The following is a 57,671-nucleotide window of genomic DNA, read 5'->3' as shown; positions in this document are numbered from 1 at the left end:
AGCGCAGCGGCGGCGCCTGGGATCCCACCGTGGGCCCGCTCGTGGACCTGTGGGGCTTCGGCCCTGGGGCCGATCCGCAGGCCGGGTCGGTGGCGCGCATCCCATCGCCCCAGGCCCTGAGCGATGCACGGGCCCGCGTGGGCCATGGCCGCATCGCGTTGCAGCCTGAGCACCGCCAGGCCCGACAGCCGGGTGGTGCGCAGCTCGATCTGAGCGGCATCGCCAAGGGCTATGCGGTGGACTGCGTGGCGCAGCATCTGCAGGCGCAGGGCTGGACCGATTTTCTGGTGGAGGTGGGCGGCGAGCTGCGTGCCAGCGGCCGCCGGCCGGACGGGCAGCCCTGGCGCGTGGCCGTAGCCGATCCCGCGGGCCATGCACCGCGCGCGCTGGTGCTCCAGGGCATGGCCGTGGCCACCTCGGGCGACCTCTGGCATGCGTTCGAACATGCGGGCCGCCGCTATTCCCACACCATCGATCCGCGCACCGGCGAGCCCGTGCACCACGCGCTGGCGAGCGTGACGGTGCTGCATGCCGAGTGCATGCAGGCCGACGCGCTGGCTACCGTCATCACCGTGCTGGGCCCGCAGGACGGCCTGGACTTCGCGCGGCGGCAGGGCCTGGCCGCACTGGTGTGCGAGCGCACGCCGCAGGGCCTGGCCTGGGCCACGACGCCGGCCTTCGAAGCGCTGGCGGGGGCCTGACACCATCGCCTGCTGCATCCCATGGTTTTTTCGATTCCCGTGCCGCGCCTTGCCGCGGCATTGATCCTGGTCTTGCTCTATGGGCTGATGTGCACCGCCATCGCACGGCGCGAGCGCCGCCGCGCACGCCGTGCGCGGGCCGAGGCGGCCGAGCTGGCCTCGGCCCGCGACGGGGCGCCGCCGCTGCTCGTGGCCTATGCCAGCCAGACGGGCCAGGCCGAGGCGCTGGCCCGCGAGACCGCGCGCCTGCTGCACGCGGCCGGCGAGCCCGTGCATCTGTGCGCGCTGGGCGCGGTGGATGCGGCGCTGCTGCAACGCACGCGCCGGGCGCTGTTCCTGGCCAGCACGTACGGAGAGGGCGATGCGCCCGACAACGCGGCGGGCTTCCCGGGGCAGTGGATGGGTGCGGCCGCGGCGCCCTCGCTGGCAGGCCTGCAGTACGGCCTGCTCGCGCTGGGCGACCGGCAATACGCGCACTACTGCGGCTTCGGCCGCCAGCTGGACGGCTGGCTGCGCGCGCAGGGCGCGGTGCCGTTGTTCGAGCGGGTGGAGATGGACAACGGCGCCCCGGCCGCGCTCCTGGCATGGCAGCACCAGCTGTCGCAGGTCGCGAACCTGAACGGGGCGCCTGCCTGGGAGGCGCCGCCGTTCGCCGACTGGACGCTGGCCGCGCGCCGCCACCTCAACCCGGGCAGCCTGGGCGCGCCGGTGTTTCACATCGAGCTGGCGCCCCCGCCCGGCACCGCGGCCGATTGGGCGTCGGGCGATCTGGTGCAACTGTGCGCGCCGGCCGACCCGCAACGCCCGCGCGACTATTCCATCGCCTCGGTGCCGGGCGACGGACGCATCCATCTCACCGTGCGCCAGGCCGTGCGCGAGGACGGCACGCCCGGCGTGGCATCGGGCTGGCTGTGCGCAGGCCTGGCGCCGGGGGGCGCCGTGCCGCTGCGCCTGCGCGCACACGGGCCTTTCCGGCTGCAGGACAACGCTGCTCGGCCCCTCGTCCTGATCGGCAACGGCACGGGCATCGCCGGCCTGCGCAGCCATCTGCGGGCGCGCGCCGCGGCGGGGGCGGGCCCGAACTGGCTGGTGTTCGGCGAGCGCCAGGCGGCGCACGATTTCCTGTACCGCGCAGAGATTCAGGCCTGGCAGGCCAGCGGCGTGCTGACGCGCCTGGACCTGGCGTTCTCGCGCGACCAGGCGCAGCGGGTGCACGTGCAGGACCGGTTGGCCGAGGCCGCCGATGCGCTGCGCGCCTGGGTGGCGGACGGCGCGGCCATCTACGTCTGCGGCAGCCTGGTGGGCATGGCGCAGGGCGTGCATGCCGCGCTTTGCGCCGCGCTCGGCGAGGAGGCGATGGAGGGCCTGTTGCGCAGCGGGCGCTACCGCCGCGACGTGTATTGACGCAGGCGCCACGGCGCAGGGGCCGGCATGCCGGCCCCTGCGCTGCCCGGCGATGGAGCGCCGGTGGGAAGGCCGCTTACTTGGCGGCCACCGTCTCGGGCATGGCCGAGGAGTGGTGGTGGGCGATCAGCCACTGGCCGTTCACGCGCTCGTACACGTAGGTGTAGCGAGCCTGCACGGTCTTGCCGTCCTTGAAGCGGAACGTGTAGGTGCCCACGTCCTGCGCCACGTTGCAGCCGATGCGGATCGTGCGGCTGTCGATCTTGCCTTGCGGCTCGCTCTTGAGGAACTTCACGAAGTAGTCGCGGATTTCCAGCGGCGTCGTGCGGGGCTGGTTGGACACGGTGGGCAGCAGCACGCCGTCCTGCGCGTAGTTCGCGGTGACCTTGTCCGGGTCCAGCGTGCGCAGCGAAGCGTTCCAGCGGTCGAACAGCGCGGAGATCTGTTTTTCGTCGGCAGGGAAGCAGACCGGCTCACCCTGGCCCTGCGCGAAGGCCGGGGCGGAGACGGAGAACAGAGCCAGGGCAGCTGCGGAGAGGGCGGTGTGAAGCGTCTTCATGGGGTCCTTTGAGAAAAGTGGGTCAAGCGCCGGCCTTCGCCGGCACTGCATCGCTCACTGCGATACAGGACCTATTCTTCAAGGCGTGCATGAACACGGCCGTTGCAGCCCCATGAAGGGCAGATGAAGCAAAAATGAACCGCGGATGAACAGGCTTTCGCCCCCGTGTCACTCGGCCGCGGCGTCCAGCCGGTACCCGAAGCCGCGCACCGTTTTCAGAAGCGAGATGGCATGGCCTTCGTCGATTTTCGCGCGCAGGCGGCGCACGTAGACATCGACCACGTTCGTCAGCGGGTCCTCGTTGGTGCCCCAGACATTGGAGAGGATGCGCTCGCGGCTGTACACCCGGCCGGGCGCGCTCATGAGCAGCTCCAGGAAGGCCAGTTCCTTCGCGGTCAGCGCGATGGGCTGGCCGGCGCGGCTGGCCTGCATGCGCTCCAGGTCGAGCACCAGGTCGGCCACCTGCAGCGTGCTGGCGCGCTGGCGCTGCTCGCGCCCCCGGCGCATCAGCGCCTCGATGCGGGCCAGCAGCTCTTCGAACGCGAAGGGCTTGGTGAGGTAGTCGTCGGCGCCCAGCCGCAGGCCGTTGACCTTGTCCTCGGTGTTGCTGAGTGCGCTGAGCATCAGCACCGGCACGTGGCGCCCTTCGGAGCGCAGCGTCTGGCACAGCTCCAGGCCGCTCAGGCCGGGCAGCATGAGGTCGAGCAGCAGCAGCCCCGGATCGCCGGTGCGCGCCAGGGCCAGGCCGTCCGGGCCGTTGCGCGCCAGCTCCACGCTGTAGCCTTCGGCCTTGAGGCCGCGCAGCAGGAAGTCCGCGACGCGCGGATCGTCTTCGACCACCAGGATGTTCATGCGGTTTCCTCGGGGGACAGGGTTTCGGGGTGGCTGGCCGAAGGCACGGTGATCTGGACCACCGTGCCCACGCCGGGCTGGCTGTCGATGTCGATGCGGCCGTGGTGCGCGTGCACGATGGACTGCGCGATCGACAGCCCGATGCCGGTGCCGTCCGCGCGGTGCGCCCGCGCGCGCTGGCCGCGCACGAAGCGCTGGAACACGGCAGGCAGTTCCTCGGCCTCGATGCCGATGCCTTCGTCGCGCACCAGCACGTGGGCTTCGCCATCGGGGCCGGGCTGGCAGCCCACGCGCACCGTGCCGCCGCGCTGCGAATAGCGCACCGCGTTGTCCAGCACGATCATCAGTGCCTGGCGCAGCCGGTCGGCATCGGCGTTCACCACCAGCGGGCCGCCGGGGGCGGGCGGCAGGGGCTCCACGGTCACGCCGTGCAGCCCGCCCAGCGCGGCGGCCTGCTCCGCCGCATCGGTGACCAGGGCCTGCAGATCCAGGCGGCTCGGGCGGATCACCAACTGGTCCGCCTCGGTCCTGGCGATCAGCAGCAGGTCGTGGATCACCTTGGTGAGCTGATCGACGCCGCCCACGATGCGCTCCAGCGTCTGGCGGTATTCCTGCGCCGGCCGGTCGCCGCCGCGCATCGCGATCTCGGCCTCGCCCCGGATGGCCGTGGCGGGCGTGCGCAGTTCGTGGCCCAGGTCGGCGAACAGCTGGCGCCGGCGCTGGTCCACGCGCTGCAGGGTTTCGTGCGCCACGCTCAGTTCGTGCGTGCGGGCCTCCACCGCGTCCTCCAGTTCACGGCGCGCCGCATCGGCATGGGCGCGGTGCTGCTGCAGCTCCGCCGCCATGGCATTGAAGTGCTGGGCGACGCGGTCGAATTCGTCCTTCGAGCCGGTGGCCACGCGGTGGTCCAGTGCACCGGCCTGCAGGGCACGCGTGCCGGCGAGCAGGCGATCCAGCGGGCGCTGCAGGCGGCGGTTCAGGTGCAGCGCCAGCAAGGCCGCCACGGCGAGGGTGACGATCACCAGCGTGATCGCCTGCTGGCGCAGCACATCCAGCCCGCGCTCGGTGGCGGCGCGCGCCACCGGAACGGCGCTGCGCTGGCGCTCGATGGCGCCGTTGATGAGTTCGCGCAGGTCCAGGCCGCGCGCCATGTCGAACGTGGCGTTCAGCTCTTCCCACACCGCAGGGAAGTCGGCCCCGGGCTCCAGCGGCTGCAACTGCGCCAGGCGGGCCTCCACGGCCCGGATGTTGTCCTCCAGCAGCTCCGTCACGCTCACGAGTTGCGGCACCTCCTGGGGCATGGACATGCCCTCGCGGTGGGCCAGTTCGTTCCACAGGGCCAGGTCGCGGCGGGCCAGTTCCGCCAGGGCGGCCGCGCCTTCGTGCATGCGTTCGAGCAGCCGCTCGCGCACCTCGGGCACGGCATTGGCGTTCATCAGGCGCTGGGTAGCCCACACGCGCAGCCGCTGCTTGTTGGCCGACAGGTCCAGCAACTCCGAGAGGATGTCGCTGGCCAGCCGGCTGTGCTGGGCGTAGTCGTTGACGCGGTGCGTGCCCCAGTACACGAACGCGGCCTGGATGCACACCAGGGCCACGAGGGCGGCGAATGCCAGGGAGAGTCTTGCGCGGTACATGGGGCCGTCGGAGTGCGAAGGGCCTGCATTATGTTCCGGGCCGGGCCCCCGGCAACCTGCCAGGGGCCAGGCACCCGGATCGCCCGGTTGCTATGAAAATAATAGCTACACAGGCAATCGATCTCGCGGCATCGGGGCTATTTGGCAGGGATGGCCTGGCTGCCGGCCAGCGCCCACAGCGATTCAGCCACCTCCGACATGCCGGCGCGCTGGCGGTACAGGCGGATCTCCACCGGCACGTTCCAGGCCGCCTCGCCGGCCGCCACCAGCGTGCCGGCCCGCAGGTCGTCGGCGATGAGGCTGCGCGGCAGCCAGGCCACGCCGCGCCCCTCCAGCGCCATGGTCTTGAGCAGCACCGCGTGGTGCGCGGTGAACACCACTGCCACGCCACCCGGCACGGCCGACTCCCCGCCATCGCCGTACACGCCGCGCATGCGCGCCCGCATGATGCGGCCCAGGCCCGAGGCGTCGCTGTAGGCCAGCAGGGGCAGCGGCGCGCCGTCCCGGCCGATGGCGTGCAGCGGCCCGCCGTCGGGGCCCGCCGCGCTCACCGGCTGCAGCACGTCGTCCGACAGCCGCTGCATGGGGTACTGCGCCTCGTCCAGGCGCCCGGGCGCTTCGGCATGGCCGTGGCACAGCACGAACTGCACGCGCCGCTGCAGCGCCAGGTCTTCGCACGCCCGGGAGCTGTCCGACATGGTCTGGATGGGCCCCAGGCGCAGCTGCGCCTCCAACTGGCCCAGCCAACGCGGAAAGAAGGTGAGCGAGAGCACGTGCGTGGCCGCGAAGCGCAGGCTGGCGGCTGCCGTGTCGTGCGCGGCGCGCGCCTTGATGCGCGCGGCCTCCAGGTTGGCCAGCAGGGTTTCCATCAGGGGCAGAAAGCGCTGCCCCGCCGCCGTGAGGGCGGCCGGGTGCGCGCTGCGGTCGAACAGCTCCACGCCCACCCATTCCTCCAGCGCGCGGATGTGGCGGCTGAATGCGGGCTGGGCGATGGCCCGGGCCTCGGCGGCGCGCGAGAAATTGCCGCACTCGGCCAGGGCCAGGAAGTCTTCCAGCCATTCGAGATCGAGGGGGCGGTTGCCAGGTCCCATGGGCGTCGTGTTCCGTGCAGATAGATGTATGCGATTCGGGTATTGGACGGTGCGGGGCCCTCGCCGGAAGATCCGCTGCGTTGTCGTTCCCCTGCACCCATAACGGAGACCTTGAATGCCTTCCATCGCGAATTATCGCGGGATCATCCCCGCCATCTCGTGCCCCTTCACCCCCGACCACCGCATCGACGAGCCCGCCCTGCGCAAGCTCGCCGCCTGGCTGGCCGGCCACGAGGGCGTGGTGGCCATCATGACCAACGGGCACACCGGCGAGGTGTTTTCCCTCACCCCCGCCGAGCGCGCCGAGGTCACGCGCATCGTGGCCGACGAACTCAAGGGCCGCACGCCCGTCATCTCCTCCATCGTCTGCGAGGGCCTGGCCGAGGCCGCCGAACATGCCCGTGCCGCCCAGGCTGCCGGCGCCGTGGCGCTGGACGTCATGCCGCCCCACCACTGGCTGCGCTTCGGCTTCACGCCGGGCCATGCGCTGCAGTATTTCGAGGCCATCCACCGGGCTGCGCCGGGCCTGGACCTGGTGTGCCACGTGTACCCGGCCTGGACGCGCGCCTCGTACTCGTCGCAGCTGCTGGCCGAGCTCGCCCGGCTGCCCTACCTGCAGGCCTTCAAGGTGGGCCAGCGCGACATGAACAAGTACGCCCGCGACATCCAGGCGATCCGCGAGGCCGACGCCTCCAAGGCCATCCTCACCTGCCACGACGAATACCTGCTGGCCTCGATGGTGCAGGGCGTCGATGGCGCGCTGGTGGGCTTCGCCACCTTCATCCCGCAGCTCATCATCGACCTGTGGAACGCCGTGAAGGCCGGTGACCTGAAGAAGGCCATGGCCGTGCAGGCCGTCATCACGCCGCTCAAGGACGCTGTGTACGGCGGCGGCGAGCCCACGGGCGAGGCCCATGCGCGCATGAAGGGCGGCATGTACCTGGCCGGCGTGATCGACGACGCCACCGTGCGTCCGCCCACCGAGGCGCCCAACGCCCAGGAGGTCGAGGCCCTGCGCGCCGCCGTCCGGCAGGCGGGCCTGCTGCAGCGCTGATCTGCGGGTGCCATGACAAGACGGGCCGCACCGCACGGCCTGCACCGGACATTCGCGACCCCATAAAGACAGGAGACACGCCATGCAACGCAAGCCATTCCTCCGCGCCGTCCTCGGCGCCCTCGCGCTCACTGCCGTCGCCAGCGGCTTCGCGCAGACCTACCCGAACAAGCCGGTGCGCGTGGTGATTCCGTTCCCGCCGGGCGGCACGCTGGACGCCGTGGGCCGCATGCTGGCGCAAAAGCTCGGCGAGCAGACCGGGCAGAGCTTCGTGATCGACAACAAGCCCGGCGGCAGCGGCGTGATCGGCGGCGACGCGGTCGCCAAGGCCGCGGCGGACGGCTACACGCTGCTGTTCAGCGCCTCCACCTTCACGACCGCGCCGATGACGCTCAAATCGGTGCCGTTCAGCGTCACGCAGGACTTTGCGCCCGTGGCGCTGGTGGCCAAGGCGCCCCTGTCGGTGGCGGTCAACAAGGACCTGCCGGTGACCGACATCCAATCCCTGCTGGGCTACGCCAAGAGCCACCCGGGCAAGATGACCTTCGCCGTGGGCTCCATCGGCTCGGCGGGGCATCTCTCGACCGAGCTGCTGAAACGGGCCGGCAAGATCGACTACCTCATCGTGCCCTACAAGGGCACGGCGCCGGCCTTCCAGGACCTGATCGGCGGACAGATCGACGGCTTCATCGACCCCATCCTCGGCTCGCTCCAGTACCACAAGAGCGGCATGCTGAAGGTGGTGGCCGTGACCTCCGCCCAGCGCGTGCCCAACCTGCCCGACGTGCCCACGGTGGCCGAGACCATTCCCGGCTTCGAGTTCTACAGCTGGTACGGCCTGTGGGCCCCGGCCAAGACGCCGCCCGCGCTGGTGCAGCGCCTGAACGCCGAGGTGAACAAGGCCCTGGCCGGCGACATGGCCCAGAAGCTCAAGGACCAGGGGCTGCTCGTCACGCCGGGCAGCGTGGACGACTTCGCCAAGTTCCAGCGCGCCGACATGGAGCGCTCCCAGAAGATCGTGACCGAGGGCAACATCCGTGCGGAATGACGGCACGCCGCCCACAGGCGCCCATGCCGCCGTCACCGGCAGCAGCAGCGGCATCGGCCGCGCCATCGCCGAATCGCTGCTGGCCGCGGGCTGGCAGGTGAGCGGGCTGGACGTGGCCGCGCCGGCCATCGAACACGCCGCGTTCACGCCCGTGGCCGTCGATCTGGCCGATGGCGAAGACATCGCCCGTGCCGCCGCGGGTCTGCAGGCCGTCCAGGCGCTGGTGCATGCTGCCGGCGTGCTGCGCGTGGGCCCGCTGGGCCAACTGGACCACGCGGGCGGCGGGTTGATGTGGCGCCTGCACGTCGACGCCGCCACGCGCCTGGCCGATGCCATCGTGCCCGCCATGGCCGCGCGTGGGAACGGCCGGGTGGTGTTCATCGGCAGCCGCGTGGCGCAGGGCATGCCCGGGCGCGGCCAGTACGCGGCCACCAAGGCGGCGCTGGTCGCGCTGGCGCGCAGCTGGGCGGCCGAGGTGGCGGGGCAGGGCGTGACGGTGAACGTCGTCTCGCCCGCCGCCACGGCCACCGGCATGCTGAACGACCCCGCCCGCGCCGGCAGCGCACCGCGCCTGCCGCCCATCGGCCGCCTCATCGAGCCCGGCGAGATCGCCGCGCTCGTGGGCTACCTGCTGTCGCCGCCGGCGGCGGCCATCACGGGGCAGGACATCGCCATCTGCGGGGGCTCCTCGCTCGCCCGCTGATCCTTCTTTTTTCAACCACCCAAGCACCATGAAAATCGTCGATATCGTCGAATCCACCCGGCCCATCAAATCCGACATCCGCAACGCCTACATCGACTTTTCGAAGATGACCCTGAGCCTGGTGGCAGTGGTCACCGACGTGGTCCGCGACGGCAAGCCGGTGATCGGCTACGGCTTCAATTCCAACGGCCGCTACGGCCAGGGCGCGCTGATGCGCGACCGATTCATCCCGCGCGTGCTCGAAGCCGACCCCGCCACGCTGGTGGACGGCACCGGCGAGAACCTCGATCCGCACAAGGTCTGGGCCCGCATGATGATCAACGAAAAGCCCGGCGGCCACGGCGAGCGCTCGGTGGCCGTGGGCACCATCGACATGGCCGTGTGGGACGCAGTGGCCAAGATCGCCGACCAGCCGCTCTACCAGCTGCTGGCCGAACGCTACGGCAACGGCACGCCCGACCCGCGCGTCTTCGTGTATGCCGCCGGCGGCTACTACTACCCTGGCAAGGGGCTGGACGGGCTCCGGAAGGAAATGGAGAGCTACCTGGCGCGCGGCTACTCGGTGGTCAAGATGAAGATCGGCGGGGCTTCGCTGGCCGACGACTGCGAGCGCATCGAGTCGGTGCTCAAGATCCTCGGCCCGGGCCAGCAGCTGGCGGTGGATGCCAACGGCCGGTTCGACCTGCCGACCGCCATCGACTACGGCCGCGCCCTGTCGCAGTACCCGCTGTTCTGGTACGAAGAGGCCGGCGACCCGCTCGACTACGAACTGCAGGCCAAGCTGGGCGAGGTGTACCAAGGCCCCATGGCCACGGGCGAGAACCTGTTTTCGATGCAGGACGCGCGCAACCTCATCCGCCACGGCGGCATGCACAAGGACCGCGACTGGCTGCAGTTCGACTGCGCTTTGAGCTACGGGCTGGTCGAATACCTGCGCACGCTGGACATGCTCAAGGACCATGGCTGGTCCCCCAGCCGCTGCATCCCCCACGGCGGCCACCAGATGTCGCTGGCCATCGCGGCGGGCCTGGGCCTGGGCGGCAACGAAAGCTACCCCGACCTGTTCCAGCCCTATGGCGGCTTCCCGGACGGCGTGAAGGTGGAAAACGGTTACGTCACGTTGCCACCGTTGCCGGGCATCGGGTTCGAGGGCAAATCCGACCTGATCGCGGAGATGCGGGCCCTTGCTTCCTGAGAAGAATGCAGTGGGGCGGTTTGCTATAAAAATATGAGCAATATGCCCTAGTAAGATATGTGCTGCAGGCCTTTTTGACCCGAACTGTTTTTTTGCGGCATCGCTCCGACGCCCGGCCTCGCCCTGCGATGCCGGGCGTTTGCCATGGGGGTGGCGCAGGGCGTGCGGGGGGCCTTATGCTGGCCGGGGCCCTGTGATGGGTCGGCATTTGCTTGTATCGTCGGTTTTCTCGTGTCCTTCGTGCTCATCCATCCCCATGGACATCAAGACCCTGCGCCTTTTCGTGGAAATCGCCAAACACGGCAGCTTCGCCGAAGCGGCCAAGGTGGTGTGCGCCACGCAGTCGGCGGTCAGCAAGGCGATGAAGGGCCTCGAATCCGAAATGGGCGTGCAACTGCTCGCGCGCACGGGCCGGGGCAAGGGCCTCACCGCTGCGGGCGATCTGCTGCTGCGCCGCGCGGTGAACATCCTGCATGAGATGCATGGGCTGGAGGGCGAGCTGGCGGAAATGCAGCAGGTGCAGCGCGGAAGCCTGCGCATCGGCTTTCCCCGCATGGGCACCAGCGCTTACTACGCGGGGCTGTTCACCGCGTTCCGGCAGCGCTTTCCGGCCATCGACGTGACGATGGTGGTCGAGCCGCTCGACCGGCTGGAAGCGCAGCTGAGGTCGGGCGAGGTGGACTTGGCGGCGCTGGTGGCGCCCGCCGCGCACGACTTCGACTGGCAGCACGTGCGCACCGAGCCCGTGGTGGCCCTGGTGTCGCAGGCCTTCGTACCCGTCGGCACCACGCGCATTTCGCTCGCGGAACTGGCGCAATGGCCGCTCATCCTGTTCGAGGAGGGCACGACCGTGAACCAGGCCCTGCTGCAGGCCTGTGCGCGGCAAGGCGTGCGGCCCCGCGTGTCGGTGATGGGCACGGGGCAGGTCGATTTCCTGGTGCAGCTGGTGGCGCAGCAGCTCGGGGTGATCCTGCTGCCGCGCGTCATCACGCGCTGGAGCAAGCACCCCGGCGTGTGCTACCTGGATGTGGACGATCTGCCCTCCATCTGGCACTTCACGCTGGCCTGGCGCCGCGGCGTGCCCCACACGCCTGCGGCGCGCGCCTGGCTGGACCTGGCCCAGGATTACTTCCAGGTGCGCCAGCTCGGCTGCTGAGCCCCGCCATCGGGCGGGGGCGTCGGCTCAGTAGGCGCCCGACGAACCGATCAGCCGCTGCGCGGGTGCCGGCAGCGTGCCATGGCTGCTGCTGCGGGCGGTGCCAGTCGGGGTTCCGGCCGTGCCGGCATCGGTGTCGCCCGGCAGGCGGAACTGGGCCACCATGCGCGAGAGCGACTCGGCCTGGAACTTCAGGCTGTCGGCGGCGGCAGCGCTTTCCTCCACCAGTGCCGCGTTCTGCTGCGTGACCTGGTCCAGTTGCTGCACCGCATCGCCCACCTGATTGATGCCGCTCGATTGCTCGGCGCTGGCCGCGCTGATCTCCGACAGCAGCGTGGACACCTGCGTGACCTGCGCCACCACCTCGTCCATGGTGCGCCCGGCCTGTGCCACGAGGTCGCTGCCGGTGCTCACGCGTGAGACGCTGGCTTCGATCATCGCCTTGATCTCCTTGGCGGCCTCCGCCGAGCGCCCCGCGAGCGATCGCACCTCGCTGGCCACCACCGCGAAGCCGCGCCCTTGCTCGCCGGCGCGGGCCGCCTCCACCGCGGCGTTCAGCGCCAGGATGTTGGTCTGGAAGGCGATGCCGTCGATCACCCCGATGATCTCCGCCATGCGGCCGGAACTCTGCTGGATGTCCTGCATGGTGGACACGACGTTGCCCACCACCGAGCCGCCCTGCGTGGCCACGGCCGAAGCGCCGGAGGCCAGCTGGTGCGCGCGGCGGGCCGAGTCGGCGTTCTGCTGCACGGTGGAGGTCAGCTCTTCCATCGACGCCGCGGTCTCCTCCAGGTTGCTGGCCTGTTCCTCGGTGCGCTGGCTCAGGTCGGCGTTGCCGTTGGCGATCTGCACCGACCCCGTCGCGATGGAGTCGGCGCTCGTGCGCACGTTGCCCACGATCTGCACCAGGCTGGCGTTCATGCGCTGCAGCGCGTTGAGCAACTGGCCCACCTCGTCCTTGCTATTCGCCTCGATGTGCGACGTCAGGTCGCCCGCCGCCACGGTCTCGGCGATCTGCACCGCGCGCCCGATGGGCCGGGTGATGGATCGCGTGATGAGCCAGCCCAGCACGAACGACACGGCCACCGCCGCGCACGCGATGGCGATGATGAGCTGAAAGCCCGTCTTCACCTCGCGGTCCGCGCCGTCGCTGGCCTGGTCCATCTGCAATTGCTGGTGATCGGACATCTTGTCGATCGCTGCCATGTAGGCCAGCTGGTTGCGCCGCAGCGTGTTGGCCAGCAGGCCCTTGGCTTCCTCGGTCTGGCCGGCGCGGATCAGCGAAAGGAAGGCGTCCACGTCCTTCACGTAGGCGGCCCGCTGCTCCTGCGTGTCTGCGAGCAACCGCTTGCCCATGTCGCTCTGCACCGTGGGCGTGAGCTTGGCGTACATGCCGGTGATGAGTTCGCGGCTGCCTTCGATGCCCTTGATCTCCTGCGCCCGCTGGGCCGCATCATCGAAGATCACCAGGTTGCGCACGTAGCGGGCCTGCTGATCGACCTCGTCGGAAATCTCGTTCAGCAGCCGGACCTTGACGTAATAGTCCTTGGTCACCAGCGTCAGCGCCTGGTTGACGTTGCTCAGGGCCGACATGGAGATGCCGGCCACGAGGAGCAGCAACACGATCGTGGAAAGAAATGCGAGCGTGATGCGGGGGCCGATGCGCAGGTTTCCGAAGAATCGGTGGTTCATGGACGTGCTCTTTCTTTCTTGGTGGGCTCAGAAAAAAAATGCGCCACCCGCAAGTGCCGGGGCGGAGTTGCAGGTGGCGCGCACTTCAATGCTTTCCTCTTGCGGCGTGCGGTTCGCCCCATGGGTCAGCCGCTTCGGCTTCTACCCTCCCTCCCTGTCCATCTGCGTGGAAACTTGCTGGCAGTGCAATGTCGTTCGTAAGTTTATGTTTCAGATTTTCAAATCCAAAGCGAAATTTTGGAAAGCAACACGTGCCAATTTCGCATGTCTCGCCAAACGCCGCATGTGGCGGCCGGCCATCTTCCGAAGGGTGGTGGGGCTCTTTCCCGTGCGGGCCAAGGGGTGCTTCCGCGAAAACGTCCAGCCATGAAAAAAGCCTGCTCCCGCAAGGCGGGGGCAGGCTTTTCGATGGACGCGGCCCAGGGGGCGGCGGCAGGCTGATTACAGCGAGTCGATGAAGCTGCGCAGCTTGTCGCTGCGGCTGGGGTGCTTGAGCTTGCGCAATGCCTTGGCTTCTATCTGGCGAATGCGCTCGCGCGTCACGTCGAACTGCTTGCCGACTTCTTCCAGCGTGTGGTCGGTGGACATCTCGATGCCGAAGCGCATGCGCAGCACCTTGGCTTCGCGCGGCGTGAGGCCGTCCAGGATGTCCTTGACCACATCGCGCAGGCCGGCCTGCATGGCGGCATCGATCGGGGCGGTGTTGGCACCGTCCTCAATGAAATCGCCCAGGTGGCTGTCGTCGTCGTCGCCGATCGGCGTTTCCATGGAGATCGGCTCCTTGGCGATCTTCATGATCTTGCGGATCTTGTCTTCCGGAATCTCCATCTTGGCCGCCAGGATGGACGCATCGGGCTCGAAGCCGAACTCCTGCAGATGCTGGCGCGAGATGCGGTTCATCTTGTTGATCGTCTCGATCATGTGCACCGGGATGCGGATGGTGCGCGCCTGGTCGGCGATCGAGCGCGTGATGGCCTGGCGGATCCACCACGTGGCGTAGGTCGAGAATTTGTAGCCGCGGCGGTATTCGAACTTGTCCACGGCCTTCATCAGGCCGATGTTGCCTTCCTGGATCAGGTCCAGGAACTGCAGGCCGCGGTTCGTGTACTTCTTGGCGATGGAGATCACGAGGCGCAGGTTGGCCTCGATCATTTCCTTCTTGGCATCGCGCGAGGACGATTCGCCCTCGTTCATGCGCTTGTTGATGTCCTTGAGCTCGGGCAGCGGCACCACCACGCGCGCCTGCAGGTCCATCAGGCGCTGCTGCAGTTCCTGCACCGGCGGAATGTTGCGCTGCAGCACGGTGCTCCAGGGCTTGCCGGACGCCGCCTGCTTTTCCACCCACTTCAGGTTCAGCAGGTTGGGCGGGAATTCCTTGATGAAGGTTTCCTGCGGCATGCCGCACTTGTCCACGATGATGCGGCGCAGCTCGCGCTCCTTCTTGCGCACGTCGTCCACCTGGCCGCGCACCATGTCGCACAGCTTCTCGATGGTCTTGGCGGTGAAGCGGATGGTCATCAGCTCGGCCGACAGGGCTTGCTGGGCCTTCATGTAGGCGGGCGTGCCGTAGCCTTCCTTGTCGTAGATCTTGTGGACCTTCTCGAACAGGTCGCGCATGGTGTCGAAGCGGGACAGGGCTTCGCGCTTGAGTTCTTCCAGCTTCTTGGTCAGCGCCTTGGAGCCGCCCTTGCCGTCGTCGTCGTCCTCTTCGTCGAATTCGTCGAAGTCTTCTTCGGCCACGTAGTCGTCGGCTTCATTGGGGTTGGAGAAGCCGTCCACGATGGTGGAGATGACGACCTTGCCCTCGCGGATCTCTTCGCCCATGTTCAGGATCTCGGCGATGGTGGCGGGCGATGCGCTGATCGCCTCCATCATGGCCTGCAGGCCGCCTTCGATGCGCTTGGCGATTTCGATTTCGCCTTCGCGGGTCAGCAGCTCCACCGTGCCCATTTCGCGCATGTACATGCGCACGGGGTCGGTGGTGCGGCCGAATTCGCTGTCCACGGTGGACAGGGCCGCTTCGGCTTCTTCTTCCGCTTCCTCGACGGTCGCCGCGGTGGGCGTCACGTTGTTCTGGAACAGGGTCTCGGCATCGGGCGTCTGCTCGTACACGGCCACACCCATGTCGTTGAGCATCGTGACCACGACTTCCATCGTCTCGGCATCGACCAGCTTGTCGGGCAAGTGGTCGGAGATTTCGACCTGCGTCAGGTAGCCGCGCGTCTTGCCCAGGGTGATCAGGGTCTTCAGGCGCGAGCGGCGCTTGGCCAGGTCTTCCTCGGACAGGACGGTCTCGTCCAGACCGAATTCCTTCATCAAGGCGCGTTCCTTCGCCTTGCTGATCTTCATGCGAAGGGGCTTGACCTTCTCGACCGTGGCCGTGGGGGTGGCTTCGGCTTCGGGTTCGCCTTCGAGGTCGGCCTCGATGTCGGACAGGTCGGCGTCGTCGCCCACCGCATCGTCGTCCGCACCGGCCTTGGGCTTGCGGCCCCGCTTGGCAGGGGCCTTGTCGGCTGCGGCGGCGCCGGCGGCCTTGGCCGGGCGGCCGGGGCGCTTCTTGGGCGTTTCGTCGTCAGCGGAGGCCACGGCGGCCTTGGCGCGGGCGGGCTTCTTGGTTTCTTCGGAGGCTTCGGCCTTGTCAGAGGACTTGTTCACGGGCACGGTATGGACTTTCTTGGCGGCTGGAGCAGCGGCGGCCAGGGCCTTCTTGGGCTCGGTCGTTGCGGCTTTGGCAGCAGGTTTGGAAGCGGCCTTCGCGGCGGTGCCTGGGGCGGACTTGGGCGACTTCGCGGACTTTTGAGCAGGCATGGACACCTCAGGATCAAAAACGGACACAAAGAAAACGCAAGCGCCATGGATCCCGGCGCGGGTGGCACGGCAAAGGCCGGAGCCTTCGCGGTTCGAGGGAGCGACCCTCAGGGGCAAGATGTGTGGGCGAACATTTGGTGTGCAGTCCTTGCGGTGTGAAGGGCGGTCGTGCGTGTGTGTCACGGTTGCCCGGCCCGGAGGTGCTGCTGTCGCTCTTGCCGATGAACCCTACATTATAGCGGCCCAGGGGAATTTCAAGCCGGCTTGAGCGAAATTCCGCGCAATGCCTTGAGCCGCTGCTCCAGGGCCTGGTACTGCGCCAGTGCCGCCGGGTCGCGCGCCGCCAGCAGGATGAGCTCGTTTTGCTGGCGCTTGAGTTCCTCGATGAGCATGCGGTCGAGCAGGTCGCGCAACTCGGCCCGCAGTTCCTGCACGTCGCCCTCGGTCTGGGCGTGCGAGCCAGTCATCACCCGTTCCGCCAGCCCCTCGCATTCGTGCCCGCGCAGGCTCTCGCGCAGCACGGCCCAGGCCAGCGGACCGTGCTCGTGCAACTGGCCTTCCAGCCAAGTGAACAGCGGCCCGTGCGGCGCCGCCTGGGCGCACAGCACCGCATGGTCCTCGTGGGCCAGGTCTTCCAGGAACTCCATGTGCGACAGCAGAAGCCGTACCGCGTGGTCCGTGCGGCTCGCCGCCGGGGTGCGGGGCAGGCGCGGCTGGATGGGGCGCTCGTCCTCCTTCTTCCAGCGGCCCTTGCCTTTCCAGTCGCCGTTGTTTTTGCGAAACGGTTTGGCGGCATAGCCTTGGCCGCCGCCGGGCGGCTCACCGGCCGGGGCCCAGCCGGCGTCCTGCGCCGAGGCTCCCCAGGGTGGTTCGTCGGCGTAGGCGGGTGGGGGCGCGCCACCGGGCGCCGCGCGGTGCGCGCCGCCGCTCTGGCGGCTCGCGTCCTGTGCCGCGGCCTGGTTCCACAGATCGGACAGGTCGCGTGCGTCGAGCTGGCCCAGCTCGGCCAGTTCGGTCAGCAACTGCCGCTTGAGCGCGCCGTCGGGCAGGGCGGACCACAGCGGCCGCGCATTGCTCACCATGTGGGCCCGGCCTTCGGCGGTGCCCAGGTCGCAGTTCTCGCGGGCCGCCTCCAAAAGGAAGCGGCTGAGCGGCAGCGCCTCGCCCACGTGGCGGGCGAAGGCGTCGGTGCCGTGTTCGCGGATGAAGCTGTCGGGGTCGTGCTCGGCCGGCAGGAACAGGAACTTCACACTGCGCGTGTCGGTGGCGTAGGGCAGGGCGCCGTCGAGCGCCTTGCGCGCCGCGCGCCGCCCGGCCGCGTCGCCGTCGAAGCTGAACACCACGGTTTCGGTGAAGCGGAAAAGCTTGTGCATGTGGTCGGGCGTGCAGGCCGTGCCCAGCGTGGCCACGGCGTTCGGGAAGCCGAGCTGCGCCAGCGCCACCACGTCCATGTAGCCTTCCGTGACCAGCACGTAGCCGTGTTCGCGGATGGCGGTGCGCGCCTCGAACAGGCCGTAGAGTTCGCGGCCCTTGTGGAACACGGGCGTTTCCGGCGAGTTGAGGTACTTGGGCTTGTCGTCGCCCAGCACGCGCCCGCCGAAGCCGATGCACTCGCCCTTCACGTTGCGGATCGGGAACATCACGCGGTCGCGGAAGCGGTCGTAGCGCTTGTCGTCCTCCTCGTTCACGATCACCAGGCCGCTCTCGGCCAGCAGGGGACTGTCGTACTCGGGAAACACGCTGGCCAGATTGCGCCAGCCCTCGGGCGCGTAGCCCAGGCCGTAGCGCTTGGCGACCGTGCCGGAGACGCCGCGCCCCTTGAAGTAGCCCACCGCACGCGGCGAATCCTTGAGGTGCTTGCGAAAGGATTCACCGGCCTTTTCGAGCACGTCCGTCAGCGTGGCCTGCTTTTGCCGCTGGGCGGCGGCGCGCTCGCGCTCCTGGGGCGAGACGTCGTCCTGCGGCACCTGCAGGCCCACTTGCTGGGCCAGGTCCTGCACGGCCTCCACGAAGCCCATGCCGGCGTGCTCCATGAGGAAACTGATGGCGTTGCCGTTCTTGCCGCAGCCGAAGCAGTGGTAGAACTGCTTGGAGGGGCTGACGCTGAACGAGGGCGATTTTTCCCCGTGGAAGGGGCACAGCCCCATGAAGTTGGCGCCGCCCTTCTTGAGCTGCACGTAGCGGCCGACGATGTCGACCACATCGACGCGGGCGAGCAATTCCTGGATGAACGACTGGGGGATGGACACCCGGCGATTGTCCCCCAACGCGCCGGTGCCGGCACCCGCCGGGTCGGCCTGCGGGTCAGTTCGCCTGGTGGCGCGCCTCGCGTGGGCTGAGGCCGAAGCGGCGCTTGAACATGCGCTGGAAGGTGGACGGGTCCGAAAACCCGCACCGCAGCGCGATCTCCGAGAGGCTGGGCCGCTCGGTGCCGGCCCCCGCGGTCGCGGTGATCTGCTGCCAGGCGGCCTCCAGCCGGGCGCTCCAGATGGCGGCCGCCACGCCCTCGCCGTGGCGTGCGAACAGGCGGTACAGCGACGCACGCGAGCATTCCAGCAGCACCGCCAGCCGCTCGGCACCGAAGGCCGGGTCGCCGCAGTGGCGCCGCACCAGGCCCCAGGCCGCCCGGTACAGGCTGTCGTCGAAGCGGCCGGCATCGGCCTGCAGGCCGGCTTTCTGCGATGTCTGCAGCAGGGCCAGGGCCATGTCGGTGCAGGCTTTCAGCGCCACGGTGCGTTCGTCGATTCCCATGCGCGGCGCCTCGCGCCAGGTGGCGGCCATCAGGGTCTGCAGCACGCTGCCCAGGCCCGGGCGTTGCGGCAGCTGGTCGGGCATGGCGAAACCGGGGCCCAGGGTGTCGTGGATGGTCTTGCGCGACACGATGAGGGACATGTCGCGGTGGCGGGAGCGCCGGATCTCCACGGGCCGGGCGTAGTCCACGAGGTAGAGCATGCCGGCCGAGATCTGCTGCGCTCCGTGGTTTTCCTGGGTGGCCCAGTCGCACTCCACCATCAGCGACAGGCTGATGTCGTCCGCGCCATCCCGGCGGCACATGGCCTCGGTGCGCACGGCATGCACGGCCTCGCTCGCGTGCTCGACCAGATCGGCCCCCTGGCCGACGATGCGCCGCAACCGCCCGCCGAAGGCCGCCCCGTCCGGCACGTCGGATTCGGGGCGCATGCGGCTGAGCACCGACTCCCGCCAGAAGTCGAGGCGCTCGCCTGAGGGGATGGGGGCGGTGGAGACCTCCACCAGCGTCCCTGGGACGTGCGGACTAGCGAGCGCAGCATGGCGGCGGGGTGGATGGGAATCGGAAGCCGGACGGATCTCGTTTGCCATGAATTCCCTTCGGCGGTCTGTTGCTTTCTGTGTGTTTCCACTCGAAATGTAGTGCACGCGCGACAGGTCGAGAAAAAAACCCTGCGCGCCGAACGGGGTGGAAATGGACCCCGCGTCTCACCCGTTGGGCCTGGCATGGCCGCCTGTCTCAATAGGCTGCACGGAGGGCTCTGGCCGCGGCGTGGGATGGAAATCCCCACTGGATCAGCGGGTTGAAACGGCCGGGGCGAAACGTCACGATGCACCGGTGGGCGGGAGGCCTGCCGCCCGATTCCGGGCGAAAAAACTGCGTCATCACCCCAATGGACCGGCCTGCCGGACACAACTTATGCACCCTGTGGACAGCCCCCTCGACCCCCTGCAGCATCTTGACCTCGTCCGAAGCTGCGGCGAAGGCGGACTCGGCCCTGCACCCCATGCGCTGTCGGTACCGGTCCATGCCGAGCCGGGCGGCCCGGGCCAGGGCACGCTCACGGTCTTCGGCGCGGGCGGCCAGACGCTGGTGGAGACGGCCTTCGACGGCCATGCCACGGTGCTGGTGCACGCGGCGCAGGGCGGCCTGCGCCTCGTCCTGGACCTGGGGGACGGCCTGCACCTGGCCGCCCGGCTCGAGGACTACCGCTCCGGCACGGCGGTCGTGCTGTCGCCGATCTCCACGCTGGTGGATGCCTACCTCGCCACGCAGCCAGGGATGGCGCTGGCGCGGGCCCAGGCACGCGTGCTGGAGTCGCTGGGGCTGCCGCCCGACCTTCCCGTGGGGACTCTGGGCTTCAGCCTGGACCGCGACCGGTTCGATGCGGACCACTTCCACCAGGCCGCGCGCGGCGCGGGCGGCACGCAGGCGCTGGCGCGGCAGGTGGCGGACGGCATCGACGCCACGGTCTCCGTCCAGCGCTTCGGACGGAACGCGGCCGGCCTGCTGGGCGCCGACAAAAGCCCCGACGCCACCATCAAGGACCTGGTGGATGGCTTGTCCGGCAACTTCAAGGACTGGGCCGGCGGCAAGGTCAAGGGCTGGCTCATGCGGGTCAGCGGGATCAACAGCTTCCTGAACGAACTGGGGCTGGGCGAAGGTGAGGACACCACCGCCAAGCAGCTGCAGGCGATCACGGCCGAGATCAAGCGGCTGAGCGAGGCGATCGGCAGGGTGCCGCGGTCCACGGCCTACATCACCCGCCTGACGGCGCTGGAGGCGTTGAAGGCGTTCGTGCAGGACAAGACCGATTTGCTGGCCAGCGCAGCGGGGGATGCGCCGCCGACGGCCGACCAGCTTCAGGAGCAATTCGTCAAGTCCGTGAATGAAAGCCTGGTGCTGACCCAGCTGCACGACAACCAGGTGGGCTCCGGTGCCGATGCCAAGGGGCTGATCCGCCTGCTGCTGGACGACCACCCCAAGTTCTATTCGGGCCGCACCGGAACGGCCTATGACGACCTGCTGTTCAACGCCTTCAACCAGGCGCGCGCACTGCAGGCCCAGGCGCTGAACCTCAAGGTCGAGGCCGCCCATGCGGGCGATCCGCCGCAGCTGGACAAGGCGGAGCGGCACCTGGACGAGTACCACATCCACCTCAAGCGCCAGCGGCTGATGTACCCCAACGGGCTCAAGCCCTTCGCCGACGGCAGCATCCTGGACCGCGACACCGGCCTGATGTGGAAACCGGAGATGTTCGAATATGACGGCCTGGAAGGGCTGATGGCCGACCCGGCGAGCGCGGGCAATCCCTGGCGCCTGCCCAGCATCACCGAACTGCAGAGCCTGATACCGCCGGACGCCGTGCGCCATCGGCTGCCTTCCGGCGAACAGTCGGCCGCGACGCCTCAAGTCATGCGGTATTTCGGCTTCAAGCCGCAGTCGTACCAGCACGACGGCACCACCCGCTACCGCCATTTCGCCGACCTGGGGCAGGCGGGGTCCAGGCCCTACAAGATCCTCGGCCCGGGCTACATCGTCACCCGCAACGCCTACAAGCGCCGCGATCGCCAGTGGGGCCAGTCGGACTACGAACTGCGCACGCTGGTGATGAACCTCTACAACGGCGACGAGGAAAACATCCGCATCAAATTCTGCCGTGGCGACGGCAGGTGCTATACCCAATACGGCTCCTCGCAGCCACCCGTGCCGTGGACCATGCCGGTGCTGTACGTGCGCACGCCGCCCGTTCCCGTGGAGTTCAAGGTCGAGTTCTACGAGGGTTTCAAATCCACGGCCGACACGGCGCAGGGTTGGGCGCTGGTGCGCTACTCCGACAGCGGCGATTGGAAGGACGTGACCCAGGACGCCATCTGGAGCGTCGAGGGCGAACACGCCTCGGACGTGCACGTGTCCAACCACGAAGGCTCCAGCGGCCTGGTGCAACTGCGCAGCCAGGAGCGCACGCCACGTGCCTACACGATCAAGGCCGAACTGCCCTGGTACCTGTCGGACCAGCTCGGGCAATCGGGCCGGCTGGAAGGCAAGGCCATCCTCTACGGCAACCAGAGCGCGCCGGTGCCGGTACTCAAGCGGCTGCTGCTGTCCCCGGCCACGAAGATCACCAAGCAATCCCCGTTCTCGTACGACCTCAGCATCCGGGGCGTCCTGAGTTCGGGGGCCGCCATCGACAAGGACATGGCCGTCTGGTCGTGCAACCCGAGCGATTCCGGCGTGCAGATCAGCCCCTCCGGCCGGGTGACGGTGTTCCAGGCCCCCACATCGAAAAAGCAGATCCAGATCAAGGCCACGATCGGCGGCGCCGAAGGGTTCGCCTACCTCGTGCTGCTGCCCTGACCAGCGAGGCGCATTCCATGCCATTTCTCACCATCAGTGCCGGCCGCGACCGGTCCATCGCCCTCGCCGCGGACGGCGCGGCCTACGGCTGGGGCGGCGTCAAGCGGCTCGGCGCCCAGCTGCCGCCCGGCTATCCGGGCGAGCTGTGCACGTCCAGCCCCACCGAGATCGGCCACAACCGCTACGCGCAGCCGCAGCCCCAGTGGCTGAACCCCGGGCTGCCGTTCACCGCGGTGCACGACGGGCATTCCCACACGCTGGCCGTGCGCGAGGGCGGCGCCGTGGTGGCCTGCCGGCCCGTGGTGTCGCCGGATCACGGCGCCGACCGCGTGGGCGTGTCGGGCCTGCCTTCCCCCGTGGTCCAGGTGGCGCAGACCGAAGCCGCCGCGTTCGCGCTGCAGGCCGACGGCACGGTGCGCTCCTGGGGCATGGCGGCCTATGGGCAACTGGGCCGCGCGACGGCCTCGCGCGAATCCGCGCCGCAGGCCATCGAAGGCCTGGGTGCCATCGCGCACCTGGCGCCCGGCCATGCGCACGTGCTGGCGCTGGACCGTGCCGGACGCGTCTGGGCCTGGGGCGCCAACGCGGCCGGCCAACTGGGCAACGGGGCACTGAAGGAATCCGCCGTGCCGGTGCGGGTGGACCTGCCCGGGCGCATCGTGCAGGTGGCGGCGGGCGACACGCACAGCTTCGCGGTGGACGCGCAAGGCGGGCTGTGGGCTTGGGGCTCCAACCAGTACGGGCAGGCGGGCGCCGGCGATGCGCGCTATGTCGCCCGGCCCGTGCGGGTGCGCACCGGTTTCGCCGTGGCGCAGGTGGATGCGGGCATGTTCTACACCGTGGCGCTGTCTCGCCAGGGCGATGTGTTCGCATGGGGCTGGAACGGCATGGGGCAGCTCGCGCGGGACGGCCTGGCCTTTTCCGCCAGGCCGCTGAGGGTGCCGGCGCTGCGCGGCGTGCTGCAACTGGCGGCCGGATCGGGCCACGTGCTGGCGCGCACCGGCACCGGGCTGCTCGCCTGGGGCGACAACCGCTCGTCCGCCTGCGGGGCGTTTCCGTCCACCGCCGTGCAGGTCCGACCCCATCCCATCGCATTCGCCTGAAGGCCCGCCATGACCGATTCTTTCTCGACCCCGGAGCCGACGCGCCGCGCCAGCCTGCAGTGGATGTTCGGGCTCTCCCTGGGCACAGTGGTTGCCCCGCTGGCCGGCTGCGGCGGCAGCGCCTCCGGCGCCATGGCGGACACGCTGCCCGAGCCCGCCGCGCTGACGTCGTCCGGCGGCCAGCTCAGCCTGGACCTGTTCGCCCGCTACGGCGCGCAGCCGCTGCGCATCGCGGGATCGCAGCCGCCGGCCTATCCGGGCATCGCCAAGACCGTGCAGACCGCGCTGCGCAGCTTCAACGGCCAGTACATGGCGCCCACGCTGCACCTGCAGCCTGGCGACACGCTGCGTATCCGGCTGGTGAACGAACTGCCGGCCAACGTGAAGGGCCAGTCCTCGCTGGACTACCTCAACCACCAGAACAGCACCAACCTGCATTTCCACGGCCTGCACGTCGATCCGCGGGAGATCCGCCCCGGCGTGTTCGGCGACTACGTGGTGGACATGGCCGAGGCCGGCGTGCTGCCGGGGGCCAGCCGCCAGCACGAGGTGGCCATCCCGGCCGACCACACCAACGGCATCTATTGGTACCACCCCCATCTGCACGGGTCGTCCAACGTGCAGGTCTCCAGCGGCATGTTCGGCGCCATCCTCATCCACGACCCCAAGGACACCTTCATCGACACGCCGGACATCCGCGAGCGGGCGATCCACGTGCACAAGGTCAACCTGACCGACGACGGCAAAACGGAATCGTTCTACGACTCCATCCGCACCGCGTCGTCGGGCTTTTTGCTCAACGGCGCCTACCAGCCCACCATCGTGATGCGGCCGGGCGAGGTGCAGCAGTGGCACTTCGTCAACACGGCTTCGTTCTACCCGTTCAACCCCGTGCTGGACGGCCACACGCTCTGGGCGTATGCCAAGGACGGCAACGTGTTCAACCGCCGTTTCAAGGCCATCAACGCGGCCACCTCGGACCAATTCGACAACGCCCACTGGCCCGGCAACGCGCTGTACCCCGGCAACCGCCATTCGATCGTGGTGAAGGCCAGCGACGTGCCCGGCACGTACTACCTGCGTTCGGTCAAGGCGCCGTCGAGCGAGGCGCAGGACGAGATCGTCGCGCGCATCGTGGTGGAGGGCACGCCGCTGTCCACCCCGCTGCCCCAGCCCGCGCGCCTGCCGCGCTATGCCGAGCACCTGCCCATCACCGATGAGGAACTGGCGGCCCATGGCGGCAAGCAGCGCAGCCTGGTGCTGGCCGTACTGCCCAAGACGAGCGAGCGCCTGGCCCAGCCCATTCCGGCGGGGGAGGGCTGGTTCATCCCGCTGTCGGACGGCGTCGACGGCTTCACCGACACCGTGTTCTCGTCCGGCGACGCCTCGCCGCAGGCCCGGCTGTCGCCGTTCCAGTCGTCGCTCACGGCCACGCAGACGGTGGCGCTGGGCGCGGTGGAGGAATGGACCATCCAGAACCTCAACCGCTACCCGCACCCGTTCCACATCCACGTCAACGACAGCTATGTGGTCCGGGTCAACGGCGAGCCGGTCGATCCGTACTGGGCCGACACGCTGCCGGTGCCGCCGATGGGCAGCATCACCTTCCGCATGCGGTTCACCGACTTCCACGGCCAGTTCGTGTGGCACTGCCATGCGCTCGACCACGAAGACCTGGGAATGATGCAACTGGTGCACGTGGTGGCGTGACAGGCGACGAACACGAGCGAGCGAACAAGGGCGAAAGCAGACGCGGAGCCACAGGAACCAAGAGAGAGAGGGGAGAGAAGAAGAGCGCGGCGAGGGGCCCGGTGCGGTGCGCCGGGCCCCGGCGTCGTGCGCGCGCTGGGGCCTGATGGGGCAGCAATGGCTGGTGTCCTGGTGGCGCACGGGACGCGTGTGGGACCGGGGTGCCGCCGAATGGGCGTAAGCTTGTCGAGTCGATCGTCGCCCCGCCATTGCCCGTGGCCCATCGCTGTCATGAATCTGCCCGCCTCCCCCCACGCCGCCTCTTCGCCCGCCTGCGCCGCCTGCCGCGATGGCCAGGCGCTGGACTTCGAGTTCACCATGGCGTTCCAGCCCATCGTCGATCTGCGCGACCGCAGCGTCTACGCCTACGAGGCGCTGGTGCGGGGGCTGGACGGCAGCTCGGCCCAGAGCATCCTGGATCGGGTGACCGAGCAGAACCTCTACGCCTTCGACCAGGCCTGCCGCGTGAAGGCCGTGGAGCTGGCCGCGGCACTGGGCATGCCCTGCCGGCTGAGCATCAACTTCCTGCCCAACGCCGTGTACCAGCCGGAGGCCTGCATCCGCGCCACGCTGCAGGCCGCGCAGCGCTGCGGCTTTCCCACCGAGCGCATCATCTTCGAGATCGCCGAGCGCGAGAACCTGCTGGACAAGGCGCACCTGCAGGGCATCCTGCACGCCTACCGCCGCCACGGCTTCCTGAGTGCGATCGACGATTTCGGCGCGGGCTACGCGGGCCTGAGCCTGCTGGCCGACTTCCAGCCCGATCTGCTGAAGATCGACATGGCCCTGGTGCGCGGCGTCGACCGCCACCCGGTCCGGCAAGCCATCGTGCGCAGCATCGTGGGCCTGTGCGATGACCTGGGCGTGCAGGCCCTGGCCGAAGGCGTCGAAACCGATGCCGAGCTGCACACCTTGCGCGGCCTGGGCATCCACCTGTTCCAGGGCTACCTTTTGGCCCGGCCCGCGCTGCAGGCCCTGCCGCCCGTGCGCTGGCCGCAGGACGCCGCCACCTGACGCGCTGCGCCGCCAGGCGGCCGCGGGGGTTTACACGGCGCGCTGCCTGGAAGATGCTCGGCCTTCGTTCAACCCCCCCGTCCTTCGCCGCATGTCCATCGATCCCGCCGTCCTCCAGGCCTTTGCACCCACCGGGGTGCTGCGCGCCTCCATCAACCTGGGCAACCCCATTTTGGCCAAGGCCGGCGCGCCGGGGGCGGACCCGTCCGGCGTGTCCGTCGATCTGGCGCGGGCCCTGGCCGAGCGCCTGGGCGTGCCCATCGCCTTCGCCGTGTTCGATGCGGCCGGCTGATCGGTCGAGGCCGTCACGCAGGAGCAGGCCGATGTGGGCTTTTTCGCCGTGGACCCGCTGCGCGGCGCCGGCATCGCGTTCACCGCGCCGTACGTGCTCATCGAAGGCTGCTACCTGGTGCGCGAGGACTCGCCGCTGCGCGACAACGAGGCCGTGGACCGGCCCGGTCACCGGGTGGTGGTCGGCAAGGGCAGCGCCTACGATCTCTATCTGAGCCGCGAGATGAAGGCCGCCACCCTGGTGCGCGCCCCCACGTCGCCCGCCGTCGTGGAGACCTTCCTGGCCGAAGGCGCCGACGTGGCCGCGGGCGTCAAGCAGCAGCTGCAGGCCGATGCGCAGCGCCTGGGCGGCGGCCTGCGCCTGCTGCCAGGCCGCTTCATGGTCATCCAGCAGGCCATGGGGCTGCCCAAGGGCCGGGGCGCGGCCGCGGCGGGCGTGCTCCATGCCTTCGTGGAAGAGGCCAAGGCCAGCGGTTTCGTGCAGGCGGCGCTGGAGCGGCACGGCATCCAGGGCGCCTCCGTGGCGCCGGCCCAGGCCCCGGCGTGAGGAGCGGATTCGGTTGCTATTATTTTAATAGCGGTATGCCCTAGTGTCGATTGTGCTGGGGCCTGTTTTGATACCAAGCCTGCTTCGCAGGGCCCCGCCGGGGTGCTGGCCGGTGCGGGGCGCGCGGGGCCGCGCATAAGATCGCATCGGCACCGAACGGGCTGCGCATGCTGCTGCGGCCCGCGCTGCCACCCGACCATTCCAAAGGAGACAACCCATGAAAAAAACGTTCCGCCTGCTGGCCGCCGCATTCGCCCTGGTGGGGGTGGCATCGACAGCGTCGGCCGAGGTGTACCCCAAGGAGGCGCTGCTGAAAGCCAACAAGGAGGGCGCCGGCGGCGGCAAGGGCACGCTGGCCGGCGAATACGCCTTCACGCGCGACAAGGCGCTCAAGGACCAGGCCATCAAGGAGATCAGCTGGCTCACGCTGCAGCCGGGCGACTCCATCGGCTACCACAAGCACACCAGCAACGAGGACACCTACGTGATCGTCTCGGGCCGCGGCACCTTCAAGGACAAGGACGGCGTGGACGTGGCCGTGAAGCCGGGCGACGTGACCATCGTGCGCAAGGGCGAATCGCACGGGCTGACCAACACCGGCACCGAGCCGCTGGTGTTCCTGGACGTGATCGCCGAGCAGTAGGCTGCTGGCGCAGCGGCCGGCGCGGGCCGCAACGCCAAAGAGCACCCGCCGGGTGCTCTTTTTTTGAGGGGCGGGCGCTCAGTCCCCCATCACCACGCCTTCGCGGCGCGGGTCGGCGCCGCCCAGCCACATCGGCTGCCCGTGCACCTCGGCGCGGGTGATGGCCTGCAGGCCGCTGGTCATGTTCATCTCGCGCACCTCGGCGCCGCGAGCGCGCAGCGCCTCTACCGTGGCCGGCGGGAAGCGTTTTTCCTCCAGCATCGTCGGGCCATTGAGCGAGCCGAAATTGGGCAGGTTGATGGCCTGCTGTGGCATCAGCCCCCAGTTGAAGATGCCGTAGAGCGTCTTGGCCGTGTAGTGGATGATGAGCGCGCCGCCCGGGCTGCCGCCGCTCATCACCACCTGGCCTGTCTGCTTGTCGAACACCAGCGTGGGCGCCATCGACGAGCGCGGGCGCTTGCCGGGCTCCACCCGGTTGGCGATGGGCTGGCCTTGCGCGTCCTTGGGCGCGAAGCTGAAATCGGTCAGCTCGTTGTTCAGCAGGAAGCCCTTGACCATCTGGCGCGAGCCGAACTGGTCTTCGATGGTGGTCGTCATCGCCACCGCGTTGCCGAAGGCATCGACGACGCTGATGTGGCTGGTGCCGTGCTCGATCTGGTCGGGCATGGGCGCATGGCTGGTTTGGACCGCGCCGGGGTTGCCGGGCTGCGCCACCTTCATGCTCTGCGGGCCGATCAGCTTGGCGCGCTGGGCGAGGTAGGCGGGGGCGAGCAGGGTGCTCCAGCTGCCGCCCGGCGGTTGCACGAAGTCGGGGTCGGCCACGTAGAGGCCGCGGTCGGCGAAGGCCAGGCGCGAGGCCTCGTTGTACAGGTAGAGCCAGTCGGCACTGGGCAGCCAGTCGCCCGCGCCCTTGGGGCCTTCCTGCAGCGCCATCGTGTTGGCGTCGGTGTTCTTCAGGATGCCCAGGATCTGCCCCACGGCGATCGCGCCCGAGCTGGGCGGCGGAAAGCCGCACAGGCGAAAGTCCTTGGAGGCCACCTGGTAGTCCGTGCACAGCGCCTCGCGCTTCCTGGGCTGGTAGCCGGCCAGGTCGGCCAGCGCCAGGCGCCCGGGGTTGGTCGGGTGGCCCTGCACCTTGGCGACGATGGCCTGCGCCACCTCGCCCTCCAGCAGCGCCTTGGAGCCGTTGTTCGCGATGCCTTTCAGCACGGCGGCCAGCTCGGGGTTCTTGAGGACATGGCCCACGGGCCAGGGCTGGCCCGCCGCGTCGAAGAAATAGGCACGCGCGGCCGGGTCCTGGGCCAGGTACTTTTCGTTGGCCAGCAGTGTGTTCAGGCGCGGGCTCACCTTGAAGCCGTTCTCGGCCAGCTGGATGGCCGGCTGGAACAGCGATGCCCACGGCAGCTTGCCGTGCTCCTTGTGCGCCAGCTCCAGCATGCGCACCGCGCCGGGCGTACCCACCGAGCGGCCGCCCACCACGCCGTCGTAGAAGGGCACGGGCTTGCCGTCGGGGCCGAGAAAGAGGTTCTCGGTGGCGGCGGCCGGCGCCGTCTCGCGGCCGTCGTAGGCCTCGACCCGGCTGCCCGCCGAGTGCAGCAGGAACGCGCCGCCGCCGATGCCGCTCGACTGCGGCTCGACCAGCGACAGCACCATCTGCACCGCAATGGCGGCATCGATCGCCGAGCCGCCGGCCTTGAGCACCTGGTAGCCCGCATCGGTGGCCAGCGGGTTGGCAGCCGCCACGGCGAACTTCTGCGTCGCCCAGCCGGGCTTCTCGGTATAGCCGGACGCGCCTTCGGGCTGGTCGGGCAGGGTGTAGTTCAGGCGGGGGCTGGTGCCGCAGGCCGCGAGCAGGGCGGTGGCAGCGAGGGCGGCCAGCCGGACGGCGGGCAGGTGCTTTTGGATCATGGAGTCTCCCTGTGTGGTGGGCGCCATGGTAATGCGGGGTGCAGGCCTGGCCTGCGGGTGTTACACCCCGCTACCGAACCGGCGCGCGTGGGCGGCCCCTGCGTTGGGAGTCTTTGGTCTTTTTGGCCTCCAGCGCAATCAATACTAGGGCATTTCGCTATCTATTTTGTAGCAAATCACAGGTCGCGCACGGGCCCGGGGCGACCGTCTTCCACCACGAAGCGGGCCAGGGTGGAGGCGCCGCTGTCGGCCCGCAGCGGGTCGTCCACGGTGCGCAGCGTGGTGGTCCACCGCCGGGGCGTGACCTCGGCCAGCCCCCAGCCGCGCAGGTCGCAGCGCGCCAGCAGTACGTGCGGGTTGTGGCGGGCGATGGCGTCCACCTTGTCCTGCGTGGTGCCCGAGCGCGAGCTGATCGAGGTGCCGCAGAACTCGCTGGCCAGCACGCGGGCCGTGGGGGAGCCGGGGGACTCGGCTGGCGCCATCACGTTGCAGACGTAGTTCTGGTGGATGTCGCCCCCCAGCAGCACCGTGTTGCGCGGCGCATGCCGGGCCACGGATTGCAGCAGCCGCTGGCGTGCGGCCGGGTAGCCGTCCCAGCTGTCGGTCGATTGCACGCCCGAGGGGTAGTGGCGCGGCGAGAACAGCGTCTGCTGCGCGATCACGCTCCACCGGGTGCCGTCGCCGATGGCGCTTCCCACGCCGCCGCCGCGCGCATCGGCGGCCAGGCCGGCATCCAGCCAGCGCTCCTGCGCCGCGCCCAGGAAGCTGCGCCCGGGCGCCTGCAGCTCGGCGCAGTCGCCGGGCCGCACGGCGCCCGCGCCGCTGCTGCCTTCCGCGCGGCAGGCCTGGCGGTCGCGGAACTGGCGCGCATCCAGCAGGTGGATGGTCGCCATCCTCCCCCAGGGCAGCGCGCGGTACACCTGCAGCGCGCCGAACCCGCTGGCCGCCAGGCTCGCTGTGCGCAGCGGCGTGTGTTCGTAGAAGGCCTGCCATGCCGCCGTGCGCATCGCCAGGAAGTCGGCGTCGTCGCCGCGGCCGTGGATGCCGGCGTAGTCGTTCTGCACCTCGTGGTCGTCCCAGGTCGTGGCCCAGGGGCACAGCGCGTGGGCCGCCTGCAGCGACGGATCGCTCTTGTGCAGCGCGTAGCGGTCGCGGTAGTCGGCCAGCGTGTGCGCCAGGCGCAGGCCGTGCACGCGCGCCAGCCCGGCCGGGTCCTTGGGGCTGGCGTATTCGTAGATGTAGTCGCCCAGGAACAGCACCAGGTCGGGCGACTGGCGGCACATGTCGGCCCATGCCGCGTAGTGGCCGTGCTCCCACCGCTGGCACGACGCGAAGGCGATGCGCAGGCCCGGCGCCACATCCCCGGCGGCCGGCGCGGTGCGCGTGCGGCCGGTGGCGCTGACGGCGTCGCCCTGCAGAAAGCGGTAGTGGTACCAGCGCCCCGGGGCCAGCCCCTGCAGCTCGACATGCACGCTGTGCGCGAACTCCGGCAGGGCGGTGGCCGTGCCGCGCTGCACGATGCGGCGAAACGCGTCGTCGTGCGCCACCTCCCACCGCACGGCGATCGGGCGGTTCCACGCGCCGGGTTCGGCGGGCACGAGGCGCGTCCACAGCACCATCCCCTCGGTCGAGGGGTCGCCGCTGGCCACGCCCAGCGTGAACGGGTCGTGCCGCAGCGCTGCGGTGCCTGCCGCGGCCCAGCGGGGCCAGGCGGCCACGCCTGCGGCCCAGGCGGCCCGTTGCAGCAGTGCCCGGCGTGAGAGCAGGGTTGTTTGCGTCATGGGAAGGGTTGCAGTGCGCGAGCGGGAAGCCGTCAGGCCGGGCGCGCGGAAACAGCCGCCCCGGAGGGGCTCAGGCGGCCATCACCCGGTTCTTGCCCGCGCGCTTGGCCAGGTACATGCCCTGGTCGGCCCGGCGGATGGCTTCCGTGCTGCCTTCCTGCTCGGCCATCTGCGCCACGCCGGCGCTGAAGGTGATGAGCACCTTCTCGCGGTCCTTCAGGAAGTAACGCGTGGTCAGCTCGCGCTGCAGCCGCTTCATGGCTTCCACGCCCTGGTCCAGGTCGGTGTCGGGCAGCACCAGCACGAATTCCTCGCCGCCGTAGCGCGCCAGCATGTCCTGCGGGCGCATCACCTCGCGCGTGACGCCGGCCAGGTGCACCAGCGCCTCGTCGCCGGCCGTGTGGCCCAGGCGGTCGTTGATGAGCTTGAAGTTGTCCACGTCCAGCAGGGCCACGCACAGGGGTGAGCCGTTGCGCGTGGCGCGGGCGATCTCGCGCTCCATCACCTCGTCCAGGCCCTTGCGGTTGAGCGAGCCTGTGAGCGGGTCGTGCCGGGCCTGGGCGCTGGCGCGGTCCAGCTCTTCCTGCAGCTTGGCGATCTCGGCATGGCGCGCATCGGAGCGCGCGCGCAGGTCCTGCAGCTCGTCGCGCGCCACCCGGCTGTCCAGGGCCATGGCGCGCGTGGCGCTCATCACCTCTTCGAGCAGCGGGGTGATCTCCTGCAGGCTGTTGGCCTGGCCGATGCGCTCGGCGCAGTGCTCCATCTTGTCGTGGTAGGTGCTACTGGAGGCGGTGATCTGCACCAGCCGCTCGATGAAGGTGGCCAGCAGTTCCTTCATCTGTTCCTGGGCCTGCACGGTGCGCTCCTTGGCCTCCGTCTGCTTGAAGATCACGTCCTTCAGGCGCCGCTGCACCTCGTCCAGGCGGCGCAGCGTGAGCGGCGGCGTGGAGGCGGCCATCAGCGCCTCGACCTGGCCCTGCAGCCAGCGGTCGTCCTGGCTCAGCACGGCGATGTTCTCGAACAGCATGTGCAGCAGTTCGAGCAGGCTGGCGCGGATGGCCGCCTGGTCCTCGGTGGCGAACGAGAGCCGGTAGCTGAAGTTGTTCAGCATCAGGCCGAAGGTCGAGACCGGGGGCGAAGGCTGGCGCAGGAAGTTGGTCAGCTGCGCGGCCAGTTCGTGCACGCGGGCATCGTCTTCGCCCAGCGCGGGCAAGGTGTTGTCGATCAGGCGGGCGAGCTGCTCGGTCAGTTCCTCGGGCAGGTGCGTGGCGGCCGAGGGTTCCGCCGCCGCGGCGGCCGGTGCGGCCACGCTGGCCAGGCCGAGGTTGGCGTAGCCCACCAGCACGCTCTGCAACTGGGCCCAGTCGGTGTTGTCGATGGCGGATTCGAACAGGCCCAGCAGGCGTTTTTGCGCAGGGGTCTGCCCAGGCAGCACGCGCAGGATGTGGCGCAGAGGGCCTTCCGGAAAGGCGGTGGGGCTGGGGTTGCCGGCGATCTCGTCGTAGAGCGCCTGGTAGTTGTCGGGCGTGGGCGCCAAACGGCGCGCGGCCAGTTGCTTGAGGGTTTCTCGCGCGATTTCTGAAGGGGGGCGGTCGGCCATCTGGCGTGCACGGAAAGGCAAAGATGCGCGAGTGTGACAGACGGCGCACCGCTTGAACAGGCGCCCGCAGGGCATCCGTGCAACGCCGGCCCCGCGCACCACCGGCCTGGGTGAAGGGCCCGGCGAGCGCGGGTCGGCGCTCGCGTCAGTTCACCATGACCAGCTTGCCCATCACCCCGCGCGATCCCATGTGGGCATAGGCCGCGGGCAGTTGCGCCATCGGCATGGTGCGGTCGATCACGGGCTTGATGGCGCCCTCGCCGTACCAGGCGGCCAGTTCGGCCATCATGGAGGCGTTGGCCTGCCGCTCGCGCTTGGAGAACTCGCCCCAGAACACGCCCACGATCGAGGCGCCCTTGAGCAGCGCCAGATTCAGCGGCAGCGCCGGGATGGGGCCGGAGGCGAAGCCCACCACCAGGTAGCGCCCGCGCCAGGCGATCGAGCGGAAGGCGGGCTCGGTGAAGTCGCCGCCCACCGGATCGTAGATCACGTCCGGGCCCTTGCCGTCGGTCAGCGACTTGATCGCCTCGCGCAGGTTTTCCTCGGTGTAGTTGATGACGGCGTCGGCGCCCACGGACAGGCACAGCTTGCATTTTTCCTCGGTGGAGGCCGCCGCGATCACGCGGGCGCCCATCTTCTTGGCGATCTGGATGGCCGCCGTGCCCACGCCGCCGGCCGCACCCAGCACCAGCACCGTCTCGCCGGCCTTGAGCTGCCCCCGGTCCACCAGCGCATGGTGCGAGGTGGCATAGATCATGATGAACGCCGCCGCATCCACGTGCGAAAAGCCCTCGGGCAGCGGCATGCACAGCGCCGCGGGCGCCACCGCGTGGGTGCCGAAGCCGCCCGTGCCGGTGAGGCAGGCCACGCTCTGCCCGGGGCGCAGGTGGGTGACGCCTTCGCCCACGGCCTCCACCACGCCGGCGTATTCCGACCCCGGCACGAAGGGCAGGGGGGGCTTCATCTGGTACTTGTTCTGCACGATGAGCAGGTCGGGAAAGTTCAGGCTGGCGGCCTTGATCGCGATCAGCACCTCGCCCGCCTTCGGCGTGGGCGTGGGCAGTTCGGTCCAGGCCAGGGCGTCGACGCCCGTCGGGTTGGTGCAAAGCCAAGCATGCATGGGAGGTCTCCTGTCGGTGTGGCCGCATGATAGGCGCGGGGGGCGGCATGGCGAGTCCCTGGAGCGACGGCGGCCGCCGGCAGGGGCGGGCGCCCGGAGTCCGGCCTGGCCGCGCCGTGTCGGACGCGGCCTACAATCGCTCGCACCCTGCTTCCTGCCACCCATGAAGATCCTCATTTCCAACGACGACGGCTACCAGGCACCCGGCATCGTGGCCCTGCACGATGCGCTCAAGACCATCGCGGACGTCGAGGTGGTGGCGCCGGAACACAACAACAGCGCCAAGTCCAACGCGCTCACGCTGCATTCGCCGCTGTACGTGCACCAGGCGGCCAACGGCTTCCGGTACGTGAACGGCACCCCGGCGGACTGCGTGCACATCGCGCTCACCGGCCTGCTCGGCTACCGGCCCGATCTGGTCGTCTCGGGCATCAACAACGGCGCCAATATGGGCGACGACACCATCTATTCCGGCACCGTGGGCGCCGCAATGGAGGGCTACCTCTTCGGCATTCCGGCCATCGCGTTCTCGCAGGTGGACAAGGGCTGGGGCGAGATCGAATCCGCCGCCCGCAAGGCGCGCGAGATCGTCGAGCAGATGCAGGCACAGAACCTGGTGGGTGAGGCGCCCTGGCTCCTCAACGTGAACATTCCCAACATGCCGTTCGATGCACTGCGGCCCCTGCGGCTGTGCCGCCTGGGCCGCCGCCACGCGGCCGAGCGCGTCATCGAGCAGCAAAGCCCGCGCGGGGAGGTCATGTACTGGATCGGCGGCGCCGGCGCGGCCAAGGACGACGCCGAGGGCACGGACTTCCACGCCACGGCCCAGGGCCATGTGGCCATCACCCCGCTGAAGGTGGACCTGACCGACCACGAAGGCCTGGGCTACTGGACGCAGACCGCGGCGCGCCTGGTGCCCGAGGCGCCTGCCGCTCCCGCGCCGGCTCCCGTCCGATGACCCAGCGCCGCCCCGGCTTTCCGGCCCGCATCGACCCCCCGCCGGGCGCTGCGCCCCGGCCGCCATCGCAGCCCGCGCCGCGCCGCGATGCCCCGCCCATGCCCCAGGGCGTGGGGCTTGATTCCGCCGCCGTGCGCGCGCGCATGGTGCAGCGCCTGGCGGCCTCGGGCATCGCATCGCCGGCCGTGCTGCAGGCCATGGGCTCGGTGGAGCGGCACCGCTTCGTGGACACGGCCCTCGTCAACCAGGCCTACGAAGACACCAGCCTGCCGATCGGGCTGGGCCAGACCATCTCCAAGCCGAGCATCGTCGCCCGCATGACGGAACTGCTGCTGGGCGCGGAGGGCGCGCGCGCCGCCGGGCTGGGTCGCGTGCTGGAGATCGGCACCGGCTGCGGCTACCAGGCCGCAGTGCTCGGGCGCGTGGCCCGCGAGGTGTACACCATCGAACGTTTGCGCGCGTTGCACGAGAAGGCGCGCGACAACCTGCGTCCCTGGCGCCTCGCGAACGTGCACCTCATCTTCGGCGACGGCACGGTGGGCTATGCGAAGGGCGCGCCGTATGCGGCCATCATCGCCGCGGCAGGCGGCGAGACCCTCCCTCAGGCGTGGATCGACCAACTGGCCGTGGGTGGCCGCCTCGTGGCGCCCATGGTGGGCGCCGGCGGCCACCAGGTGTTGCTGGTCATCGACAAAACGGCGCACGGATTGAAACAGAACGTTTTGGAGGCCGTTCATTTTGTCCCCCTAAAATCGGGGATTGCCTGAAGGGATTGCTTATGTTGGTTACGCGTGGTCTTGTTGGTTGGGGTTCGGTAGCGCTCGCAGCCTTGGTGCTGACGGGTTGCGGTACCCGCGTCAACAGGGCACCGGTGGAAGATCGTGGCACGTCCGCTTCCACATCCGCCTCCCAGCCCGGCATGGTGGTCGCTCCCGCGGCCAAGCCCCTGCCCGGTGCTGAAAACGCCGGCAAACCCGGCTACTACACGGTCAAGCCAGGAGATACCCTGATTCGCATCGGCCTGGAAAACGGCCAAAGCTGGAAGGACATCGCCCGCTGGAACAACCTGGACAACGCCAACCTCATCGAGGTTGGCCAGGTGCTCCGCGTGGCCGCGCCTTCGGCCACGCCAGCGCCCTCGGTGGCCAGCGATACCGGCGTGGTCACCCGCCCGGTCACCTCGTCCGCGATCGCCCCGGCCACCCCCGCCAGCGGTGCCAAGCCCGGCGCATCGGCCCCCGCCGTGGCCGCCGCCCCCGCTCCTGCGCCCAGCCCCGCGCCTGCGGCAACCGGCGGCGAGGACGACATGGCCTTCATCTGGCCATCGTCGGGTTCTCTCGTGGCGGGTTTCGACGAGGCCCGCAACAAGGGTTATGACATCGGCGGCAAGGCGGGCGACCCCGTGCTCGCCTCCGCGGATGGACGGGTCGTCTATGCCGGCGCCGGCCTGCGTGGCTACGGCAACCTCGTGATCCTCAAGCACAACAACACCTACCTGACGGCCTACGCCCACAACCAGACCCTGCTGGTGAAGGAAGACCAGACGGTGCGCCGCGGCCAGAAGATCGCCGAAATGGGCAGCTCCGACACCGATCGGGTGAAGCTGCACTTCGAGATCCGCCGCCAGGGCAAGCCGGTCGATCCGTCCCGCTACCTGCCGGCGCGTTGAGCACGCTGCCGTCCGGCCCCGGCCTGTTCCCCGAGGGGGAGGCCGGCACCGAAGACCTGGAAGAGGGCGGCGAAGCCTCGCAGGAGATTCGCCAGTTCGCCATCGGCGAGGCGCAGCACGGCGAGCGCCTGGACCGGGCGCTGGCCGATCAGGTGCCCGAGTTTTCGCGCAGCTATCTGCAGCAATTGCTGGCCCAGGGGAGCGTTCTGCTCAACGGGCAGGCCGCGGCCAAGCCTGCGGCCCGCGTCAAGGCGGGCGATGTGGTGGCGGTGGAACTGCGGCCCACCCAGCAGAGCCAGGCCTTCCGGCCGGAGTCCATGCCCATCGACGTGGTGTTCGAGGATGCGCACCTGCTGGTGATCCACAAGCCTGCGGGGCTCGTCGTTCACCCCGCGCCCGGCAACTGGAGCGGGACCTTGCTCAACGGCCTGCTGGCCCGCGATCCCAAGGCGCTGCTGGTGCCCCGGGCGGGCATCGTCCACCGGCTCGACAAGGACACGAGCGGGTTGATGGTCGTGGCGCGCGAGCGGGGCGTCATGGATGCACTGGTGCGCATGATCGCCGCCCGCGAAGTGAGCCGTCAGTACCTTGCCATCGGCCACCGCCCATGGAGCGGGCCGGAGCAGCGCGTGGTCGAGGGAAGCATCGGCCGCGACCCGCGCAACCGCCTGCGCATGGCCGTGGTGGACCTGGCCACGCAGTCGGGCAAGCCCGCGCGCACGGATATTGCCCTGCTCGACAGCGTCGATCCGGTCTGCTTCGTGCGCTGCACGCTGCACACCGGGCGCACGCACCAGATCCGGGTGCACATGGCCTCGCTTCGCCATCCCCTGGTGGGCGATGCCTTGTACGGCGGAGAAGCTGCGGGGGGGCTCGCGCGGCAGGCGCTGCACGCGTACCGGCTGGCCTTCGTCCATCCCATGACGGGAGAGCCGATGGAGTTCCATGCGCCTATGCCGCCAGACATGGAAAACGCCCTGGATTTTTGGGGCCTGCGCTACAATCGCGCCTAGCGGCTGTACCAGCCGACTCGCCCGCATGGACACACTGCAGGGCTGGGAACAGCACCAAGGTCTTTGCGTGCGGTCCCGCTGAACGAACCCTTTGACAGGCATGGCGCCCTTTTCGACACGTGGCGTCTCTTTCCCCGCAATTGCTGAACCATGAATACGGTGGACGCCAAACGGGTCCTTGAAACCGCGCTGATCTGCGCTCCGCAACCGGCGACCCTGCGCGAGTTGCGCACGCTCTTCAACGACGCTCTCGGAACCGATACCCTGAAAACCATCCTGCTGGAACTCCAGCAGGACTGGGCATTGCGGGGCGTGGAGCTCGTGCAGGTCGCGACGGGCTGGCGTTTCCAGAGCCGCCCTGAAATGCGCGAGTACCTGGATCGGCTGCATCCGGAAAAGCCGCCCCGCTACACCCGGGCCACCCTGGAAACGCTGGCCATCATTGCCTACCGGCAGCCGGTGACGCGGGGCGACATCGAGGACATCCGCGGTGTGACCGTGAACAGCCTGATCATCAAGCAGCTGGAAGACCGTGGCTGGGTGGAGGTCATCGGGCACCGCGAAACCGTGGGCCGGCCCGCCCTGTTCGCCACCACGCGGCAGTTTCTGGACGACCTCGGGCTGCAGTCGCTCGACCAGTTGCCCGTGATGGAAAATCCGGCCGTGCAGGCCAGCGTGCTCGAAGCGCTGGGTTCTGGCGGCACCTTGCCGCTCGACGAACCTGCCGACCCGGCGCCAGGGGACAACCCCCCTGTGGCAGAGGCGGTGCCTTCGGTGCCGCAGGGCTCCGAAACGGAGCCGGTCACCGGCCCGTCCACAGAAGACACGCCGCGCCCATCCGACGAAGAAGACGTGCTGGCCCCCTCGCACGAGAAGCCAAAAGACGCCGATAACGGCACACCAGAGAGTCTCCCATGAACGATCCCATTTCAGAACCTGCCGACGACCAGCCCGCGTTGCCCACCGAGGCAGACGCCAGCGTGAAGAAGCCCGCGACCCGCAAGCCGCCCCGCAAGAAGGCGCCGAAGGCGTCCGACGCGGCAGCAGGCCAGCCGGTGGAGGCTTCTGCCGAGTCCGCGCAGGATGCCGAGGCTGTCGCTGCACCGGATGGGACGGCGGTGGAGGCTGCCCCTGCGCCGGTGCGGACTGAACCTGCTTCAACCAGATCGGAGCGCCCTTCGGGGCCTCGCCCTGCTGCGGGGGCGCGTACCACGCCGGGATATCAGTTTGCCGACGTCGTGTCCGGCCGCCTGGACGAGGACGAAACGGCAGCCGATGCTGTGCCTGCGCGCCGCGTCCTGCTGCCGCAGGTGGAAACGCCCAAGCTGCATAAGGTGCTGGCCCAGGCAGGGCTGGGCTCTCGCCTGGAAATGGAGCAATTGATCCTGGAAGGCCGGATTTCGGTCAACAACGAGCCAGCGCACATCGGTCAGCGCGTGCAGTTCGGCGATCAGGTGAAAGTGAATGGCCGGCCCATTCGCTACCGCATCGATCCCCCTCCCGCCCGGGTCATCGCGTACCACAAGCCAGCGGGCGAAGTGGTGACGCACGACGATCCCCAGAACCGGCCCACCGTGTTTCGCAAGCTGCCGCGGCTTGCCCATGGAAAGTGGCAGTCCGTGGGGCGGCTGGACCTGAACACCGAGGGCTTGCTGCTGTTCACCAGTTCGGGCGAGCTGGCCAACCAGTTGATGCACCCCCGCTTTGGCCTGGAGCGTGAATATGCCGTGCGGGTGCTGGGCGCACTCAGCAACGAAGAGAAGCAGCGGTTGCTCGACGGCGTGCAGCTCGACGACGGCATGGCTTCGTTCGGCTCCATCGAGGATGGCGGCGGCGAAGGCTCCAACTGCTGGTATCGCGTGACCATCTCCGAAGGCCGCAACCGTGAAGTCCGGCGCATGCTGGAGGCCGTGGGCCATGCGGTCAGCCGGCTCATCCGCATCCGCTACGGCGCGATGATGCTGCCCCGCGGACTCAAGCGCGGCGCGTGGCTGGAACTGGACGAGCGCGATATCCGCGCGCTCATGCAGGCCGTGGGTGGTGGCAACAAGGCCCCCAGAGAGATGGTCGAGGCACCTGCCGGACCTGCGGACCGCAAGAGCGGCTTGCGCCGTGGCGGGCCCCGCGGTCGCAACAATGGCACGCCGCGCGATGCGGCCGCGCCATCTTCTGCGCGCAAGCCGGGCTATGGACCGGGCGCAGGGCGCGGCAAGGACGGCGCACCCGGTGGGCGCCAGGGCGGCGGTGGCGGCACGGGCAGCCAGCCGGATCCGATGAAGACGTCGGTGGGCTACATCGGCACGGACAGCTTGTCGCGCTACCGGCAGGACCAGAAACGCAACGGCCCGCCGCGCCGCGGCGGTCGCTGAACCTTCGCGCCTTGGGGAATTAATCCGCCCAGTTAGAATCGAGGGCTTTGTCCGCAGGGCGAAAAATTCAAATAGATCAACCACTCTCCAGGAAAATCAACATGGCTATCGAACGCACCCTCTCCATCATCAAGCCCGACGCAGTGGCCAAGAACGTCATCGGCCAAATTTACGCCCGCTTCGAAGCCGCTGGCCTGAAGGTGGTCGCAGCACGCATGGCCCACCTGTCGCGCCTGGAAGCCGAACAGTTCTATGGCGTGCACAAGGAGCGTCCTTTCTTCAAGGACCTGGTGGACTTCATGATCTCCGGCCCGGTGATGATCCAGGCCCTGGAAGGCGAGAACGCCATCCTGAAGAACCGTGAACTCATGGGCGCCACCGACCCCAAGAAGGCAGAAGCCGGCACGATCCGCGCTGACTTCGCAGACAGCATCGATGCCAACGCCGTACACGGTTCCGACGCCGTGGAAACCGCTCAGGCAGAAGTGGCTTTCTTCTTCCCTGGCCTCAACATCTACTCGCGCTGATATGCGATCCACCCTTGCGCCGGAGCGCTGCCCAGGCCGCGCGCCCAGTGCAGGGGGCGGTGATCGACGTGAACAGCCTTCGCTCCGATGACCACCAATCTTCTTGACTTCGACCTCGACGGTCTGGCTGCGTTTTGCGAGCAGCTGGGGGAGAAGCGTTTTCGGGCGACCCAATTGTTCCGCTGGATTCACCAGCGGGGCGCGCACGATTTCGACCAGATGAGCGATCTGGCGAAGTCGCTGCGGGAAAAACTGAAGTCCTGCGCCCATGTGCAGGCATTGCCGGTCGTGAGCGAACATGTTTCGACGGACGGCACGGTCAAGTGGCTGTTCGACGTGGGTGACGGCAATGCGGTCGAAACCGTGTTCATCCCAGAGGATGACCGGGGCACCCTGTGTATTTCTTCCCAGGCCGGATGCGCCGTGGGATGCCGTTTCTGCTCCACCGGACACCAAGGTTTCAGCCGCAACCTGACGACGGGCGAAATCATCGCCCAGTTGTGGTTCGCGGAGCATGCACTGCGCCGAAGGCTGGGCAGCGAAGAGCGCGTCATCTCCAACGTCGTGATGATGGGCATGGGTGAGCCGCTGCAGAATTACACCGCCCTCGTGCCCGCGTTGCGTGCCATGCTGGACGATCACGGCTATGGCCTGTCCCGGCGCCGCGTGACGGTGTCGACCTCGGGTGTCGTTCCCATGATGGATCGGCTTTCCCAGGACTGCCCTGTGGCGCTGGCTGTTTCGCTGCACGCGCCCAACGATCCGCTGCGTGACAACCTGGTGCCGCTCAATCGCAAATACCCGTTGCAGGAGCTTCTGGATGCCTGCCAGCGCTATCTGGCGCATGCGCCGCGCGATTTCATCACCTTCGAATATTGCATGCTCGATGGCGTGAACGATCAGGCAGAACATGCCCGGCAACTCATCGATCTGGTGCGCCCCCGCCATGGGCAGGGTGTTCGCTGCAAGTTCAACCTGATTCCATTCAACCCCTTTCCTGCTTCCGGCCTGCACCGATCGACCCCGCAGCAAGTTGCGGTTTTCGCAAAGTTGTTGAGTGATGCGGGTATCGTTACGACCGTGCGCAAAACGCGTGGCGACGATATCGACGCCGCGTGCGGCCAGTTGGCGGGAGATGTGAAAGACCGCACCCGGGCCGCCGAGCGCATGGCCAAGCAGCGCACCATCGTGCTCAAGCCTGTGACGTGATTTTCCGGTGCGGCTGACCCCCTTGGGCCCGCCATCTCGGAAAACGCCGTGACGGACGAATGGGTAAAGCGATGCCGCCATTGGGATTTTCAAATCACCTTTTCCGGAAGCTGGCGCATGGCACGCATTGCCTTTGAGCAGGAAGGATCTACATGACGAGATCGGTCGCGGTTGTTGAGCGGCATGCCCGATGGGCGATGGCCTTGTGCCTTGCTGCGGTCGGGTTGGCGGGCCTGGGTGGGTGCGCGGCCTCTGGCGGCTCGAATGCCTCGTCTGGCAGTGCGGAGTACGTCACGCCGTCGGAAGAGACGGAAACCCGCCGCCGCGCCAGGCTCCGGTTGGAGCTGGCCGCCAATTACCTCGAGATGGGCCAGACCACGGTGGCGCTGGACGAAGTACGCCAATCGCTGACCACCGACCCGTCGTACGGTGATGCCTACAACCTGCGCGGGCTGATTTATCTGCGCCTGGGGGATCTGCCGCTGGCGGAAGAGAGCTTTCGCCGTGCACTCGGCTTTCACCCGTCCGAGCCCAACCTGCTGCACAACTATGGCTGGCTTCTGTGCCAGCAGCAGAAGTACGCGGAAAGCCAACAGTATTTCGAGCGGGCCCTGGCCAGCCGGACCTATACCGCCCGCAGCAAGACGCTCATGGCCCAAGGCCTTTGCCAGGAGCGTGCCGGGCAGATCGCAGAAGCCGAGCAGACATTGCTCAAGGCGTATGAACTGGATGCGGGCAACCCTGTGGTGGGATACAACCTGTCGTCGCTCATGTTTCGCCGAGGCGAGATCAAGCGTGCGCAGTTCTACATTCGCCGCCTGAACAACAGCGAGTTCGCCAATGCGGAATCGCTTTGGCTGGGCATCAAGATCGAGCGGGCGTTGAGTGATTCGGTGGCGATGCGGCAGCTCGCCGAACAACTGCGCAAGCGTTTTCCTGACTCCAAAGAATTGATGGCATATGACCGAGGGGCGTTCAATGAATGAGCCGGTGGTGGGGCACGATGGACAGCCTGTGGACAGTGAAGTCTCGCCAACCCAGGACAGCGCGGCCGCAGGGCTGATGCTGCGGCAAGCCCGCGAATCCGCTGGCGTGCACATTGCGGCACTGGCCGTGGCCCTCAAGGTGCCGGTGCACAAGCTGGAAGCCTTGGAAGCGGGTTACTTCGAGGTTTTTCCGGACGTGGTTTTTGTGCGTGCCCTGGCCTCCAGCATGTGCCGAACGCTCAAGGTGGATCCTGCGCCCGTGCTGGCGCTGCTGCCGCGCAATCAGCCACCTGCGCTGTCGGCGCACCGAGGCATCAATGCATCGTTCAAGCCTGGCAGCGGCCAGTTGGCATCGTCCTCCAGCGGATCGGGTTCCCGCACTGCCATCTTTGCGGTGATCGTGTTGCTGGTGGGCGCTGCTGCCGTTCTGCTGTGGCCCCATCGGCCCGATGGCGTGGCCGGCAATGAGCCGGTGGCGGCGACAGGCACTGTCCCGGAAGCCGAAGGCACCAGAGGGGCCGATGCTGCTAGTCCTGCCCAGCCAGTGACTGCACTTTCGGCTCCGACCCCGTCGGCTTCTGCGCCATCTTCCATGGCAAGCCCATCGGGTGTATCGCCCGCGGCGACGGCTGCAGTGGCCGCGCCTGAGGCCTCGGCATCCGCACCGGCAGGTAGTCCGGATGCCGCACTGGTCATTCGCACGCGCGGAGAATCGTGGGTTCAGGTGCGCAGTTCGGCGGGAGCCACCGTCCTTCAGCGTGTCTTGGCGGCCGGCGAGAGCGTGACGGTTCCGGGAACCCCGCCATGGTCCGTGGTCATCGGCAAGGCCGACGTCACCGAAGTGGTTGTCCACGGCAAGCCTTTGGAGCTCAAAACCGTTTCGCGCGAAAACGTTGCCCGATTTGAGGTGAAACCGTGAACCCTTTATTAACGCCCGCTTTTCCGATTGCGATGGCTGCGCCCCAGCCGCGACGCTCGCGGCAAGCCCGAATCACCTGGGGCTCGCGTGTGGTCACGGTGGGCGGAGACGCACCCGTGCGTGTGCAGTCCATGACCAATACCGACACCGTCGATGCAATCGGCACGGCGATACAGATCAAGGAACTGGCGCAGGCCGGTTCCGAGTTCGTCCGGATCACCGTGAACACACCCGAAGCGGCTGCGGCGGTCCCCTATATCCGCGAGCAGCTTGATCGCATGGGCGAAACCGTTCCGCTGGTGGGAGATTTCCATTACAACGGGCACCGGCTGCTGACCGAATACCCCGATTGCGCCCAGGCGCTGTCCAAGTACCGCATCAACCCCGGCAATGTCGGCAAGGGCGACAAGCGCGACCGCCAGTTCGGTCAGATGATCGACGCGGCCATGCGCTGGGACAAGGCCGTGCGCATCGGCGTCAACTGGGGCAGCCTCGACCAGGAATTGCTCGCCGAGCTCATGGATGCCAACAATCGGCGGCCGTCTCCCTGGGATGCGCGGCAGGTCATGTATGAAGCGCTGATCACATCGGCCATCGAATCGGCAAAGCGCGCAGAGGAAATGGGTCTGGATGGCAACCAGATCATCCTGTCGTGCAAGGTCAGCGGAGTGCAGGATCTGGTGTCCGTGTACCGTGAGTTGGCAAAGCGTTGCGACTACGCCTTGCACTTGGGCCTGACCGAAGCGGGCATGGGCACCAAGGGAACCGTGGCATCCACCACGGCCTTGTCGATTCTTTTGCAGGAAGGCATCGGCGACACCATCCGCGTCTCCCTCACGCCGCAGCCTGGCGAGGCCCGCACCCAGGAAGTCGTCGTGGCTTCCGAAATTTTGCAGGCGCTGGGTTTGCGCATGTTCGTACCCAGCGTGACCGCATGCCCCGGTTGCGGGCGCACGACCAGCACCACCTTTCAGGAGTTGGCCAAGCAGATCGATGACTTTCTTCGGTCGCAGATGCCGGTCTGGCGACTCAAATACCCCGGGGTCGAAAAGATCAAGGTGGCGGTGATGGGCTGCATCGTGAACGGTCCGGGTGAAAGCAAGCACGCCGACATCGGCATCAGCTTGCCAGGCACCGGAGAGGCCCCGGCCGCGCCCGTCTTCATCGACGGAGAGAAGGCGTTGACCCTGCGCGGCGACAATATCGCGCAGGAGTTCCAGGAGCTCGTCGAACGCTACATCGCCGACCGCTTCAGCACGGCGGTCGCTGATTCTTGATCTGAATTGAAAGCCGCCTTCCGAGCCTGCGCATGCGCAGGCCGCTGCTGGCGCGCCAGTCACTTAACCCATTGATGCATTCCGTGAGCAACAAGACAAGCAATCCTCTGCCAAAGACCGGCAAATTGGTGGCCGTCAAAGGCATGAACGATATTCTTCCCCCCGACTCGGCGCGCTGGGAATGGCTGGAAGACAAGGTGCGGGCACTCATGGCCCGATATGCCTATCGCAATGTGCGAACACCCATCGTCGAACCGACGGCGCTGTTCGTGCGTGGCTTGGGCGAAGTGACCGATATCGTCGAAAAGGAAATGTATTCGTTCGAAGACCGTTTGAACGGTGAGCATCTGACGCTGCGTCCCGAGGCGACGGCAGGCGTCGTTCGTGCCGCATCGGAGCATTCGATGCTGTACGACGGTGGCAAGCGCCTGTACTACATGGGGCCGATGTTCCGCCATGAGCGGCCACAGCGGGGGCGCTACCGGCAGTTTCACCAGATCGGTGCCGAAGCCATGGGTTTTCATGGCGCCGAGGTCGACGCCGAGCTGATCCTGCTGGCGGATGCACTCTGGAAGGAACTGGGCCTGAAAGACGTTTGCCTGGAACTCAACAGCCTTGGGCAGCCTGAAGAGCGCAAAGCCCACCGTGCGGCGCTCATCGCCTATCTGGAAGGCCATTCCGAGCTTTTGGACGAGGATGCTCGCCGCCGCCTGCACAGCAATCCCCTGCGCATCCTGGATACGAAGAATCCGGCCATGCAGAGCTTGGTGCAAGCGGCTCCCAAACTACTGGACTACCTTGGCGAAGAATCCAGGCGCCACTTCGACACCGTCAAGGCCATCCTTGATGCGAATGGCGTGGCCTGGACCGTCAATCCGCGCCTGGTCCGGGGCATGGACTACTACAACCTCACGGTCTTTGAGTTCGTGACGGAGCAACTCGGCTCCCAAGGCACCATTTGCGGGGGGGGGCGCTACGACTATCTCTTCGAGCAAATTGGGGGCAAGCCCGCGCCGGCGGTGGGCTGGGCTCTTGGAGTCGAGCGTGTGCTGGAACTCGTCAAAGAGCAGGAAGCGGCCCCGCCCATGCTGGTGGCCGATGCCTATGCCATCGTGCCGGACGAAAAGTCGTTGCCCGCTGTCATGGCCGTGCTGCAGCGGTTGCGGGCCTTGGACGTGAGCGTGCAGATGCACAGCCCTGCGGTTTGGGGCGAAGGCATGGGCAGCATGAAATCGCAGTTCAAGAAGGCCGATGCCAGCGGCTGCAGGCACGCATTGATCTTTGGTTCCGATGAGCTTGCGCGATCGGCCGTGACGATCAAACCACTGCGGGAAGGCGGGGGTGACCAGGTGGAGCGGGCGCTCGATGCGCTGCCCGACTGGGCGCCCACTCTACAATCCCCCCGCTAACAGAGACCCTACATGGCAAATCACCTCGATCTTGAAGAACAAGAGCAGCTTGACCAACTCAAGCATTTCTGGAATAGCTGGGGCACGCTGATCAGTGGCATCCTGGTATTGGTTTTCGGCGCGTTTGCGGCATGGAATGGATACCAGTACTGGCAGAACCGACAGGCGGCACAGGCGGCTGCGCTGTCTGATGCCGTGGAAACGGCTGCGCAGGCAAAAGACACCGCGCGCTTGGAGCAGGCTTTCGGCGACCTCAAATCGCGGTATGGCGGTACGACAAAGGCGGGGCAAGCCGGCCTTCTGGTAGCCAAAAGCTTGGTGGAAAGCGGCAATCCAGACGGTGCCAAGGCGGCCCTGGCTTGGGTTGCCGACAATGCTTCGGATGCGGGCTACAAGGCACTGGCCAAACTGCGGCTTGCCAGCTTGCTGATGGACCAGAAGGCATACGACGAAGCGTTGAAGCAGTTGTCTGGAAGTTTTCCTGCAGAGTTCGATGCCTTGGTCGCGGACCGCAAGGGCGACGCATTGGCGCTGCTGGACAAGAAGCCGGAAGCCATCGCTGAATACCAGCGTGCCTACAAATCGCTGGAAGAGGGCATGGAGTACCGCCGCTTGGTCGAGGTGAAGCTCAATGCCCTGGGTGTGCAGCCACAACTCGTGGCCTCGGCAGCGAATGCTGGAGATTCCAAATGATGCGCGGTCGCATGGGTTTTCAGAAAACACGTTTGGGTGCGCCACGCGTAGCGGTCGCTGCCGTGGCAACGGCATGCTTTCTACTGTTGACCGGTTGCTCCCTGTGGGGCGGTCCCGCAAAGCCGAAGCCCGCCGAGTTGGGTGCGAACGTGCCAGTGATCGGTGTGCGCCAGGCGTGGACGTCGAAAGTGGGCGGCATCGGTCGCCTGCCGCTGGATGTGCATGTCAATGGCAACACGGTGACGGTGGCTTCTGCGGATGGCGTGGTCGCTGCCGTCGATGCGCGCACCGGCGGTGATGTCTGGCGAGCCAGCCTTGGCACGCCTTTGTCTGCTGGTGTGGGCAGCGACGGCAAGTGGGCCGCTGTGGTCTCCGTCGATAACCAGTTGATTGCCTTGTCCGATGGCCGTGAGATTTGGCGCAAGCCGCTGTCCGCGCAAGCGTACACAGCGCCGTTGGTGGCGGGCAATCGCATCTTCGTCCTGGCGGCCGATCGGTCCGTTTCGGCGTTTGATGCTGCGACGGGGCTTCGTTTGTGGAATCAACCCAGGCCGGGGGAGCCGCTGGTGTTGCGCCAGTCGGGTGTATTGACGGCTGTGGGCGACACGCTGGTCGCGGGACTGGCGGGCCGGATGGTCGGATTCAATCCTGACAATGGCACGGTGCGTTGGGAAGCGCCGCTGGCCAGCCCCAGAGGGACCAATGATGTCGAGCGGCTGGTTGAATTGGTCGGGCGCACAAGCCGCGAAGGCGACAGTGTTTGCGCCCGCGCTTTTGTGTCTACTGTGGGTTGTGTGAACACGGTGCGAGGTACCGTGGCCTGGACGCAGCCGGCCAATGGAACGGAAGGCATTCACGGCGATGACACCTCGATTTTCGGCACGGAGAGCAACGGGGTGGTGGTTGCCTGGCGGCGTGCTGATGGCTCGCGTGCCTGGTCTTCGGACCGACTTCAATACCGGCGCTTGACCGCACCGCTGTTGCTTGGCAGGTCGGTCGTTGTCGGTGACGACACGGGCTTGGTGCACCTGCTCTCGCGTGAAGATGGCTCACCGCTGAATCGGATGACGACGGATGGTTCGGGCATCGCTGCAGCGCCGGTGGCGGCAGGGGGCACTCTGGTGGTCGTAACGCGCAACGGCGGCGTTTACGGCTTCCGCCCGGATTGACGGGTTGATCTGGATGAAACCAGTCATCGCTTTGGTCGGTCGCCCCAATGTGGGCAAATCCACGCTCTTCAACCGGCTGACGAAGTCGAGGGATGCGATCGTTGCCGACTTCGCAGGCTTGACGCGTGACCGGCACTACGGGAACGGAAAGCAGGGCAAGCACGAATACATCGTGATCGACACCGGAGGCTTCGAGCCCGATGCCGCCAGCGGCATTTACCGCGAGATGGCCAAGCAGACGCAGCAGGCTGTCGCTGAGGCCGATGTCGTCATCTTTGTCGTCGATGCCCGCGCCGGGTTGTCTGCTCAGGACCATGACATCGCCAACTACCTGCGGCGCCTGGGCAAGCCCTGTCTCCTTGTCGGCAACAAGGCGGAGGGAATGCGCGAGGGGGTGCAACTCGTCGAGTTCTATGAGCTGGGGTTGGGAGAGATCTATCCCATTTCAGCAGCCCACGGACAGGGTATTCGCAGCTTGGTTGAGTTGGCTCTTGAGCCTCTCCACTTGCCGGATCCGGAAGAAGACTCGGAAGCCGAAGACAAGAGCGTGGTCAAGCTTGCGGTCGCTGGCCGCCCGAATGTCGGTAAGTCCACCCTGATCAATACGTGGCTGGGCGAGGAGCGCTTGGTGGCATTCGATATGCCAGGGACCACGCGAGACGCCATTTCCGTTCCTTTCGAGCGCAATGGCCAGCGCTTTGAGTTGGTCGACACCGCAGGCTTGCGTCGAAAAGGCAAGGTGTTCGAAGCCATCGAGAAGTTCTCCGTGGTGAAGACACTGCAAGCCATTGAGTCCGCCAATGTGGTGCTTCTCGTCCTCGATGCGACCCAAGGGGTCACCGACCAGGATGCGCACATCGCTGGATACATCCTTGAAAGTGGCCGAGCGGTGGTTTTGGCGGTCAACAAATGGGATGCCATGGACGACTATGGTCGACAACTGCTGGAGCGCTCCATCGAGACGCGGTTGTCGTTCCTCAAGTTTGCGTCGTTGCACTTCATTTCGGCAAAGAAGCGCCAGGGGTTAGGCCCTTTGTGGGCATCCATCGTGCAGGCCCAGAAAGCGGCGATGTGCAAGATGTCCACGCCGGTATTGACGCGGTTGCTGCTGGAGGCGGTGCAGTTCCAGGCGCCCAAGCGTTCTGGCATGTTCCGGCCCAAGTTGCGATACGCCCATCAAGGCGGCATGAATCCGCCTGTCATCGTGGTCCATGGCAATTCGTTGGAGCATGTCACGGAAGCGTATAAACGCTTCCTAGAAGGCCGTTTCCGCAAAGAGTTCGATCTGGTCGGGACCCCTCTTCGCATCGAGTTGAAGACATCGCACAACCCCTTCACAGACAAGGGCGACCACTAGCCCAGAACCTTGCGAGGGGTTTCCTCGGTTTTCCTTCGGCGCCTCTACAGCTGTGGTAAGGTGCCGCTTTACAACAATATTCCTGAACACGGAGAATATCGTGAGCAACAAAGGCCAACTTCTTCAAGATCCCTTCCTGAACGCGCTTCGTCGCGAGCATGTACCCGTCTCGATCTACCTCGTGAACGGCATCAAGCTTCAGGGCCAGATCGAATCATTCGACCAATACGTGGTGCTGCTGCGTAACACGGTCACCCAGATGGTCTACAAGCACGCCATCTCCACCATCGTCCCAGGTCGCGCTGTCAACTTCTCGACGGCTGAAGCGCCCGACGCCGAGGCCGGTAACTCTTGAACGAAGGTGGTATGCCCGTCGGGCATGTAGCGAACATGCCTCTGGGCGGGCCGTCTTGAGTTCATACGATACGCCTGACTCGCCGAAGACGCCGGTCATCTTGGTTGGCGTTGATTTTGGTTTGCTCCATTTCGACGCTGAGCTGGAAGAGTTGGGTCTGCTTGCGCAGACAGCGGGATTGAATCCCGTGGCGCGAATCACCTGCAAGCGGAAAGCCCCTGATGCCGCCTTGTTTGTAGGCAGTGGCAAGGCGGACGAGATCCGGCTGCTTGCGCAGATGCATCAGGCGGTGGAAGTGCTGTTTGACCAGGCCTTGAGTCCAGCGCAACAACGCAATCTCGAACGGCATCTGGATCTTCCAGTCAATGATCGAACGTTGTTGATCTTGGAAATCTTTGCCCAGCGTGCTAGAAGCCATGAGGGCAAGCTGCAAGTGGAGTTGGCAAAACTCCAATACCTGAGCACCAGACTTGTCCGACGCTGGTCCCATCTGGAGCGTCAGCGTGGGGGCATCGGAGCCCGGGGTGGGCCAGGCGAAACACAGATCGAGCTTGATCGAAGAATGATCGGTGAGTCGATCAAGCGCACACGCGAAAGACTAGAAAAGGTCAAGCGTCAGCGCTCCACACAGCGACGCCAGCGCGAGCGCCGAGATACTTTCAACATATCGTTGGTGGGGTACACGAACGCCGGTAAATCCACACTGTTCAATGCACTGGTAAAAGCGCGAGCGTACGCCGCAGATCAGCTGTTTGCCACATTGGATACGACGACTCGCCAACTCTATCTTGCAGAGGCAGGGCGATCGGTGTCTTTGTCGGACACCGTGGGGTTCATTCGTGATCTTCCCCATGGATTGATTGATGCGTTCCAGGCCACTCTCCAGGAGGCGGTAGATGCAGATCTTTTGCTGCATGTGGTAGATGCATCGAATCCCAACTTTCCAGAGCAAATTGCGGAAGTCCAGCGGGTGCTCTCTGAAATCGGCGCTGCGAACGTGCCCCAGATACTGGTTTTCAACAAGCTGGACATGTTGTCGCCCGAGCAACGGCCGGAAGTCCTGAATGACATCTACGACATGCAAGGTACCCCCGTTCAGCGGTTCTTCCTGAGTGCTGGCTCTGGAGAGGGGCTTCCCCCCTTGAGGCGCGGATTGTCGGACTGCGTGCCCAAAGCCCAGCCGGCATCCATGACCCTAGGTGCCGATGCTGAATTGCCTCCAGATAGTGCCTGATTGGGCACAATGCCGCTTTGTTCACGTATTCAGAGAAACAGAGATTTTGCGAATGAATCCTCAAAGCCGTACCCCGCGCTGGGCCATATTGCCTGAGCGCATCCGGGGAATGTTGAATCTGAATGACCCCCGTTGGGGTCGTGGCGATGATAAGAACGATGGCACTGGAAACTCCGATTCGGAGCGTCCCCCATCCACGCCCTCCTCGGGTCATCGAGGACGTGACAAAAACACCGCTGGTCAGCCACCGGACCTGGATGAACTCTGGCGTGACCTCAACCGCAAGCTGGGCGGTCTCTTTGGGGGGAAGCAGGGTGGAGGCCGTGGTCCTGCAGGCGGCGGTTTCCAGCCGGACATGAAAAATGCGGGTTTCGGCATTGGCTTGATTGCCGCAATTGCCGTGTTGATCTGGCTTGGGACCGGATTTTTCATTGTGCAAGAAGGTCAGCAGGCCGTCATCACGCAGTTTGGAAAATACAAGAGCACCGTGAACGCCGGTTTCAACTGGCGGCTGCCTTATCCGATCCAGCGTCACGAACTCGTTTTCGTGACGCAAATCCGGTCTGCCGATGTCGGCCGGGATGTGGTGATCAAAAGCACCGGCTTGCGTGAATCGGCAATGCTGACTGAAGACGAAAATATCGTCGAAATCAAATTTGCCGTGCAGTACCGTTTGAACGATGCGAGAGCTTGGTTGTTTGAGAGCCGTAACCCATCAGATGCTGTGGTGCAAGCAGCTGAGACTGCGGTGCGGGAGATCGTCGGCAAGATGCGGATGGATACCGCTTTGGCCGAAGAGCGAGATCAAATTGCGCCAAGGGTGCGCACTCTCATGCAGACGATCTTGGATCGCTATAAGGTTGGTGTCGAAGTGGTGGGCATCAATTTGCAGCAGGGAGGGGTGCGTCCTCCTGAGCAAGTGCAGGCAGCTTTCGATGATGTTCTGAAGGCGGGACAGGAGCGGGAGCGGGCCAAGAATGAAGCGCAAGCATATGCCAACGATGTCATCCCTCGCGCGGTCGGGTCGGCCTCTCGGTTGGCTGAGGAAGCAGCAGCCTACAAGTCGCGGATTGTGGCTCAGTCCCAGGGCGATGCGCAGCGATTCAGTTCGCTGCTTGCTGAGTATCAAAAGGCGCCCCAGGTGACCAGGGACCGCCTCTACATCGAATCGATGCAGCAGATCTACACGAACGTCACCAAAGTGCTGGTGGAGTCCCGTCAGGGCTCGAATCTGTTGTACTTGCCTTTGGACAAGATCATGCAGGGTGTCGCGCAGACTGGTGCTGCAGCGTCGAGTGATTCCTTGCCGCCAGCGGCGTCGTCTGCTGTTCCGCCGTCGGGAACTGCTTCCACATTTCCTGCTGACCCCCGTGCGCGGGACTCCAGCCGTACGCGTGAGCGCGAGTCTCGATAGGAGCGCATTGTGAACAGAGTCGGATTTTTCGTTTCTACTGTCTTGGTTTTGCTTGCTCTCTTGAGCTCAACCTTGTTTGTGGTGGACCAGCGCCAATTCGGTGTGGTGTACCAACTGGGTCAAATCAAAGATGTGATTACGGAGCCAGGTCTTAACTTCAAGATGCCCCCACCCTTTCAGAATGTGCGATACATCGACAAGCGGTTGTTGACACTTGACAGCACTGACACCGAGTCGATGTTGACTGCCGAAAAGCAGCGGGTGGTCATTGACTGGTATGTGCGCTGGAGGATCTCAGATCCGTCAGCTTACATTCGCAACGTCGGCCTTGATGAGAATGCCGGAGCGCTGCAGTTGAATCGGGTCGTGCGTAACGCCTTCCAGGAAGAGGTCAACAAGCGGACCGTCAAGGAGTTGTTGTCACTCAAGCGTGATGCTTTGATGTCGGACGTGAAGCGCGAGGTGCTGGAGGTTGTTCAAGGTGCCAAGCCTTGGGGCGTCGATGTCGTTGATGTTCGCATCACCCGCGTGGACTATGTCGAGGCCATCACGGAGTCTGTTTATCGTCGCATGGAGGCTGAGCGCAAGAGGGTGGCCAACGAACTGCGTTCCACAGGGGCGGCAGAGGGCGAAAAAATCCGAGCGGATGCAGACCGTCAGCGTGAAGTCGCGATTGCCAATGCATATCGCGATGCCCAGAAGGTGAAGGGCGAAGGTGATGCAGAAGCTGCTCGCGTTTATGCAGAAGCTTTTGGACGTGACCCGCAATTTGCGCAGTTCTATCGCAGCCTGGAAGCTTACAAGTCGAGCTTCAATAAGAAGAGCGATGTCATGGTGGTAGACCCTTCCTCCACTGAATTTTTCAAAGCTTTCCGTGGAGGTGGCGCTAGCCCTGGTGCTGCACCTCCATCCGCGACTCGTAAGTAGAGTCCATGGATAGCGCGCTCTCGCTGGGCGCGCTTACTTTTTTGTGACTTCCCATGCTGTTGTCTTGGTACAGCAATTCGGCACCACACGTGGTCTTGAGGCGGCCACTGCGGACGGTCATGCCGGTAGAATCGCGTTTTTAACAGCCTCCCACTTTCCATGTCTGCCTGGGTCCTGCCGGATCACATTGCCGATGTTTTGCCTTCCGAGGCTCGACACATCGAAGAACTACGTCGCGGGCTGATAGACACCGCTCAGGGCTACGGCTATGAGCTGGTCATGCCTCCCTTGATGGAACATTTGGAGTCATTGTTGACGGGCACGGGTGAGGCGCTCGACCTTCAGACCTTCAAGCTGGTCGATCAGCTGTCGGGGCGCTCCTTGGGCGTACGTGCGGATATGACACAGCAGGTTGCACGCATTGATGCCCATTTGCTCAACCGCAAAGGTGTCACGCGGCTGTGCTATTGCGGGCCTGTGCTTCATACGAGGCCCGATCGCCCCCATGCAACGAGAGAGCCGCTTCAATTTGGCGCCGAAATTTATGGTCACGCGGGTCTGGAAGCTGACCTGGAGGCGGTTTTGCTTGCGCTGCAATGTCTACGCGTGGCCGAAGTTCGTGACACCAGCGTAGATTTGGCAGATGTACGCATCGTGCGGCGTCTTCTTACAAATCTCTCTTTGGACGCGCATGCGGTACGCAGAGTGCATGCCGCACTTGCAGCCAAAGATGCGAGCGAATTGGCAAGTCTTACGCGTGACTTCCCTTCGACATCGCGTGAGGGGCTGAAGGCGCTGCTGCAATTGTATGGTGACCTTTCTGTTTTGGACGAAGCACAGGAAGCGCTTCATCACGTTCCCGGCGTGGACGAAATATTAACCAACTTGCGATCTCTGGCCGCTCATCTTGTAGGGGCCAAGGTCACATTTGATTTGGCGGATTTGAGAGGGTATGCCTACTACAGCGGAACTCGGTTCACCATCTATGCAAAGGGAGCGAGCGACGCTGTGGTTCGTGGTGGTCGGTACGATGAAGTTGGAGCGGTGTTTGGCCGTAACCGTCCTGCAGCTGGGTTTAGCTTGGATATCAAACAACTGGTAAGCGTCGTCTCTCCACGGGCGTTGAAAACTGCCATCAGGGCCCCATGGATGCAAGATTCCGACGTCAACGAGGCTGTCGCTGATTTGCGGAGCCGCGGCGAGACCGTTGTGTGCGTTTTTCCTGGTAATGAGAGTGAGTTCGACGAGTTTCGTTACGACCGGGAGTTGGCTAAAGTTGCCGACCGTTGGATCGTGAAAGTTATCTGAAGCATTAGCTATATTGAATCGGGTTTGAAATGAAAGCAACCAAAGGTCGGAACGTAGTCGTTGTAGGCACCCAATGGGGTGATGAAGGCAAGGGAAAGCTGGTTGATTGGCTTACAGAAAGCGCCCAAGGTGTTGTTCGTTTCCAAGGCGGGCACAATGCAGGTCACACTTTGGTCATCAATGGCGTCAAGACGGCCTTGCACTTGATTCCGAGTGGCATCATGCGGCCGGGCGTCAAATGCTACATCGGCAATGGTGTCGTGCTGTCGGTTGCCAAGTTGTTTGAAGAAATAAAAGGCTTGGAAAAAGCTGGGGTTGAGGTTCGGTCGCGCCTTCGAGTAAGCGAAGCCTGCCCACTCATTTTGCCCTTTCACGTAGCCATCGACGTGGCCCGAGAGGCTGCACGCGAGCACCAGGGGACCGAAAAAATAGGAACAACAGGTCGTGGCATTGGTCCTGCTTACGAAGACAAAATTGCTCGACGCGCACTTCGTGTCCAAGACCTGAAGTATCCAGCCCGTTTTGCTGAAAAGCTGCGTGAGTTGCTGGCACTGCATAACCATGTTCTCAAGACTTTTTTAAACTCCGGCTCTTTTGTTTTTGGTGATTCGTTGGCCCCCTATTTGGTTGACGGAGAAGTGCAATTCAATGCAGTCTTCGATGAGGCTATGCAACATGCGAAACTGCTTGGTCCCATGATTGCAGATGTATCTAGCGAATTGAATGCTGCCCATGTAGCGGGAGCCAATTTGCTTTTTGAGGGTGCACAGGGAACCTTGCTGGATGTAGACCATGGCACTTACCCCTATGTGACATCTAGCAATTGTGTCGCTGGCAATGCTGCTGCGGGGTCTGGCGTGGGTCCCAACCTGCTTCACTATGTTTTGGGCATCACCAAAGCCTATTGCACGCGGGTTGGAGGAGGTCCTTTCCCTACGGAGCTGGATTGGGAGGTTCCTGGTACACCGGGTTATCACATGAGTACGGTAGGCGCGGAAAAAGGCGTCACTACAGGCCGTAGTCGCCGTTGTGGTTGGTTCGATGCAGCACTTTTGAAGCGAAGTGCCCAAGTCAATGGATTGACAGGGCTCTGTATCACGAAGCTGGACGTGTTGGATGGGTTGTCGGAACTGATGCTTTGCACAGGGTATGAGCTTGATGGAGCGCACATCGAAATTTTACCGATGGGTGCAGAGGAGATTTCCCGCTGCACTCCCATTTATGAGTCGATTCCCGGCTGGACTGAATCGACTGTGGGGGTGACAAGATATGAAGAGCTACCTGCTAATGCGAGAAGGTATTTGGAGCGAATTGAGGAGGTGACTGGGGTTCCAATTGCTATGATTTCCACGAGTCCTGATCGAGATCACACCATTACATTGCATAACCCATACTTGGTAAGTTGAAATTTACTAGTTAGTCACTGTGTGAGGTTGGTGCGTGAATCAGGAGTACTTAATGTTAACGGAAGACGGTAAGCATCTATATGTGAGCTATGATGAATATCATAGTTTGATTGAGAAATTGGCACTTAAGATTCACCAGTCTGGCTGGGAGTTTGATACGATTTTGTGTCTAGCCCGTGGTGGGCTGCGTCCTGGGGATATTTTAAGTCGGATATTTAGCAAGCCGCTTGCAATCATGTCCACTAGTTCATATCGCGCAGAAGCGGGGACAATTCAGGGGCACTTGGATATTGCAAGGTTTATCACGACGCCAAAGGGCGAAATTGCGGGTAAAGTGCTTTTGGTGGATGATTTGGCTGATTCCGGGCATACCTTGAATGCGGTTATAGAATTGTTGAAGAATCAATACGCTCCTATTGTAGAGCTACGTAGTGCGGTAATTTGGACTAAGGCAATTTCACGCTTCACCCCGGATTATTCCGTTGAATTTTTAACCACTAATCCTTGGATTCACCAACCTTTTGAGGGCTACGATAATTTGAGTCCTGAGAAATTAATGGATAAATGGCGGTTATAGTTTGATGTGGGGACTCTGTGTGAGGAGGACATCTCGCAACTCTAGGTGCGGCACTAATCTGAATACGGACGGTCAGACTCCAGCCATTTTGAATCCGCGATAAGGTCCCCGATGATCTGTGCCACTTGCATCGGGGCCTAGCCGCCCTGACGGCTCACGCTTTCGCCGTTTGCGGGCCACCTTTGCCTTTCAAGTGTCGGGTTTGAAGGACGAATCCTTGCCCCGCTCCAGTAATGAGGCCAAGTGCTTCATGTTGTAGCAGGCGGCAATCATCGTCATGCCCACCGTGGCGCGCTTTTCCGATCGTGCGCACGAAGTTGCCCCCCTTTAGTAGCGGCGGATACCGGCGAACATATATTCAACTTGGCAACAAGGTCTGGGTCACAGACATCACTACATCCGGACTTGGCAAGCTGTACCTAGTCGTGTTTCTGGACCTCTGCACCCGTAAGGTCGTGGGCTGGTCCATGAAGGCCACGTTGGGCAGGGAGCCGGCTTTCGACGCTTTACTGATGGGAGCCTCTCACAACCCCATGTTTGACGAATCCGAATAGGGAGGAGTGGGCGCCAGTAGCCGTTTGAGCGTGATGAGGCCCAGCAGCGGTCTGCGCCTGGGTGCATGAGGGGCCTTGCAGGCCCGGTGGCTCAGGCTTTCACCGTTTGCAGGCGCACTTGTGCCTTGCCAGTGGCGGGCTTGAAGAAAGCATCCACGCCCCGATGCAGGAACCAGGCCAGTCGCTTCATGTTGTAGCAGGCGGCCATCATCGTCATCCCCACCGTGGCGCGCGCCTGTCCGATGGTGCGCACGAACTTGCCCCCCAGGTGGCGGATACCGGCGAACACGTGCTCCACCTTGGCTCGTTTCTTTGCGATGCGCTGGTTGCGCCCCTTCTGGCATTCGCTCTGTGGTCGGCCCGCCTGCGCACGGCGCTGCATCGCATCCACGAATCCCAGCACTTTCAGCATCTGGCACCTTTGGCGGCTCGGGTAGGCTTTGTCCGCATGCACTGCCCGCCCGGTGTTGTGCATGTCCAGCACCTCATCGAAGTGGTGCCCGTCGTGCTCGCTGGCCGTGCCCGTGGCGAGGCGGCGGATGAAGCCGTGCTTGAGGTCCACGCTCACGCTGAGCTTGTAGC

48 protein-coding genes and 1 pseudogene (1 of these 49 running past the window's edge) are annotated in these 57,671 nt (G+C 66.1%); 36 read left to right on the top strand and 13 right to left on the bottom strand.

The window, feature by feature from the left end; translation table 11 throughout:
- Positions 1–701, top strand: the 3' portion of a protein-coding gene (locus AVMA1855_RS00250) for an FAD:protein FMN transferase (RefSeq protein WP_502870240.1). 406 nt of this gene lie to the left of the window's left edge; 701 of the gene's 1,107 nt are visible here — the last part of the coding sequence; the start codon falls outside the window, past its left edge; its stop codon occupies positions 699–701.
- A gap of 21 nt (positions 702–722) precedes the next feature.
- Entirely contained in the window at positions 723–2,105 is a 1,383-nt protein-coding gene (locus AVMA1855_RS00245; RefSeq protein WP_284424164.1) for a sulfite reductase subunit alpha, read from the top strand.
- Positions 2,106–2,181: 76 nt separating this feature from the next.
- Here the strand turns inward: AVMA1855_RS00245 and AVMA1855_RS00240 are convergent, their stop codons facing one another.
- The 4 genes from AVMA1855_RS00240 to AVMA1855_RS00225 all read right to left on the bottom strand — a co-directional run bounded on the left by AVMA1855_RS00240 (position 2,182) and on the right by AVMA1855_RS00225 (position 6,241).
- Entirely contained in the window at positions 2,182–2,664 is a 483-nt protein-coding gene (locus tag AVMA1855_RS00240; RefSeq protein WP_284402526.1) for an SgcJ/EcaC family oxidoreductase, read from the bottom strand.
- Between the two features lie 168 nt (positions 2,665–2,832).
- On the bottom strand, positions 2,833–3,516 hold the full coding sequence (locus AVMA1855_RS00235; protein WP_272568180.1) for a response regulator transcription factor: 684 nt from the start codon (positions 3,514–3,516) through the stop codon (positions 2,833–2,835).
- Positions 3,513–5,150, bottom strand: a complete 1,638-nt coding sequence (locus tag AVMA1855_RS00230) for a sensor histidine kinase (protein WP_284424163.1) — start codon at positions 5,148–5,150, stop codon at positions 3,513–3,515. The genes AVMA1855_RS00235 and AVMA1855_RS00230 overlap by 4 nt, the downstream gene beginning before the upstream one ends.
- Before the next feature lie 137 nt (positions 5,151–5,287).
- Positions 5,288–6,241 carry a LysR family transcriptional regulator gene (locus AVMA1855_RS00225; protein WP_284424162.1) on the bottom strand — a complete coding sequence of 318 codons (954 nt, stop codon included), beginning with the start codon at positions 6,239–6,241 and terminating at the stop codon, positions 5,288–5,290.
- Positions 6,242–6,356: 115 nt separating this feature from the next.
- On the opposite strand from AVMA1855_RS00225, the gene AVMA1855_RS00220 reads away from it, so the two are divergent.
- The 5 genes from AVMA1855_RS00220 (at position 6,357) to AVMA1855_RS00200 (ending at position 11,397) form a co-directional block, all read left to right on the top strand.
- Positions 6,357–7,295 (top strand): dihydrodipicolinate synthase family protein, encoded by a 939-nt coding sequence (locus tag AVMA1855_RS00220; protein WP_272551826.1) that lies wholly within the window; start codon positions 6,357–6,359, stop codon positions 7,293–7,295.
- 82 nt (positions 7,296–7,377) lie between these two features.
- Positions 7,378–8,343, top strand: a complete 966-nt coding sequence (locus AVMA1855_RS00215; RefSeq protein ID WP_284424161.1) for a Bug family tripartite tricarboxylate transporter substrate binding protein — start codon at positions 7,378–7,380, stop codon at positions 8,341–8,343.
- Complete coding sequence (locus tag AVMA1855_RS00210; RefSeq protein WP_284424160.1) at positions 8,333–9,046, top strand: SDR family NAD(P)-dependent oxidoreductase; 714 nt, start codon at positions 8,333–8,335, stop codon at positions 9,044–9,046. The genes AVMA1855_RS00215 and AVMA1855_RS00210 overlap by 11 nt, the downstream gene beginning before the upstream one ends.
- 28 nt (positions 9,047–9,074) lie before the next feature.
- Entirely contained in the window at positions 9,075–10,241 is a 1,167-nt protein-coding gene (locus AVMA1855_RS00205; RefSeq protein WP_284411546.1) for a mandelate racemase/muconate lactonizing enzyme family protein, read from the top strand.
- Between the two features lie 256 nt (positions 10,242–10,497).
- Positions 10,498–11,397, top strand: a complete 900-nt coding sequence (locus AVMA1855_RS00200) for a LysR substrate-binding domain-containing protein (RefSeq protein ID WP_284424159.1) — start codon at positions 10,498–10,500, stop codon at positions 11,395–11,397.
- 27 nt (positions 11,398–11,424) lie between these two features.
- Here the strand turns inward: AVMA1855_RS00200 and AVMA1855_RS00195 are convergent, their stop codons facing one another.
- The gene (locus AVMA1855_RS00195; RefSeq protein ID WP_284424158.1) at positions 11,425–13,089 is read right to left on the bottom strand and encodes a methyl-accepting chemotaxis protein; all 1,665 of its coding nucleotides are present in this window, start codon (positions 13,087–13,089) and stop codon (positions 11,425–11,427) included.
- Between AVMA1855_RS00195 and AVMA1855_RS00190 the strand changes: the two genes are divergently transcribed.
- Positions 13,088–13,459 (top strand): hypothetical protein, encoded by a 372-nt coding sequence (locus AVMA1855_RS00190; protein WP_284411552.1) that lies wholly within the window; start codon positions 13,088–13,090, stop codon positions 13,457–13,459. The two genes, AVMA1855_RS00195 and AVMA1855_RS00190, sit on opposite strands and share 2 nt — an antisense overlap.
- Positions 13,460–13,530: 71 nt before the next feature.
- On the opposite strand, the gene rpoD is transcribed toward AVMA1855_RS00190, so the two are convergent.
- The 3 genes from rpoD to AVMA1855_RS00175 all read right to left on the bottom strand — a co-directional run bounded on the left by rpoD (position 13,531) and on the right by AVMA1855_RS00175 (position 19,236).
- Positions 13,531–15,897: an RNA polymerase sigma factor RpoD gene (rpoD, locus tag AVMA1855_RS00185; protein WP_284402516.1), complete on the bottom strand. Its 2,367-nt coding sequence runs from the start codon at positions 15,895–15,897 to the stop codon at positions 13,531–13,533.
- 254 nt (positions 15,898–16,151) lie between these two features.
- A complete protein-coding gene (gene dnaG / locus AVMA1855_RS00180) occupies positions 16,152–18,146 on the bottom strand; it encodes a DNA primase (RefSeq protein WP_284424157.1) in 1,995 nt (664 codons plus the stop codon).
- Positions 18,147–18,201: 55 nt separating this feature from the next.
- Positions 18,202–19,236, bottom strand: a complete 1,035-nt coding sequence (locus AVMA1855_RS00175) for a helix-turn-helix domain-containing protein (protein ID WP_284424156.1) — start codon at positions 19,234–19,236, stop codon at positions 18,202–18,204.
- A 328-nt stretch (positions 19,237–19,564) separates the two neighbouring features.
- Here AVMA1855_RS00175 and AVMA1855_RS00170 point away from each other — a divergent pair, with 328 nt between their 5' ends.
- The 6 genes and pseudogenes from AVMA1855_RS00170 (at position 19,565) to AVMA1855_RS00145 (ending at position 27,350) form a co-directional block, all read left to right on the top strand.
- Positions 19,565–22,003 (top strand): Lcl C-terminal domain-containing protein, encoded by a 2,439-nt coding sequence (locus AVMA1855_RS00170; RefSeq protein WP_284424155.1) that lies wholly within the window; start codon positions 19,565–19,567, stop codon positions 22,001–22,003.
- A 17-nt stretch (positions 22,004–22,020) separates the two neighbouring features.
- Entirely contained in the window at positions 22,021–23,106 is a 1,086-nt protein-coding gene (locus tag AVMA1855_RS00165) for an RCC1 domain-containing protein (RefSeq protein WP_284424154.1), read from the top strand.
- Positions 23,107–23,115: 9 nt separating this feature from the next.
- Positions 23,116–24,816: a multicopper oxidase family protein gene (locus AVMA1855_RS00160; RefSeq protein WP_284424153.1), complete on the top strand. Its 1,701-nt coding sequence runs from the start codon at positions 23,116–23,118 to the stop codon at positions 24,814–24,816.
- 270 nt (positions 24,817–25,086) lie between these two features.
- Positions 25,087–25,869: an EAL domain-containing protein gene (locus AVMA1855_RS00155; protein WP_284424152.1), complete on the top strand. Its 783-nt coding sequence runs from the start codon at positions 25,087–25,089 to the stop codon at positions 25,867–25,869.
- Positions 25,870–25,960: 91 nt separating this feature from the next.
- Positions 25,961–26,707, top strand: a pseudogene (locus tag AVMA1855_RS00150) (transporter substrate-binding domain-containing protein).
- Between the two features lie 217 nt (positions 26,708–26,924).
- Positions 26,925–27,350 (top strand): cupin domain-containing protein, encoded by a 426-nt coding sequence (locus AVMA1855_RS00145; protein ID WP_272568201.1) that lies wholly within the window; start codon positions 26,925–26,927, stop codon positions 27,348–27,350.
- Positions 27,351–27,428: 78 nt separating this feature from the next.
- Here AVMA1855_RS00145 and AVMA1855_RS00140 read toward each other — a convergent pair whose 3' ends face one another.
- The 4 genes from AVMA1855_RS00140 to AVMA1855_RS00125 form a co-directional block, all read right to left on the bottom strand.
- A complete protein-coding gene (locus AVMA1855_RS00140; RefSeq protein ID WP_284424151.1) occupies positions 27,429–29,258 on the bottom strand; it encodes a gamma-glutamyltransferase family protein in 1,830 nt (609 codons plus the stop codon).
- A 176-nt stretch (positions 29,259–29,434) separates the two neighbouring features.
- A complete protein-coding gene (locus AVMA1855_RS00135; protein WP_284424150.1) occupies positions 29,435–31,039 on the bottom strand; it encodes an alkaline phosphatase D family protein in 1,605 nt (534 codons plus the stop codon).
- A 70-nt stretch (positions 31,040–31,109) separates the two neighbouring features.
- Positions 31,110–32,639, bottom strand: coding sequence for a GGDEF domain-containing protein (locus AVMA1855_RS00130; protein ID WP_272568206.1), 1,530 nt, complete (start codon positions 32,637–32,639; stop codon positions 31,110–31,112).
- 145 nt (positions 32,640–32,784) lie between these two features.
- Entirely contained in the window at positions 32,785–33,759 is a 975-nt protein-coding gene (locus AVMA1855_RS00125; RefSeq protein WP_284424149.1) for an NADPH:quinone oxidoreductase family protein, read from the bottom strand.
- 163 nt (positions 33,760–33,922) lie between these two features.
- Here AVMA1855_RS00125 and surE point away from each other — a divergent pair, with 163 nt between their 5' ends.
- From surE to AVMA1855_RS00015, 22 genes are all read left to right on the top strand, one after another.
- Positions 33,923–34,717 (top strand): 5'/3'-nucleotidase SurE, encoded by a 795-nt coding sequence (gene surE / locus AVMA1855_RS00120; protein ID WP_284424148.1) that lies wholly within the window; start codon positions 33,923–33,925, stop codon positions 34,715–34,717.
- On the top strand, positions 34,714–35,484 hold the full coding sequence (locus AVMA1855_RS00115; protein ID WP_272568210.1) for a protein-L-isoaspartate(D-aspartate) O-methyltransferase: 771 nt from the start codon (positions 34,714–34,716) through the stop codon (positions 35,482–35,484). Before surE ends, AVMA1855_RS00115 begins: the two co-directional genes overlap by 4 nt.
- Before the next feature lie 11 nt (positions 35,485–35,495).
- Positions 35,496–36,386, top strand: coding sequence for a peptidoglycan DD-metalloendopeptidase family protein (locus AVMA1855_RS00110; protein WP_272568212.1), 891 nt, complete (start codon positions 35,496–35,498; stop codon positions 36,384–36,386).
- Entirely contained in the window at positions 36,383–37,399 is a 1,017-nt protein-coding gene (locus tag AVMA1855_RS00105) for an RluA family pseudouridine synthase (RefSeq protein WP_284424147.1), read from the top strand. Before AVMA1855_RS00110 ends, AVMA1855_RS00105 begins: the two co-directional genes overlap by 4 nt.
- Positions 37,400–37,549: 150 nt before the next feature.
- Complete coding sequence (gene scpB, locus AVMA1855_RS00100) at positions 37,550–38,317, top strand: SMC-Scp complex subunit ScpB (RefSeq protein WP_284411579.1); 768 nt, start codon at positions 37,550–37,552, stop codon at positions 38,315–38,317.
- A complete protein-coding gene (locus AVMA1855_RS00095) occupies positions 38,314–39,768 on the top strand; it encodes a pseudouridine synthase (RefSeq protein WP_284424146.1) in 1,455 nt (484 codons plus the stop codon). Before scpB ends, AVMA1855_RS00095 begins: the two co-directional genes overlap by 4 nt.
- Before the next feature lie 101 nt (positions 39,769–39,869).
- Positions 39,870–40,295 (top strand): nucleoside-diphosphate kinase, encoded by a 426-nt coding sequence (ndk, locus tag AVMA1855_RS00090; RefSeq protein WP_272568219.1) that lies wholly within the window; start codon positions 39,870–39,872, stop codon positions 40,293–40,295.
- A gap of 87 nt (positions 40,296–40,382) precedes the next feature.
- Positions 40,383–41,504 carry a dual-specificity RNA methyltransferase RlmN gene (gene rlmN / locus AVMA1855_RS00085; RefSeq protein ID WP_272568220.1) on the top strand — a complete coding sequence of 374 codons (1,122 nt, stop codon included), beginning with the start codon at positions 40,383–40,385 and terminating at the stop codon, positions 41,502–41,504.
- 152 nt (positions 41,505–41,656) lie between these two features.
- Positions 41,657–42,490: a type IV pilus biogenesis/stability protein PilW gene (pilW, locus tag AVMA1855_RS00080; protein ID WP_442867365.1), complete on the top strand. Its 834-nt coding sequence runs from the start codon at positions 41,657–41,659 to the stop codon at positions 42,488–42,490.
- The gene (locus AVMA1855_RS00075) at positions 42,483–43,409 is read left to right on the top strand and encodes a helix-turn-helix domain-containing protein (protein ID WP_284424145.1); all 927 of its coding nucleotides are present in this window, start codon (positions 42,483–42,485) and stop codon (positions 43,407–43,409) included. The genes pilW and AVMA1855_RS00075 overlap by 8 nt, the downstream gene beginning before the upstream one ends.
- A 32-nt stretch (positions 43,410–43,441) precedes the next feature.
- A complete protein-coding gene (gene ispG, locus AVMA1855_RS00070) occupies positions 43,442–44,686 on the top strand; it encodes a flavodoxin-dependent (E)-4-hydroxy-3-methylbut-2-enyl-diphosphate synthase (protein WP_284424330.1) in 1,245 nt (414 codons plus the stop codon).
- A 74-nt stretch (positions 44,687–44,760) separates the two neighbouring features.
- Entirely contained in the window at positions 44,761–46,095 is a 1,335-nt protein-coding gene (hisS, locus tag AVMA1855_RS00065) for a histidine--tRNA ligase (RefSeq protein ID WP_284424329.1), read from the top strand.
- Positions 46,096–46,107: 12 nt separating this feature from the next.
- The gene (locus AVMA1855_RS00060) at positions 46,108–46,788 is read left to right on the top strand and encodes a YfgM family protein (protein WP_284424144.1); all 681 of its coding nucleotides are present in this window, start codon (positions 46,108–46,110) and stop codon (positions 46,786–46,788) included.
- Positions 46,785–47,957, top strand: a complete 1,173-nt coding sequence (bamB, locus tag AVMA1855_RS00055) for an outer membrane protein assembly factor BamB (RefSeq protein ID WP_502870239.1) — start codon at positions 46,785–46,787, stop codon at positions 47,955–47,957. The genes AVMA1855_RS00060 and bamB overlap by 4 nt, the downstream gene beginning before the upstream one ends.
- 13 nt (positions 47,958–47,970) lie before the next feature.
- Positions 47,971–49,314 carry a ribosome biogenesis GTPase Der gene (der, locus tag AVMA1855_RS00050; protein ID WP_284424143.1) on the top strand — a complete coding sequence of 448 codons (1,344 nt, stop codon included), beginning with the start codon at positions 47,971–47,973 and terminating at the stop codon, positions 49,312–49,314.
- A 100-nt stretch (positions 49,315–49,414) separates the two neighbouring features.
- On the top strand, positions 49,415–49,669 hold the full coding sequence (gene hfq / locus AVMA1855_RS00045; protein WP_272568224.1) for an RNA chaperone Hfq: 255 nt from the start codon (positions 49,415–49,417) through the stop codon (positions 49,667–49,669).
- Between the two features lie 55 nt (positions 49,670–49,724).
- Positions 49,725–50,903 (top strand): GTPase HflX, encoded by a 1,179-nt coding sequence (gene hflX, locus AVMA1855_RS00040; protein WP_284424142.1) that lies wholly within the window; start codon positions 49,725–49,727, stop codon positions 50,901–50,903.
- A gap of 52 nt (positions 50,904–50,955) precedes the next feature.
- Positions 50,956–52,317, top strand: a complete 1,362-nt coding sequence (hflK, locus tag AVMA1855_RS00035; RefSeq protein ID WP_284424141.1) for an FtsH protease activity modulator HflK — start codon at positions 50,956–50,958, stop codon at positions 52,315–52,317.
- A 9-nt stretch (positions 52,318–52,326) separates the two neighbouring features.
- Entirely contained in the window at positions 52,327–53,244 is a 918-nt protein-coding gene (gene hflC, locus AVMA1855_RS00030) for a protease modulator HflC (RefSeq protein WP_284406106.1), read from the top strand.
- A gap of 159 nt (positions 53,245–53,403) precedes the next feature.
- Entirely contained in the window at positions 53,404–54,552 is a 1,149-nt protein-coding gene (locus AVMA1855_RS00025; protein WP_284424140.1) for an ATP phosphoribosyltransferase regulatory subunit, read from the top strand.
- A gap of 29 nt (positions 54,553–54,581) precedes the next feature.
- Positions 54,582–55,958 (top strand): adenylosuccinate synthase, encoded by a 1,377-nt coding sequence (locus tag AVMA1855_RS00020; protein ID WP_284424139.1) that lies wholly within the window; start codon positions 54,582–54,584, stop codon positions 55,956–55,958.
- 52 nt (positions 55,959–56,010) lie between these two features.
- The gene (locus AVMA1855_RS00015; protein ID WP_284424138.1) at positions 56,011–56,535 is read left to right on the top strand and encodes a phosphoribosyltransferase; all 525 of its coding nucleotides are present in this window, start codon (positions 56,011–56,013) and stop codon (positions 56,533–56,535) included.
- Positions 56,536–57,180: 645 nt separating this feature from the next.
- Here AVMA1855_RS00015 and AVMA1855_RS00005 read toward each other — a convergent pair.
- Positions 57,181–57,671 (bottom strand): transposase (locus AVMA1855_RS00005; protein WP_284424137.1); only part of this gene is annotated, 491 nt, incomplete at its 5' end.

It is taken from the genome of Acidovorax sp. SUPP1855, from assembly GCF_030158955.1.
Classification (GTDB): domain Bacteria; phylum Pseudomonadota; class Gammaproteobacteria; order Burkholderiales; family Burkholderiaceae_C; genus Paracidovorax.
The sequence above is the reverse complement of the archived record's forward strand: the minus strand, read 5'-3'. Positions and strand labels throughout refer to the sequence as shown.

Coding starts and splice junctions, on each gene's coding strand:
- AVMA1855_RS00245 (WP_284424164.1), top strand. CDS start 723: ATGGTTTTTTCGATTCCCGTGCCGCGCCTTGCCGCGGCATTGATCCTG.
- AVMA1855_RS00240 (WP_284402526.1), bottom strand. CDS start 2,664: ATGAAGACGCTTCACACCGCCCTCTCCGCAGCTGCCCTGGCTCTGTTC.
- AVMA1855_RS00235 (WP_272568180.1), bottom strand. CDS start 3,516: ATGAACATCCTGGTGGTCGAAGACGATCCGCGCGTCGCGGACTTCCTG.
- AVMA1855_RS00230 (WP_284424163.1), bottom strand. CDS start 5,150: ATGTACCGCGCAAGACTCTCCCTGGCATTCGCCGCCCTCGTGGCCCTG.
- AVMA1855_RS00225 (WP_284424162.1), bottom strand. CDS start 6,241: ATGGGACCTGGCAACCGCCCCCTCGATCTCGAATGGCTGGAAGACTTC.
- AVMA1855_RS00220 (WP_272551826.1), top strand. CDS start 6,357: ATGCCTTCCATCGCGAATTATCGCGGGATCATCCCCGCCATCTCGTGC.
- AVMA1855_RS00215 (WP_284424161.1), top strand. CDS start 7,378: ATGCAACGCAAGCCATTCCTCCGCGCCGTCCTCGGCGCCCTCGCGCTC.
- AVMA1855_RS00205 (WP_284411546.1), top strand. CDS start 9,075: ATGAAAATCGTCGATATCGTCGAATCCACCCGGCCCATCAAATCCGAC.
- AVMA1855_RS00200 (WP_284424159.1), top strand. CDS start 10,498: ATGGACATCAAGACCCTGCGCCTTTTCGTGGAAATCGCCAAACACGGC.
- AVMA1855_RS00190 (WP_284411552.1), top strand. CDS start 13,088: ATGGACGTGCTCTTTCTTTCTTGGTGGGCTCAGAAAAAAAATGCGCCA.
- AVMA1855_RS00195 (WP_284424158.1), bottom strand. CDS start 13,089: ATGAACCACCGATTCTTCGGAAACCTGCGCATCGGCCCCCGCATCACG.
- rpoD (WP_284402516.1), bottom strand. CDS start 15,897: ATGCCTGCTCAAAAGTCCGCGAAGTCGCCCAAGTCCGCCCCAGGCACC.
- AVMA1855_RS00175 (WP_284424156.1), bottom strand. CDS start 19,236: ATGGCAAACGAGATCCGTCCGGCTTCCGATTCCCATCCACCCCGCCGC.
- AVMA1855_RS00170 (WP_284424155.1), top strand. CDS start 19,565: ATGCACCCTGTGGACAGCCCCCTCGACCCCCTGCAGCATCTTGACCTC.
- AVMA1855_RS00165 (WP_284424154.1), top strand. CDS start 22,021: ATGCCATTTCTCACCATCAGTGCCGGCCGCGACCGGTCCATCGCCCTC.
- AVMA1855_RS00160 (WP_284424153.1), top strand. CDS start 23,116: ATGACCGATTCTTTCTCGACCCCGGAGCCGACGCGCCGCGCCAGCCTG.
- AVMA1855_RS00155 (WP_284424152.1), top strand. CDS start 25,087: ATGAATCTGCCCGCCTCCCCCCACGCCGCCTCTTCGCCCGCCTGCGCC.
- AVMA1855_RS00145 (WP_272568201.1), top strand. CDS start 26,925: ATGAAAAAAACGTTCCGCCTGCTGGCCGCCGCATTCGCCCTGGTGGGG.
- AVMA1855_RS00140 (WP_284424151.1), bottom strand. CDS start 29,258: ATGATCCAAAAGCACCTGCCCGCCGTCCGGCTGGCCGCCCTCGCTGCC.
- AVMA1855_RS00135 (WP_284424150.1), bottom strand. CDS start 31,039: ATGACGCAAACAACCCTGCTCTCACGCCGGGCACTGCTGCAACGGGCC.
- AVMA1855_RS00130 (WP_272568206.1), bottom strand. CDS start 32,639: ATGGCCGACCGCCCCCCTTCAGAAATCGCGCGAGAAACCCTCAAGCAA.
- AVMA1855_RS00125 (WP_284424149.1), bottom strand. CDS start 33,759: ATGCATGCTTGGCTTTGCACCAACCCGACGGGCGTCGACGCCCTGGCC.
- surE (WP_284424148.1), top strand. CDS start 33,923: ATGAAGATCCTCATTTCCAACGACGACGGCTACCAGGCACCCGGCATC.
- AVMA1855_RS00115 (WP_272568210.1), top strand. CDS start 34,714: ATGACCCAGCGCCGCCCCGGCTTTCCGGCCCGCATCGACCCCCCGCCG.
- AVMA1855_RS00110 (WP_272568212.1), top strand. CDS start 35,496: ATGTTGGTTACGCGTGGTCTTGTTGGTTGGGGTTCGGTAGCGCTCGCA.
- scpB (WP_284411579.1), top strand. CDS start 37,550: ATGAATACGGTGGACGCCAAACGGGTCCTTGAAACCGCGCTGATCTGC.
- AVMA1855_RS00095 (WP_284424146.1), top strand. CDS start 38,314: ATGAACGATCCCATTTCAGAACCTGCCGACGACCAGCCCGCGTTGCCC.
- ndk (WP_272568219.1), top strand. CDS start 39,870: ATGGCTATCGAACGCACCCTCTCCATCATCAAGCCCGACGCAGTGGCC.
- rlmN (WP_272568220.1), top strand. CDS start 40,383: ATGACCACCAATCTTCTTGACTTCGACCTCGACGGTCTGGCTGCGTTT.
- pilW (WP_442867365.1), top strand. CDS start 41,657: ATGACGAGATCGGTCGCGGTTGTTGAGCGGCATGCCCGATGGGCGATG.
- AVMA1855_RS00075 (WP_284424145.1), top strand. CDS start 42,483: ATGAATGAGCCGGTGGTGGGGCACGATGGACAGCCTGTGGACAGTGAA.
- ispG (WP_284424330.1), top strand. CDS start 43,442: ATGGCTGCGCCCCAGCCGCGACGCTCGCGGCAAGCCCGAATCACCTGG.
- hisS (WP_284424329.1), top strand. CDS start 44,761: ATGCATTCCGTGAGCAACAAGACAAGCAATCCTCTGCCAAAGACCGGC.
- AVMA1855_RS00060 (WP_284424144.1), top strand. CDS start 46,108: ATGGCAAATCACCTCGATCTTGAAGAACAAGAGCAGCTTGACCAACTC.
- bamB (WP_502870239.1), top strand. CDS start 46,785: ATGATGCGCGGTCGCATGGGTTTTCAGAAAACACGTTTGGGTGCGCCA.
- der (WP_284424143.1), top strand. CDS start 47,971: ATGAAACCAGTCATCGCTTTGGTCGGTCGCCCCAATGTGGGCAAATCC.
- hflK (WP_284424141.1), top strand. CDS start 50,956: ATGAATCCTCAAAGCCGTACCCCGCGCTGGGCCATATTGCCTGAGCGC.
- AVMA1855_RS00025 (WP_284424140.1), top strand. CDS start 53,404: ATGTCTGCCTGGGTCCTGCCGGATCACATTGCCGATGTTTTGCCTTCC.
- AVMA1855_RS00020 (WP_284424139.1), top strand. CDS start 54,582: ATGAAAGCAACCAAAGGTCGGAACGTAGTCGTTGTAGGCACCCAATGG.
- AVMA1855_RS00015 (WP_284424138.1), top strand. CDS start 56,011: ATGTTAACGGAAGACGGTAAGCATCTATATGTGAGCTATGATGAATAT.